Here is a 56769-nt window from a genome sequence, read left to right as displayed (position 1 = left end):
TGAGGCACGCGTTTTGCACGGTGACTGGCACGTGCCGCTGTTTTGATTAGAGGGTCCACTATCAAACGGCGGACGCAGTTTCACGTATTCTGCGCTTTCAATAACGCCGCGCGACCACGATCGCGCGGACTTTCATCAAGGAGGAAGACAATGACGTCATTCACCCAACGCACCCGCGCCATCATGATGCGCACCGCCAGACAGGCGGCCCTCGCCGGCGTGCTGCTCGCCGGCGCCGTCAGCGCCATGGCGCAAGCCGACAGCCCGGTCGGCACGTGGCAAACCATCGACGATCACACCGGACAGCCCAAGGCACTCGTGCAGATCACCGAGGACAGCAACGGCGCGCTGCAGGGCAAGGTCATCAAGGGGCTCAACCCGAACGACCAGCCCGGCCGGCGCTGCACGGCGTGCACGGATGCGCGCAAAGACCAGTTGATCCTCGGCATGACGATCATCAACGATCTGAAAAAGGATGGCGACGGCTGGGACGGCGGGGAGATTCTCGACCCGGAAAACGGCAAGGTCTACAAGTGCAAGATGCACCTCGAAGACGGCGGCCAGAAACTGGTGGTGCGGGGGTATATCGGCGTTTCGCTGCTGGGCCGCTCACAAACCTGGATTCGCCAGCAATAAGCCTTGAAGGCCCGCGTGCGCGGTGTAACCGTACGTGAGGCAGCGGTACGCAACGAATGGATGATCTAGTAAAAAACCGGCCGACGATTTTCTCGTGCGGCCGGTTTTTTTCGATTGAGCGGGCTCAGTTCAGTGAGCTCAATTCGGTGGACTCGTCATGCCGCGTGCCTGAAGGACCCTGCGAAGGCGAATGCCGAAGGCACTGCCGGCCGGGAGGCTGCCGGGCCGTAGAGTGCCGGCCTGGACGGTACAACAGGCGTTGCTTCCGCATGCGCGGCCTTCTCTTCGGGGCGGACATGGATGCGCATGCGCAACGCCATCATCGCGCACAATTCGGTGCTCGCCTCGCCGTACAACTGCTCCATCACGCGCTTGAGCACGCCCGATTCATGCCAGGCTTTAAAGCGCCGGTGGCAGGTTTGATACGACGGGTATTTGCGCGGCATGGCAGACCAGGTGGCGCCGCTATACATGACCCACAGCACGCCGTTTAGCACGGAACGCGTGTTGGCGAGGGGCCGGCCGCGCAGTTCGGTGCGCGGCCGCAGTTCGGGAAGCAGCAGCGCAACGCGCTGCCATTCTTGATCGTTGATATCGCGATACGGGGTCATGGATTTCTCCTTCGTCAAATCTATGACCAAGAAGATATCGGCCCGCCCCCGGAGCGAACATAAGACCAATCCGAATCTTAAAAATACGCCGGAGTGCACCCATGACAGGCCGACGGTCCCAGCTCTATCGCGATGGAATCCGTGTCCAGGGGAACCACGAAACGCTGCAAATCGTTCAGGTCAACGAGGTATCGACAATGCGGCGCGGCGCATCGAGATATTCCTTCGATTGCATCTCCACAATGCGCGACACCGTACGCGTGAACTCATTGGCCATCGGGCCGTCCGTGTACAACAGTTCCGGCGGCACCGCTGCGGACATCAGCAGCTTGACCTTGTGGTCGTAGAACACGTCGATCAGCCACGTGAAGCGCCGCGCTTCCGAGGCCATCCGCGCGCTCATCTGCGGCACGCCCGAGAGGATCACCGCGTGAAAGCGGCTCGCCAGTTCCAGATAGTCGTTCTGCGAGCGCGGGCCGCCGCACAGCGTCGAGAAATCGAACCAGACCACGCCGTCAGCCTTGCGTAGCGCCTTGAGCTCGCGCTTTTCGATGTGCAGGATCGGACTCTCGTCGGGCACCGCGGCGAGGCGCGCGAAGGCGTCGCGCAAGGCCTTGTCCGAGGCGGCGCCGAGCGGCGTGTGATACACCTCGACCTGGGCCAGCGTGCGCTGCCGGTAGTCGACGCCCGCATCCACATTGACCACATCGAGCTTGCTCTTGATCAGTTCGATGGCGGGCAACATGCGGTCGCGGTGCAGGCCGTCCGGATAGAGCGTATCCGGATCGTAGTTGGACGTCATCACGAACTGCACGCGGTTCTCGAACAGCTTGTCGAGCAGACGGTACAGGATCATCGCGTCGGCGATGTCGGAGACGTGGAATTCGTCGAAACAGATCAGGCGGTAGCGCTTGCCGATACGGCGCGCCAGTTCGTCGAGCGGATCGGCCTGACCTTTGAGCTCTTCGAGTTCGCGGTGCACTTCGCGCATGAACTCGTGAAAATGCAAACGCGTCTTGCGCTGCACCGGCACAACCGTAAAGAAGCTGTCCATCAGGAAGCTCTTGCCGCGACCCACCCCACCCCACATGTAGACGCCACGCGGCAGGTCCGGGTGAACAATCAGCTTCTTGAACGCATTCGAGCGGCGCGCCTTGTACTCGACCCACTCTTCATAGCACCGCTGCAGACGGTCGACCGCCGCGCGTTGCGCCGGGTCCGATTGATAACCCCGCGTCTGCAGTTCTTTTTCGTAGTATTCGGTGACGTTCATTTTCTGGCTGCAAAAAAGAAGGCGGGAGGGATTGAACCCGCCCGCCTTCGTCGTGAAGCTAAGGTGCTGCGATCAGTCAGGCGTGCGCGTGATTACATGTTCAGCGCGCGCTTGTCCACGGCGAGCGCCGCTTCGCGCATCACTTCGGACAACGACGGGTGCGGATGGCAGATGCGGCCGATGTCTTCAGACGCCGCCTTGAATTCCATCGCCACCACGGCTTCCGCGATCAGGTCCGATGCGTTGGCCGAGATGATGTGCACGCCGAGCAGCTCGTCGGTCTTCGTGTCGGCGATCATCTTGACGAAACCATCCGCCTTGTTGATGCCGAGGGCGCGGCCGTTGGCCATGAACGGGAACTGTCCCGTCTTGATCTCGCGGCCTTCTGCCTTCAGTTGCTGCTCCGTCTTGCCGACCCACGCGATTTCCGGTTCGGTGTAGATCACCCACGGAATGCAGTTGTAGTCGATGTGCGGCTTCTGACCGTCGATGATTTCGGCCACCAGCACGCCTTCATCTTCCGCCTTGTGCGCGAGCATCGGGCCACGCACCACGTCGCCGATCGCGTACACGTTCGGCACTGCCGTGGCGCAGTGGTCGTCCACGTCGATGAAGCCGCGTTCGTTGGCCTTCAGACCGATCGCTTCGAGACCGAGGTTATCGGTGTTCGGCACGCGGCCGATCGACACGATCAGGCGGTCCGCTTCCAGCTTCTGCGCGTTGCCGTCCTTGTCCGTGTAGTTCAGCGTGACGCTGTTGTCAGTCGTGGTGACTTCGCCGACCTTCACACCCACGTGGATGTCGAGGCCCTGCTTCTTGAACTGCTTGGCCGCTTCTTTCGCGAGCGCCTGATCAGCGGCGCCGAGGAATTCCGGCAGCGCTTCGAGCACCGTGACTTCAGCGCCCAGACGGCGCCACACCGAGCCCAGTTCCAGACCGATCACGCCGGCGCCGATCACGGCCAGCTTCTTCGGCACGGAGTCGAAACTCAATGCGCCTTCGTTGTCGGCAACGATCTTGTTGTCGACCGGGATGCCCGGCAGGTGACGCGCCTTCGAACCCGTGGCGATGATTACGTTCTTTGCCGTGACGACTTCGGTTTCGCCTTCGCCGCTCACTTCGATCTGCACGCCGGCGTCGGTCTTGCCGGTGAACTTGCCATGGCCCTTGAGCCACGTGATCTTGTTCTTGCGAAACAGGAATTCGATGCCCTTGGTCATCTTCTCGACGATGCCTTCCTTGCGGGCCAGCATCTTCGTGATGTCGAGCTTCACGTCCGACACGTTGATACCGTGGTCGGCGAGGTGGTGCTGCGCGTTTTCAAATTCTTCGGACGACGCGAGCAGCGCCTTCGACGGGATGCAACCCACGTTCAGGCAGGTGCCGCCGAGCTTCAGCGCGCCGGCCGGGTTCTTCCACTTCTCGATACAGGCAACGGTCTTGCCGAGCTGCGCAGCGCGGATAGCTGCGATGTAGCCGCCGGGACCGGCACCGATCACGACGACGTCGAATTCTTTGGACATGACAATCCTTTTGATGACGGAACGACGCGCGGCCACGCTTCGTGGCGCGCGTCACTCCGATACTGCCGAATGCTGGAGACGTGCTACCTGGATGGCGCCGGCCGGCAAGGCCCAGGCCGGCGCCGGGTGGACCGACGCTTACAGGTCGAGCAGCAGGCGCGCCGGGTCTTCCAGCGCGTCCTTCATGGCGACCAGCGACAGCACTGCTTCGCGACCGTCGATGATGCGGTGGTCGTACGACAGCGCCAGGTAGTTCATCGGGCGGATCACGATCTGGCCGTTTTCGACCACAGCGCGTTCCTTGGTGGCGTGCACGCCCAGAATCGCCGATTGCGGCGGGTTGATAATCGGCGTCGACAGCATCGAGCCGAACACACCGCCGTTCGAGATCGAGAACGTACCACCGGTCATTTCTTCGATCGACAGCTTGCCGTCCTTGGCCTTCTGACCGAATTCAGCAATCTTCTTTTCGATTTCCGCGAGGCTTAGCTGATCTGCGTTGCGCAGGATCGGCACCACCAGGCCACGCGGCGAACCGACCGCAATACCGATGTCGAAGTAGCCGTGATAGACGATGTCGTTACCGTCGATCGAGGCATTCACCAGCGGGAACTTCTTCAGTGCGTGGACCGCGGCCTTGACGAAGAACGACATGAAGCCGAGCTTCACGCCGTGTTCCTTCTCGAACTTGTCCTTGTACTTGTTGCGCAGGTCCATCACCGGCGCCATGTTCACTTCGTTGAACGTCGTGAGGATGGCGTTGGTTTGCTGCGACTCGAGCAGACGCTCGGCGATACGCGCGCGCAGACGCGACATCGGCACGCGTTGTTCCGGACGGTCCTTGAGCCACGCTTCGGCCGAGGCCGGAGCCTTGACGTCCGGCAGCGACGGCTTGGCAGCCTTCGGTGCGGCAGCCGGTGCCGGCGCAGCCTTGGCCGGCGCCGGAGCGGCGCCGGCGGTCAGCACGTCACCCTTGGTGATGCGGCCGTCGCGGCCCGTGCCGGCGACGTCGCCCGATGCCAGGTTCTTTTCCGCCATCAGCTTGGCGGCGGCCGGCGAAGCGGCCGTGCTCGCACCCGTTGCGGATGCGGCTTGAGCAGCCGGTGCTGCTGCGGGTGCCGCGGCGGCAACCGGAGCCGGCTTCACTTCTGCTTCGACAGCAGCGGCGCCAGCGGTGCCTTCCGTGTCGATCTTGGCGATCACCTGATCAGCGGTGACGGTATCGCCGTCGTTGGAGATGACTTGCGCGAGCACGCCAGCCGCGGGAGCCGGCACTTCGAGCACGACCTTGTCGGTCTCGATTTCGATGAGGATTTCGTCAACTGCGACAGCCTCGCCGGGCTTCTTCTTCCACTGCAGCATGGTGGCTTCCGACACCGACTCCGACAGCTGGGGGACCTTGACTTCTACAATAGCCATTGTGATTTTCCTGAATACGTATCTGGTGACAACGAACCGTCTGCGAACCCTGATCTGCGGCGCGAGAGCCGTCAGATGCGGTGCGGGAAAGCGCCCTGCGCTTTCCCGGTTCGGTTCAATAAGTTATTTAGCGATCGACGCGCTCTTCAGACGGCCGAATGCACCTTCAACCAGCGCCTTCTGCTGCTCGTAATGCTTCGCGTAGTACCCAACTGCCGGCGAAGCCGAAGCCGGACGGCCGCTATAGGCCAGCTTCTGTCCTTCCTTCATGCCTTCCTTCAGGTGATGCTCGATGTAGAACCACGGGCCCTGATTCTGCGGCTCGTCCTGCACCCAGACCACTTCGGTCGCATTGTCGTACTTCTTCATTTCCGCTTCGAACTGCTTGTGCGCGAACGGATAGAGCTGTTCGATACGGATGATCGCGACGTCGTTGGCCTTCGCTTCGCGGCGATGTGCCAGCAGGTCGTAGTACACGCGGCCCGAGCAGGCCACCACGCGCTTGACCTTCTTCGCTTCGATGGCCTCGTCGATTTCGCCGAGGATCGGCTGGAACGCGCCCTTCGCCAGTTCGGACAGGTCCGACACGGCTTCCTTGTGACGCAGCAGCGACTTCGGCGTAGCGACGATCAGCGGCTTGCGGAACAGGCGGATCATCTGACGGCGCAGCAGGTGGAAAATCTGCGCCGGCGTGGTCGGCTGAACGACCTGCATGTTGTGGTCTGCGCACAGTTGCAGGAAACGTTCGATACGTGCCGACGAGTGCTCCGGACCCTGGCCTTCGTAGCCGTGCGGCAGCAGCATCGTGAGACCCGAAACACGGCCCCACTTCACTTCGCCCGACGAGATGAACTGGTCGATCACGACTTGCGCGCCGTTCACGAAGTCGCCGAACTGCGCTTCCCATGCGACGAAGGTATTCGGTTCAGCGGTCGAGTAGCCATATTCGAAGCCCAGAACGGCTTCTTCCGACAGCACCGAGTCGATCACCGTGAACTTCGCCTGACCTTCAGCGATGTTCTGCAGCGGCACGTACGTGCCGTCGTTCCAGCGTTCGCGGTTCTGATCGTGCAGCACGGCGTGACGGTGCGTGAACGTGCCGCGGCCCGAGTCCTGACCGGTCAGGCGCACCGCATAGCCCGATGCGACCAGCGACGCGAATGCCAGGTGTTCGCCCATGCCCCAGTCGAGCTTCGCTTCACCACGGCCCATCGCGCGACGGTCGTTGATGACGCGCTCGACGAGCGGGTGCACCTTGAAGTTTTCCGGAATCGTGGTGATGCGCTCAGCGAGGCGCTTCAGCTCAGCCAGCGGAACTGCGGTATCCGCCGCGTCGGTCCACTTGCGGTTCAGGAACGGAACCCAGTCCACCGCGTACTTGCTCTTGTAGTTCGAGAGCACCGGATCGACGGTGTGATGGCCTTCGTCCATCGCCTTGCGGTAGGCCTTGACGAACTCATCCGCGTCGGCAGCCGTGATCACGCCTTGCTGCACCAGCTTTTCGGCGTACAGTGCGCGCGTGCCCGGGTGCTTCGCAATCGTCTTGTACATCAGCGGCTGCGTGACAGCCGGCGTGTCCTGCTCGTTGTGACCGAGCTTGCGGAAGCAGACGATGTCGACGACGACGTCCTTGTGGAACTGCATCCGGAAGTCGATAGCGAGCTGCGTAGCCAGCACCACTGCTTCAGGATCGTCACCGTTGACGTGCAGCACCGGTGCTTCGATCATCTTGACGACGTCCGAGCAGTACAGCGTCGAGCGCGAGTCGCGCGGGTCCGACGTGGTGAAGCCGATCTGGTTGTTGATGACGATGTGCAGCGTGCCGTGCGTGCCGTAACCACGCGTTTGCGCGAGGTTCAGCGTTTCCATCACGACGCCCTGGCCGGCGAAAGCCGCGTCGCCGTGGATCTGCACCGGCAGCACTTGCAGGCCGCTGTCGTCGCCGCGGCGGTCCATACGGGCCTTGGCCGAACCTTCGACCACCGGGTTGACGATTTCGAGGTGCGACGGGTTGAACGCGAGCGACAGGTGAACCGGGCCGCCTTCGGTCGAAACGTCCGACGAGAAACCCTTGTGGTACTTGACGTCGCCGGCCGGCAGATCGTCGACGTGCTTGCCTTCGAATTCGGCAAACAGGTCCGCCGGCATCTTGCCGAGCGTATTGACCAGCACGTTCAGACGGCCGCGGTGGGCCATGCCGATGACGATTTCCTGCACGCCGCGGGCGCCGCCGTGACGCACGACTTCGTCCATCGAGGCGATGAAGCTTTCGCCGCCTTCGAGCGAGAAGCGCTTCTGGCCGACGTACTTGGTGTGCAGGAAGCGCTCGAGGCCTTCAGCGGCGGTCAAGCGGTTCAGAATGTGTTTCTTCTTGTCAGCCGAGAAGTTCGGCGTGGAGCGGATCGACTCGAGCCGCTCTTTCCACCAGCGCTTCTGTTCCGGATCGCTGAGGTACATGTATTCGACACCGATCGTGCCGCAATACGTGTCGCGCAGCGCCTTGACGATCTCGCGCAGCGACGCGCGTTCGAACCCGAAGTACAGGTTGGTCGCGCTGAATTCCTGGTCCATGTCGGCTTCGGTGAAGTCGTAGAACGCAGGTTCAAGTTCGGGAATAGCGGGACGTTCGCGGCGCTTCAGGGGATCGAGATTGGCCCATTGCGTGCCAAGGAAGCGATACGCGCCGATGAGGGACTGCACATAGACTTGCTTGCGCGCGGTAGCGAGGTCTTCGCCACCCGTTGCGGTGCGCGGGATGAAGGCATTCGCCTTGGCCCGTTGTGCAAATGACTCGACGATCGGGCCATGGGCCACGTCGTTGGCATTGCTGCCATCCGATGCAGGAACGTTCTGCAACGCGTCGAAATACACACGCCAGTTCTCGGGCACTGACGCCGGATTATCGAGATACGCTTCGTACATTTCTTCTACGTACGGAGCATTGCCGCCGAACAGATAGGAGTTCGACTGGAATTGCTTCATCATGTTTACGCTCACCTTTCTTCGAGTTTCTCGAGAAATAGCGGGTTACTCAAACCTTCCGCGACACGGCCTGACCGTTTGGCGGATTGCGCGAATCAAGTCTTGCTTGGAAGGACCTTAACTTGCATCCGCGGAAGCATATCACATAACAGATAGTGCAGATAGCAGGCACAGTGCCGCGGAAGCCTTTCCTGACGGGCTTTCGCGGACCTTTCCAGGAAACGAAACAGTGTTCTTCACGAATCCCTGGAGTAGTCGTGGGACCGGAAATAACAAAAGCCGCCCGAAGGCGGCTTTTGTGTTGCGTTGCACGATAGAAGCGCGTGGATTAGTCCACCGCGCCCTTGCGGCTCGCGCTGCGGCGCTCGTGTTCCTTCAGGTAGCGCTTGCGCAGACGGATCGATTGCGGTGTGACTTCGACCAGTTCGTCGTCGTCGATGAATTCCACCGCGTATTCGAGCGACATCTGGATCGGCGGCACGAGGCGCACCGCTTCGTCGGTACCCGACGAACGCACGTTGGTAAGCTGCTTGCCCTTGATCGGGTTGACGACCAGATCGTTGTCGCGGCTGTGAATGCCGATGATCATGCCTTCATACAGCGGCTCACCCGGCGACACGAACATGCGGCCGCGATCCTGCAGCTTCCACAGCGCGTACGCAACCGCCGCACCGTCGTCCTGCGAAATCAGCACGCCGTTGCGACGCTCGCCGACCGCGCCGTCCTTGACCGGTTGATACGAGTCGAACGTGTGGCTCATCAGGCCCGTGCCGCGCGTGAGCGTCAGGAATTCCGACTGGAAGCCGATCAGGCCACGCGCCGAAATACGATACTCGAGACGCGTGCGGCCACGGCCGTCCGACGCCATGTCGAGCATTTCGCCCTTACGGCGACCCAGCTCTTCCATCACGCCACCCTGGTGGCCGTCTTCCATGTCGACGGTTAGGTTTTCGTACGGCTCGTGCTTCACGCCGTCGATTTCCTGCATCACCACGCGCGGACGCGACACGGCCAGCTCGTAGCCTTCGCGGCGCATGTTTTCCACCAGAATGGTCAGGTGCAGCTCGCCGCGGCCTGCCACTTCAAACGTGGTTTCGTCGCCGGTTTCCTTCACGCGCAGCGCGACATTGTGGTTCAGTTCCTTGAACAGGCGGTCGCGAATCTGACGGCTCGTCACGAACTTGCCTTCACGGCCGGCCAGCGGCGACGAATTCACGAGGAAGTTCATCGTCAGGGTCGGCTCGTCCACCGTGATCATCGGCAGCGCTTCCGGGGCTTCCGGTGCGCAGATGGTCACGCCGATACCGATTTCTTCGATACCGTTGATCAGCACGATGTCGCCGGCTTCAGCCGAGTCCACCTGAACGCGCTCGAGCCCCTTGAACGACAGCACCTGGTTGATCTTGCGGTTGAGGATCGCGCCATCCGGGCCCGAACGCACGGCGACTGCCATGCCCGGCTTGATACGGCCGCGGGTGATACGGCCCACGCCGATACGGCCCACGTACGACGAATAGTCCAGCGACGTGATCTGCAATTGCAGCGGCGCTTCCGGATCGGCATCACGGACCGGCACGTGTTCCAGCACGGCCTCGAACAGCGGGCGCATGTCGCCTTCGCGCACGTCCGCGGTCAAGCCCGCGTAGCCATTCAGGCCCGATGCGTAGACGATCGGGAAGTCGAGTTGCTCGTCCGTCGCACCCAGCTTGTCGAACAGGTCGAAGGTCTGGTTGATCACCCAGTCGATCCGCGCGCCCGGACGGTCAACCTTGTTGATCACCACGATCGGCTTCAGGCCGAGGGCCAGCGCCTTCTTCGTCACGAAGCGCGTTTGCGGCATCGGGCCTTCGACGGCGTCGACCAGCAGCAGCACCGAGTCGACCATCGACAGCACGCGCTCCACTTCACCGCCGAAGTCGGCGTGGCCCGGCGTGTCGACGATGTTGATGTGCGTGCCTTCGTACTCGACCGCGCAGTTCTTCGACAGGATCGTGATGCCACGCTCCTTTTCGATGTCGTTCGAGTCCATCACGCGCTCGGCAACCTGCTGGTTGTCGCGGAACGTGGCGGTCTGACGGAGAAGCTGATCGACGAGCGTAGTCTTGCCGTGGTCGACGTGGGCAATAATGGCGATGTTGCGTAGGGCGCGGGTCATAGGAACCTGGGGACAGTTGAGTGCGCCAGCAGCAGCATTGTGTACAAAGCCAACAAAGCCCAAAGCGCACTTTTGGGAACCCAAAATTATAGCACGCAGAGATTAAGGTTCTCTGGTATTCCCTTATTCCGCTGCATCCCACTCCGCCCATCCCGACATCGGGACACACTTTTCCTTACGTTTCATTGCTGCCGAGCGTCAGCCGCGCGGCCCCGCTTCGCCGGCCGTACCCGCCAGCGCTGGCGCGCCCCTCGGGCCCGATTTTCCCACCGCGGCCTCCAACATTTAATAGCTTGAGTGGGTATAGATCCTTGCCTAAGCTGCAATAACGCTTGCCGCGTCAACTAACCGACCCGTATAATCCTGCTTAGTCAACCATTGCAGTCGCATGAGAATCATGACGGATCAGACCCAAATGTCGCCGGAAATCAGTGCCTATCAGCTAGGCGAAAGCGTCGGCTATCTGATTTCGCGCGTGAAATCGACCGCGTCGAACCTTGTGACGCAACGCACCATGGCGGAGCTCGGCATCACCAGCCAGCAAGCCAGTATCCTGTTCATGGTGGCCAGCGGAAAATGCCTGCTCGCGGCTGAACTGGCCCGTGAATACGGCATCGACGCGAGCGCGGTCACGCGCCTCGTCGACCGGCTGGAGAAGCGCGGCCTGCTGAGCCGGGTGCGCAGCAGCGAAGACCGGCGGGTCGTCCGGCTCGCCCTGACACCCGAAGGCCATAGTATTGCCAGGCGCATGCCGGCAATTTTCAACGGCGTGATGGACGGCCTGCTGGCCGGTTTCACGCCCGAAGAAGTCGGTTTTCTGAAGAGCATGCTGCGCCGCGTGCTGACCAACAGCGGCTGCGATTTATCGGGCATAACCCGTGACACGACAATCAATATTGACAGCAAATCGTCATAACCTGATTGCAACGTCCATCATTACATTCCACTGACACTCAAAAAGAGTCGAGCGATGAAATCCCTTTCCCTGTCCGCGCCCGCACTGTCGTGCCGGGCCGCCGTCACCGCAGCGGTGGCGGCGCTCGCCCTTACAGGGTGCGCGAACTACATTGGTATCAAGAGCGACAAGCAGATGTCGTCGCCGGCGCAGTACGAGTCGAACCAGAGCCTGCCGTCGCAAGACGGCCAGTGGCCTTCGCTCGACTGGGCCAACCAGTTCGGCGACCCGCAACTGCCGCAACTGATCGCGGAAGCACTGGAGGGCAGCCCGTCGATCGCCCAGGCGCAAGCGCGTATCGCCAAGGCGTCGTCGTACATCGAAAGCTCGCGCTCGGCGCTGTATCCGAAGGTGAACGGCAGCTATTCGTGGAACCGCGAGATCTTCTCGGCAAACTCGATCTACCCGCCGCCCTACGGCGGCACCTGGTATAGCGAAAACAACGCACTGGCGAGCGCCTCGTGGGATCTGGACCTGTGGGGCAAGAACCGGCAGCGCCTCGGCCAGGCGGTGTCGCAGGAAAAAGCGGCGGAAGCGGACATGCAGCAGGCGCGCGTGACGCTCGCCGCGTCGGTTGCCAGCACCTACAACCAGCTCGCGCAACTGTATGCGCTGCGCGATATCGCCGCGCGGGAAATCGACAATCGCCAGGACATCAGCCGGATTACCAACGGCCGCGTCACAGCCGGGCTCGACACCAACGTCGAGAAACAGACCGCGTTGGGCAATATCGCGACGACCCAGTCCAACCTGACCGACCTCGACGGCCAGATCACCGTGGCGCGCTATCAGTTGGGCGCCCTGCTCGGCAAGGGGCCGGACCGCGGCATGCAGATCGCCAAGCCGGTTCTGACGACCGGCAACGCTGTCACGCTGCCGGATAACGTGCCTGCCGATCTGGTGTCACGCCGCCCGGATATCGTGGCGGCACGCTGGCAGGTCGAAGCTGCGATGCACGACGTGAAGGAAGCCAAGGCGGAGTTTTTCCCGGACATCAATCTATCGGCGGGCCTGGGCTTCGATGCGTTCGGTTGGGGCAAATTCCTGACCGCGTCGAGCCGTAACATGCAGTTCGGCCCGGCGATCCACTTGCCGATCTTCGACGCCGGCGCATTGCGCTCACAATTGAAGGGCCGTTACGCCGATTTCGATCTGGATGTGGCGAACTACAACCAGACGCTGATCAACGCGCTGTCGGACGTGGCGACGCAAATCGCGACGATCCGCTCGATCGACCAGCAGTCGGGCGACGCGCAGCGGGCGCTCGACGCCTCGACCAAGGCATACCAGTTGGCTGTGATCCGCTATAAGGCTGGCCTTTCGGAGCAACTGCAGGTGCTGACCGCCGACCAGAACCGCCTCGCCGCCGAACAGACGGTGACGAACCTCAAGATGAGACGCCGTGACATGCAGATCGGCCTCATCAAGGCGCTCGGCGGCGGCTTCGACGCGACGCAAACCGGCCTCGTTGTCCCGACCGATGCCAAGGCAGCGTCAGCCGCCTCCGCCGTACCGGCCACGCAGGCCGCGGCGAACTGAAGCCGACTGCCCATCCGAATAAACGACGCAGATTGAGAGAATACGGAGCATATCAATGAGCACCCCCCAGCAACCTGCCGCCGGCGCGCAAGCGGCCAACAACGGTAAACGCAAGCGCATGATGACGCTGCTCGTCATCGTGATCCTGATTGCCGCGATCGCCTACGGGCTGTACTACTTCCTCGTGGCGCGCTTCCACGAGTCGACCGACGATGCGTATGTGAACGGCAACGTCGTGCAGATCACGCCGCAAGTGACCGGCACGGTCATCGCGGTCAATGCCGACGACACCCAGACGGTGAAGGCCGGCGACCCGGTCGTCGTGCTGGACCCGGCCGACGCACGCGTCGCGCTGCAACAGTCCGAAGCCAATCTCGGCCAGGTGGTGCGCCAGGTGCGCGGCCTGTTCGCCGACGACAACCAGTACCAGGCTCAGGTGGAAGTGCGTGAAGCGGATCTGTCGCGTGCCCAGGACGACCTGCGCCGCCGCATGATGGTGGCCCAGACCGGCGCCGTGTCGCAGGAAGAAATCTCCCACGCCCGCGACGCCGTGAAGAGCGCCCAGGCCGCGCTCGACGCCGCCAAGCAACAGCTCGCCTCGAACCGCGCGCTGACCGCCAACACGACGATCGCCGACCACCCGAACGTGGAAGCTGCCGCCGCCAAGGTCCGCGACGCCTATCTGGCCAATGCGCGTAACACGCTGCCGGCGCCGGTCACCGGCTACGTCGCAAAGCGCTCGGTGCAAGTCGGCCAGCGCGTCTCGCCGGGCAATCCGCTGATGGCCATCGTGCCGCTGAATGGCGTATGGGTCGACGCGAACTTCAAGGAAGTGCAACTGAAGCATATGCGCATCGGCCAGCCGGTCGAACTGACGGCCGACGTGTACGGCTCGTCGGTCGTGTTCCACGGCAAGGTGGTGGGCTTCTCGGCAGGCACGGGTTCGGCCTTCTCGCTGCTGCCGGCACAGAACGCGACCGGTAACTGGATCAAGGTGGTGCAGCGCCTGCCGGTGCGGATCGCCCTCGACCCGCAAGAGCTCGAAAATCATCCCCTGCGGATCGGCCTCTCGATGAACGTCGACGTCAGCATCAAGGACGAAAACGGCGGCCAACTGGGCGATGCACAGAACACGGTCTATCAGACCAACGTGTTCGACAAGTACGGCGACCAGGCCGACGCCGAAATCGCCCGCATCATTGCTGAAAATGCCGGTTCTAATGCGGGACAAAGCACCAGCCAAAGCGGTGGTGCACAGAAGTCGGCCTCCCGCGACACGAAGGCACCGACCAAGGCAATGTAAGGCTGCGCCGCGTTCCAACAAGGTTTCTACTTCATGGCTCAGGCTCAAGCGCAAGTCCCTCATCCGCCGTTAGAGGGCGCGCAACTGGTGATCGGCACCATCGCGGTGTCGCTCGCCGTTTTTATGAACGTGCTCGACACCTCGATTGCGAACGTGTCGATCCCGTCCATCTCCGGGGATCTGGGCGTTTCTTCCGATCAGGGCACCTGGGTGATCACCTCGTTCGCCGTGGCGAACGCAATCTCCGTGCCGCTGACCGGCTGGCTCACCGAGCGCATCGGCCAGGTGCGCCTGTTCATGGCGTCGATCGTCCTGTTCGTGATCTCGTCATGGATGTGCGGCCTCGCGCCGACGCTGCCCTTCCTGCTCGCCTCGCGCGTACTGCAAGGCGCGGTGGCCGGGCCGATGATTCCGTTGTCGCAGACCTTGCTGCTCGCCAGCTATCCGCGCGCAAAGGCGCCGATGGCGCTTTCCATGTGGGCAATGACCACGCTGATCGCGCCGGTGGCGGGGCCGATTCTGGGCGGCTGGATCTCGGACAACATCTCGTGGCCGTGGATCTTCTACGTCAACATTCCGGTCGGCACGATTGCCGCCATCGCGACATGGTCGATCTTCCGCAATCGCGATTCGGTGATCCGCAAAGCGCCGATCGACGGGGTGGGACTCGGCTTGCTGATTGTCTGGGTCGGCTCGCTGCAGGTGATGCTCGACAAGGGCAAGGACCTCGACTGGTTCTCATCGACCACGATCGTGGTGCTGGCGCTGACCGCGGTCATCGCGCTCGCGTTCTTCATTGTCTGGGAGTTGACCGCGGAGCATCCGGTGGTCGACCTGTCGCTGTTCAGCAAGCGTAATTTCACGGGCGGCACGATTGCGCTGTCGATCGGCTATGGGCTCTATTTCGGCAATCTCGTGCTGTTGCCGCTGTGGTTGCAGACCGACATCGGCTACACGGCGACGGATGCCGGCCTGGTGATGGCGCCGGTCGGGCTGTTCGCGGTGCTGCTGTCGCCGGTCACCGGCAAGATTCTGCCGCGTACAGATCCCCGCTATATCGCCACCTTGTCGTTCCTCGTGTTTGCGCTGTGCTTCTGGATGCGCTCACGCTACACAACCGGCGTGGATGAATACTCGCTGCTGCTGCCTACGTTGATTCAGGGTATCGGCATGGCAGGCTTCTTCATTCCGCTTGTGTCGATCACCTTGTCCGGCCTGCCGGGCAACCGGATTCCGGCGGCGTCGGGCTTGTCGAACTTCGTGCGGATCATGTGCGGCGGTATCGGCACGTCGATTTTCCAGACAGCCTGGGATCACCGCACCATCCTGCATCACGCGCAACTGACAGAGCAGGCCAATGCGTATAACCCGGTGTTCGATCAATCGATCCGGCAGATGGGTGCGGCCGGTTTCAATCAACCGCAAGCGTACGGCCTGTTCAACAACATGGCGTCGCAGCAGGCCGCGCAGTTGGGCGTGAACGATCTGTTCTTTATCTCGGCGGGGATTTTTATCGCGCTGATTGCACTGATCTGGATCACCAAGCCCGAGCGCGCGGGCGGCGATGCCGGTGCGGCAGCCGCGGCGGCGCACTGATATCTGATGGGGTGGGCGGTGCTTAGGAAGGCTTAACGCGCCGTCTCCGCAGCGTTCGTGCAGCAAAGAAAATGGCGGTACCGCAGTGATGCGGTACCGCCATTTTTGTTTCGCACGAGTCGCGCTCTAGCTCGCCGCAGTCACCACCAGCCGCTCGGGCGCAAGCACGCCCTCGCCCAGCTTCGCGACGCCCAGCAATCTCCCTTCTGCCGCATAGACTCGCACGCGCTCGGCGTTTGCCGCCTCGCCGCTCAACTCCAGATCCGCGATCCGCAAGCGCTGACCGTGCAGGAACCGCCGTGTCGCTTCAGCATCGAGCTGCACCGCCGGGAAAGTCGACAGCAGGGCATCGACCGGCTGCAGCCATTGGTCGCGCTCGCCTTCGGCGGCGTCGGACAACACATCGAGCGTCACCGCATGTTCCAGCGTCAACGCACCGACGCCGGTACGCCGCAACGCAACCAGATGCGCGCCACAACCCAGCGCCTCGCCGATATCCTCAGCCAGCGTGCGCACATACGTGCCTTTGCTGCAGGTCACGCGAAACGTTACGTCGGGCAGCGCGCACGCCAGCATCTCCAGCGCGAGGATCGTGACCTGGCGCCCTTCCCGCTCGACTGTCTGGCCCGCCCGGGCGTACTCGTACAAGGGCTTGCCGTCGCGCTTCAGCGCCGAATACATCGGCGGCACCTGCACGATATCGCCGCGAAAGCGTGCCATTGCCGCCACGACCGCCGCCTCGTCGCAGCTCACCTCACGCGTTTCGACCGCCTCGCCTTCAGCGTCGCCAGTGGCCGTGCGGATACCGAGGCGCATGGTGGCCTCGTAAGTCTTGTCGGCTTCGAGCAGGTCCTGCGAGAACTTGGTCGCTTCGCCGAAACACAGCGGCAGCAAACCGGTAGCGAGCGGATCGAGCGTGCCGGTATGGCCCGCCTTCTTCGCCAGATAAAGGCGCTTCACCCGGATCAGCGCGTCGTTGCTCGACAGGCCGATAGGCTTGTCGAGCAACAATACACCGTCGAGCGCGCGACGCGGCACACGGGGCCGTTGAGGTGCGGTCATATCAGAGAGTGAGGACGAACAAAAATCAGCTACATAGCAAACCGCGCACTCAGTCTTCTTTGGCGCGGTTCGCGTTCGCCTCGTCGATCAGGCGCGACATCTCCACGGCCCGTTCGATCGTCTTGTCATAGTGGAAATGCAGCGTCGGCACTGTGTGAATATGCAGGCGCTTGAACAACTGGTTGTGCAGATGACCGGCCGCGTGACTCAGCGCTTCGAGCGTCTGTTGCGGGTCGCCGGTCAGCGTCGTGAAGTAGACCTTCGCGTGCGCGTAGTCCGGCGTCAACTCGACGCTTTGAATCGTGACGATGCCGATGCGCGGGTCCTTGACCTCGCGCAGCAGCTCGGACAGATCGCGCTGGATCTGGTCGGCGATCTGCACGTTGCGATTGGGAGAAGTACGTTTCTTAGGCATGGTGAATCCGTGATCCGTTTGAGCGGATGGCAATGAGGTTTGCGCGTCAGCCGCGGGAGGCGGCGCGCGCAAACGACAGGCACAAAAACAAGGGGCGGAGGGGCTCAAGCGCCCGCTCCGCCCCTTCAGCGTTGCGCCTGAATTACAGCGTACGCGCGACTTCGGTGACTTCGAAGACTTCGAACTGATCGCCTTCGACGATGTCGTTGAAGTTCTTGATCGACATCCCGCACTCGAAGCCCTGACGCACTTCCTTCACGTCGTCCTTGAAGCGCTTGAGCGAATCGAGCTCGCCCGTGTGAATCACGACGTTGTTGCGCAGTACGCGCACCGACGACGAGCGCTTGACGAAACCGTCCGTGACCATACAGCCGGCCACTGCGCCGACCTTCGGTACCTTGAAGACCTGACGCACTTCGACCATACCGGTCACGACTTCGCGCTTCTCCGGTGCCAGCATGCCCGACATCGCAGCCTTCACTTCATCCACAGCGTCATAGATGATGTTGTAGTAGCGAATGTCGATGCCGTTGGCTTCCGCCAGCTTGCGAGCCTGAGCGTCCGCACGGGTGTTGAAGCCGATGATGACCGCCTTCGAAGCCGTTGCCAGGTTGACGTCGTTTTCGCTGATGCCGCCCACCGCGCCATGCACGATCTGCACACGCACTTCGTCGGTCGACAGCTTTTGTAGCGATTGCACCAGCGCTTCCTGCGAGCCTTGCACGTCGGCCTTGACGATAAGCGGCAGGTATTGCACTTCGCCTTCGCCCATCTGTTCCAACATGTTCTCGAGCTTGGCGGCCTGTTGCTTGGCCAGCTTGACGTCGCGGAACTTGCCTTGACGGAACAGCGCGACTTCACGTGCCTTGCGCTCATCCGGCATCACGATGACTTCTTCGCCGGCCTGCGGCACTTCCGACAGACCTTGAATCTCAACCGGGATCGATGGGCCGGCCGACTTGGTCGGCTTGCCGGTTTCGTCGAGCATGGCGCGCACGCGGCCATAAGCGCTACCTGCCAGCACAACGTCGCCGCGGTTCAACGTACCCGACTGGACCATGATCGTTGCGACCGGACCCTTACCCTTATCGAGCTTCGCTTCGATGACCAGACCCTTGGCCGGTGCTTCGACCGGTGCCTTCAGTTCCAGCACTTCGGCTTGCAGCAGCACGTTTTCGAGCAGATCGTCGATGCCCGCGCCAGTCTTGGCCGACACCGGCACGAACGGCGAATCGCCACCGTATTCTTCCGGCACGACGCCTTCGGCGACGAGTTCCTGCTTCACGCGCTCCAGATTGGCATCCGGCTTGTCGATCTTGTTGATCGCGACGACGAGCGGCACACCGCCGGCCTTCGCGTGAGCGATCGCTTCCTTCGTCTGCGGCATCACGCCGTCGTCGGCTGCGACCACCAGAATCACGATGTCGGTTGCCTTGGCACCGCGAGCACGCATGGCCGTGAAGGCCTCGTGACCCGGGGTGTCGAGGAACGTGATGACGCCGCGCGGTGTTTCCACGTGGTAAGCGCCGATGTGCTGCGTAATCCCGCCCGCTTCACCCGCTGCGACCTTGGCGCGGCGGATGTAGTCGAGCAGCGACGTCTTGCCATGGTCGACGTGACCCATGACGGTCACAACCGGCGGACGCGGCAGCAGTTCCGCGTCGGAAATTTCGCCTTCGACCAGCATGGCTTCCGGATCGTCCAGCTTGGCCGCAACTGCGTGGTGGCCCAGTTCTTCGACGATGATCATCGCCGTTTCCTGATCCAGCATCTGGTTGATGGTGACCATCTGGCCGAGCTTCATCATCGACTTGATGACTTCCGACGCCTTCACGGCCATCTTGTGGGCCAGATCGGCAACCGTAATGGTTTCCGGCACGTGCACTTCACGCACGATCGGTTCGGTCGGCGCCTGGAACGTGGTGTTCTGATCCTGATGCTTGCCGCGGCCTTTCGGCCCACCGCGCCAGCCGCGATCGACACCGCCGCTCGTATCACCACGCGTCTTGATGCCGCGGCGCTTCGCTGCGTCGTCCTGCCAGCCGCCCTTGCCTGCGCCCGGCTTCTTCTTGTCGCCAGCCGACGGCGCGGTGGTGGCAGCCGGTGCCGCCGCTGCCGGCTTCTTCGCTGCCGGACGGGCCGGTGCTTCGCCGGCCGGACGGGCCGGCTTGTGCAGCGTGCCCTTGGCTTCCACAGCCTTGGGCGCCTCGACGACAGGCTTGGCCGCCGGCGCCGGTTCCGGCGCCTTCACCTGGGCCTTGCGCGGCGTGTTCATCATCTCGCGAATTGCACGCGCTTCGGCTTCTGCCTTGGCGCGGCGCTTGCTGATTTCTTCCTGCTCGGCGCGCGTCTTTTCCGCGGCTTGACGCGCTGCGTCTTCCGCCTTCTTCGCGGCTTCGCGTTGCGCGGCACGTTCGGCTGCAGCGCGTTCGTCATCCTGCTCGCTCGCGGCAGCCGGTGCGGCGGCGGGCTCTACCGCTTGCACGACCTGCTCGGCCTTCTTCTGCGCAGCCGCTTCCGCTGCGGCAGCAGCACGCTTTTTCGCCGCTTCCTCTTCCGCACGGCGGCGCTCGGCTTCGGCAGCCTGCTCGCGTGCCTGGCGCTCGGCCTCTTCGCGCTCGAGCTGTTCCTGGCGCGCTTTCAGTTCCTGAGCCTGCTTTTCGAGCAGCTCGGCTTCGTGACGCGCTTCTTCCTCGCGGCGTTGAAGTTCGAGATCATCCGTATCGATCTCGGCCTCGGCTACATGAATCGATGCATCGCCGCTTTCGCCACCCGCTTCGTCGCGGCGGACGAACGTGCGCTTCTTGCGCACCTCGACCTGAATGGTACGAGCCTTACCCGTCGCGTCGGATTGCTTGATCTCCGACGTATGCCGTTTCGTAAGCGTAATCTTGCGCTTGTCCGCATCAGTCGAGCCGTGAGACTTGCGCAAGTGGTCGAGCAGACGCGCCTTGTCCGTTTCGGACAGGGTGTCGTCTTCGCTCGCTTTGGTGACGCCCGCCGCCTGCAGCTGCTCGAGCAGCACGCCGGCAGGCATTTTCAGTTCCGCGGCAAATTGGGCTACGTTGTTACTCGCCATTCATTCCTCTTAATGCAAGGACCGATTCCTTGCGGTTAGCATCGGGTCATGCGGCCTGACGGCCGCGTTCAATTTAGTGCGCCATGGTCATTTCTCACTGGAACCAATGTTCACGTGCTTTCATGATCAACGCCTTAGCGGCATCCTCTTCCATTCCGGTCATTTCGACCAATTCATCTACAGCCAGCTCGGCCAGTTCGTCACGCGTGTGAATCTGATGTTCAGCCAGCCTGGCGAGCAGGTCGGCGTCAATGCCGTCCAGGCTCTTCAGGTCGAGCGCGACATTTTCGACCTTCTCTTCGTTCGCGATCGCCATCGTCAGCAGTGCATCGCGTGAGCGATTGCGCAGTTCGTGAACGGTATCCTCGTCGAACGCTTCGATCTCGAGCATTTCGTTGAGCGGCACATAAGCGATCTCTTCGAGACTCGTAAAGCCCTCGTCGATCAGGATGTCAGCCACTTCTTCGTCGACATCGAGACGCGCCATGAACAGGTCACGCAGAACACCGCGTTCCTGATTCTGCTTTTGCGCAGATTCGTCCGGCGTCATGATATTGATCTGCCAGCCGGTGAGTTCGCTGGCAAGACGCACGTTCTGGCCGCTACGGCCGATTGCGACCGCCAGTTCGTTCTCGTCGACGACGACGTCCATCGAATGCTTTTCTTCATCGACGACGATCGACTGCACGGCTGCCGGCGCGAGCGCGCCGATCACAAACTGGGCGGGATCTTCCGACCATAGCACGATGTCGACGTTTTCGCCACCGAGCTCGTTGCGCACAGCCTGCACGCGCGAACCGCGGATGCCGACGCAGGTGCCGATCGGATCGATGCGCTTGTCATAAGCGACCACGCCGATCTTGGCGCGCACGCCTGGATCGCGTGCGGCAGCCTTAATTTCGAGCAGACCCTGCTCGATTTCCGGCACTTCCATCTCGAACAGCTTCATCAGGAACTCGGGCGCCGTGCGCGAGAGTTCGATCTGCGGACCCCGAGCGGTGCGATCGACCTTGGCGATATAAGCGCGCACGCGGTCGCCCACGCGCAGGTTTTCCTTCGGAATCAGCTGGTCGCGGCGCAGCAGCGCTTCAACACGGCCCGACTCGACGATGAAATTACCCTTGTCGAGGCGCTTGACCGTCCCGGTCATGATGTTCTCGCCGCGCTCCAAGAAGTCGTTCAGGATCTGCTCGCGCTCGGCGTCGCGCACCTTCTGCAGGATCACCTGCTTGGCGGCCTGCGCGCCGATGCGGCCGAATTCGATGGACGGCACCGGTTCTTCGATGTACTCGTCGAGCTGCGCGTCGGGCTTCTGCTCACGCGCTTCGAACAGCAGGATTTCCTGATCCGGCTCTTGCAAACCGGCTTCGTCCGGCACCACGCGCCAGCGGCGGAACGTTTCGTGCTCGCCGCTTTCACGGTCGATATGGACGCGGATATCCGCATCTTCTTCGAAGAGTTTCTTGGAGGCCGAAGCGAGAGCCGCTTCGAGCGCGGCAAATACCACGTCTTTATCGACGTTCTTCTCGCGTGCCAGCGCATCCACCAGCATCAACACTTCGCGACTCATTGTTTGCGGCTCCTAAAGTCAACTTTCGGAACGAGGCGTGCTTTATCGATGTCCGCGAGCGTGAAATCGAGCATCGCGGCGCCTTCCTTCCCTTCAAATTCCAGACCGATCGTCTCGCCTTGCGGAGCATGCAGAATGCCCCGGTACGATTTCCGTCCGTCCAATGGCTTTTTCAATGTAATTGCCACTTCGCTGCCTGCGAAGCGTTCGAAATCCGCCAGTTTTTTCAGCGGGCGGTCGAGACCGGGCGACGACACTTCAAGCCGCTCGTAATCGATATTTTCGACCGTCAGAACGTGCTGGAGCTGACGCGTGACCTTTTCGCAATCTTCGATTGCGATACCGGCCGGCTGGTCGATGTAGATACACAGCATGCCGCGCCCGGTGCGCTCAAGTTCGACGAGCTCGTAGCCGAGGCCCACGACCGTGGTTTCAATCAGTTCCGTCAGTTGCACAGTGCCCTCTAAGATGTTCGCGCGGCAAGCCTGCCGGTTTTACCTGCAAACAACCTGCGGGCCGCGCGCCAAGCCGGCGCACGTTCCTGCTACCCGAGATGCCGAACCACAAACTGAAGCGGCAAAAAAAAATGGGCGAAACGCCCATCATCTTATTGCCGGTGGTCGCATCTGAGCCGCATATAAAAAGCCGCACGCCCAGCGACTCTGCGATTGTAGCCATTTTTCAGGACAAACGCAAACCGGCGGAATGCATAAAACCGGCATTTCCGCTTGATTTCACTGCAATCTTTTGTCCGGACGGAGGCTTTCGCACATGATTCGGCGCAGGTTGCGGGACGCGATCGCGCGATGGGTCTTGCCCCCATCTTGCCCCGAATGTTGCACCGGGTTTTACCCCGGCCCTCACCTTGCGCCTGTATGCTGCCCTGTTACGCCGCGTTACCGGCCACGCGAGCGTCCGCGCGGCGCGCCGCCGCGATTTGCGCCGGCGTTCGGATTGCCGCCGCCCGAGCGGTTCGGGTTGCCGCTGCGATTACTGGCGCCCGGACCGCGGCCGCCGCTGCGGGGATTGCCACCGCCCGCTGCGGCAGCCCGCTTGCCGCCACCTGCCGGGCGATTGCCATTGCCCGACGGCGCACGATTGCCGTCCACGTCGCGGCCGCCGCGCGGCGCATTCGCACCGCCGCCGCTGCTCATCGGGCCCGAGAAACCGCCGCTCGCGCCGCGACCTGCACCACGGCCATAGCCGCCACCGAAGCCGGAGCCCGCGCCACCGCCGAAGCCGCCACCGGCTGCGCCGCGACGCTGGCCACCGCGCGGCGGCTGCTGGTCGAAGCGGCCGTGCGACATCAGCACCGGCTCGCGATTGATGAAGCCCATCGAGGTCTGCATCGGATCCGGCTGCTTGCGCTCGGGCGCCGCGTTGCGGCCGCCCTTCTCTTCGCTGGCGACCTTCAGGCCGACCGACGCCATCAGGCTACGCACCTGATTGTCTTCGAGTTCTTCCCAACGGCCGCGCTTGAGGCCCTTCGGCAACGAGATCGGGCCGTGGCGGGTACGGATCAGGCGGCTAACCATCAGACCGGCCGCTTCGAACATGCGGCGCACTTCGCGGTTACGACCTTCAGCCAGCGCAACGTGATACCAGTGATTGGTGCCTTCGCCACCGCCATCGCGGATGCGCAGGAAGTTCGCCGGACCATCTTCCAGCTCGACGCCGTGCAGCAATTTCTGGCGCATCCCTTCGGCCAGCTCGCCGACCACGCGCACCGCATACTCACGCTCGACGCTGTAACGCGGATGCATGAAACGGTTCGCCAGATCGCCTGAGGTGGTCAGCATCAGCAGGCCCTCGGTGTTGAAGTCGAGGCGGCCGACCGCGAGCCACTTGGCGGTTTTCATCGGCGGCAGCTTGTCGAACACCGACGGACGGCCTTCCGGATCGGCATGACTGACGATTTCGCCGGTCGGTTTGTGATACAGCAGCACGCGCGGCGGCTTGTTCTGCAGCTTGCGCTTGACCGGCTTGCCGTTGATGCGCACCTGATCGGTCGGCATGATGCGCTGGCCGATATGGGCCGGCTCGCCGTTGACCGAAACGCGGCCGGCAATGATCAGCTCTTCCATGTCGCGGCGCGAGCCCATGCCGGCTTCGGCGAGCACCTTGTGCAGCTTCGGCGCGTCGTCGTCCGGCGACAGCACGCGCTTGGGCGCGGCCGGCTTGCCACGGCGCAGCATCGGGGCGCGCACGCCGCCGGTGGTGCTGTTATCCGCATCGAACGCGGGCGATGTGACGTACGAAAACAGATCGTCCTGGGCGGCTTCCGCAACCGCTGCCGGCGCTTCGCCGCGACGGTTCTGGCGCGCCCGGCCGCCTTCGCGGGGGCCACCCTCGCGAGGTGCCCCGCCCTCGCGGGGGCCGCCCTCACGGTTCGCCGCGCCTTCGCGCTTGGCGCCCGCGTTGCGGCGCTGCCCCTGGCCCTTCGCGCCCGGTTCCTTGCGCGGCATGCGCACCTGCGCGACCACTTCGCCGTCCGGCGGCGCTTCGGTCACGACCGGCTCAGTTGCTCCTTCCGCAGCCTTGTTCTTCGCCCCCGCGCGACGCCGCGCGATCAGGCTACGCGGCCCGCGGCGCAGTCCGCGGCGCGGACGTTCTTCGCCCTCGGCGCCTTCAGCGTGCGCCGGACGATCGGACTCGCCCGCGGACGTTTGCGAAGTACGCGTTTCGCCGGCGCGCGCGGAGTGCACGGCGTGCTCGGATTCGGACGAATCGGTATCGTGGGTATCTGTCAAAACAACCTCAAAGTGTCAGGTCGCGCGCGCCCATTGCGGGCGCGGCAAAAGTTCGGTTACGTCAGGCGCTGTGCGACTCGTTTTCGTCGTCGGTCAGTACGCCCGCGTCCTGTGCGGCATCGTGACGATCTTCCGGATCGTCTGCCGGGTTCGACTCGACGGCGTACTCCGTGGTACGGAGCTCGCCCGGGTCGTGCGCGGGTATTGCGGGACCGGCCTGGGAGACCGGGTCCTGATCTTGTGTTGCCTCCGACGCTGTCTCGGCAGTTGCCTCACCAGCACCTGCGGCGGCATGCGGTTCAGCGTGTGTTTCTCCGGCTGCGACGCCGACGGTTGCGGCGCCCGCCTCTGCAACCTCAGTTGCTTCCGTTTCCGCGGGCGCTGCCTCATCCGCATGTTGCGCCGTGGCGGGCTCGGCGGCCTGCTCACCGGCCGCCAGCTGTTCGGCTGACGACTCGACGATCGCAGGCTCTTCGGCCGACGGCTCCGCGCCATCCTGCGCCACGGCGTCCGGAAACTCGATCGCATGCTGACCGAGCAGGTCCGCATTCAGTTGCGCCGACGGGTCGTCGAGCGGCGGCAATTCGTCGAGCGCCCTCAAACCGAGGTCGTCCAGAAACTGCCGGGTGGTCGCGTACAGCGCGGGACGGCCCGGCACATCACGATGGCCGATCACTTCGATCCAGCCCCTATCCTCGAGTTGCTTCACCACCTGCGTGTTCACGGTCACGCCGCGAATCTCTTCGATATCGCCACGTGTAACCGGTTGCCGATACGCAATAATCGCCAGCGTCTCGAGAACGGCGCGCGAATATTTCGGCGGCTTCTCGGGATGCAGACGATCCAGATACGAACGCATCGCGGGCTTGCTTTGAAAACGCCAGCCCGACGCCAGCCCGACCAGTTCCACACCTCGTCCGGACCAATCCTGCTTCAGGTCCTCGAGCAACGTGCGAACCGTATCTGCCGACACGCCGTCGGCAAAGAGCTTGCGCAGCTCACCGAGCTTTAAAGGCTCCTGCGCGCAGATCAAGGCAGTCTCGAGGACGATCTTCGCCTCTTGGGTATTCATGCAGCTAGGTCAGACCCTGTGGTCAAAGAACCGGATCAAACAGACGATATGGAACTGAAGACGCGCTCGCCCGATTCTGATCGGTCATATTGATGGGAGCACGCACCGGGGGGAGGCGAAACAGGCAATCGAGCCAAACCCAGCCGGACGGAGCAGCGATATTCCTGAAGGGAATCGCGTGACTGAACGCCATATTACGCAAAAACATTCGGTGCGTAAAGACGAAATCCCGCTGATTCCCGCGTTTTCAGCCGTTCATGCCGAATAGGTTCAAAAAGCGTCAAATCCAATGCAAAGGACCCACGGCGCCAGGCGAACCGCCATCTGTGAGCCAGGCGCGAACCAACGGTGCACCTCAGCCTTCCAGATGGCGGCCAAGAAACTGCTGCAGCCGTGCGACGCCGGCGTCCAGCCGGACTGTATCGCAAGCGTAGCACCAGCGCACGAAGCCCTCGCCTTGCGGACCGAAGGCGCTGCCCGGGGCAAGGCCGAGCCCCACTTCGCGCACCAGCGCCTTGCACAGCGCCAGGCTGCGCGCCGCGCCAGGCAGTGAAAAGAACAGGTACATCGAACCGGGTGGCGTCTTCACGTCGATGCCCGGGAGCGCGGACAAGGCGCCGACCAGGTGATCGCGCGAGGCCTTCAGGTCCGCCACCAGTTGCCGTGTGAACGGCTCGCCGTGCTGCACGGCGGCGACGCCCGCCTGTTGCACGAACGCCGGCGCGCACGAGGTGTTGTATTCGACCAGCTTGCCGAGGTCGTCCATCAACGCGGCCGGGGCGACGATCCAGCCGAGCCGCCAGCCGGTCATCAGCCATGCCTTCGAGAACGAGTTCACGCAGATCACGCGCTCGTCGCGCGTCGCCAGATCGAGAAAGGACGGCGCGCTCGGCGCCGCATCGTCGGCATAGTAAAGGCGCTCGTAGACCTCATCGGCAACGATCCAGATGCCGTGGCGGCGACAATGCTCGAGTACCGTGCGCTGCTGTGCGGCGCTCATCACCCAGCCGGTCGGATTGTTCGGCGAGTTGAGCAACAGCATTTTCGTATCGGGCGTGAGCGCGCTCAGGAGGCGCTCGAGGTCAAGCGCCCAGCCTTGTTCACCGTAGCCGAGCGCGACGGTCTCGACACGGGCGCCGAGAATTTTCGGGATTTCCACCAGGTTCGGCCACAACGGTGTGACCGCGACCACCCGGTCGCCCGCGCCCACCACCAGTTGGGCGGCCAGCATCAAGGCGTTGACGCCTGCGCTCGTGACCGCGATGTGGTCGACCGAAGTCGTGCCATGCAGGCTCGTGACGTAATCGGCGAGCGCCGCGCGCAGCGGCGCGATGCCCAGATTGTGCGTATAGAAGGTCGCGCCCGCGGCGAGCGCCTCGCTTGCCGCCGTGCGGATGAATTCCGGCGTCACGCGGTCGGACTCGCCGAACCAGAACGGCAGCACGTTTTCGACACCGAACCCGGCGTTCGCCACCTCACGAATCTGGGACGACCGTAACGCGCGCACGGCATCGCGCGCGTTCGGCAAAAGGGGCGTGGGCAGATCGGATTCGCTCATCAAGACATCCAGACAGATGGGTTCGGGTGACAGCAGGTCGTGTGACGTGCGCTTACTGACGTGCCGCAGCGGCATACGCCAGGTAAAACGAGAGTTTAGCGCGCGGCGCGTTTTCAGGACGCAGTGCAGACACCGCCTACCGCGCCGCGCCCTAGCGCAGATCCTCCGCCCGCGCCGGCAACTGCCGGATCAGGCTCCATACCGCCTCCGCAGCCGGCGAGAGCGAGCGGTCGCGCCGCCGCACCATTTCGATCGTGCGTTCCGCACGCGGCACTAGCGGCCGCGCGACCAGCGAGGTATCGGCCGGCAACGGCAACGCCAGCCACGGCAACACGCTCACGCCCACCCCCGCCTCCACCAGTCCGAACACGGTGGCCGAATGCCCCAGTTCCTGCACCACACTGGCGCTCACGCCGTGATCGTTCATGACGGCGTCGATAATCGGCCGGCTACCCGATGCGTAATCGAGCATGACGAGCCGCTGCCCCTCGATATCCGTCCACGCGACCTTCTGCTGCCCAGCCAGCGGATGATCAGCGCGCGACACCAGACAGAAAGAATCCGTCATCAGCCGCTCGCTCAGCAGATCGTCCGCGGCGAACGGGCCGATGACAACGCCGAAATCCACCTCGCCCGATTTGACCTTGCGGATCACATCGCTTTGCACATCGTCGCGCAGCCCCATCGTAATGAACGGAAACTGCCGCCCGCACGCGGCCACCACCTGCGGCATCAGCCGGCAAGCCACCGTGGGGCTCGCGGCCACCACCACGCGCCCGCGCCGCTGCTCGCCGATCTCGCGGATCTCGCGCAGCGCAGCGTCGAGATCGGCCAGGAGGCGCGACACGCTCGAGACCAGGTTGCCGCCCACGTCGGTCAACTGCACCTCGCGAGTGGTGCGGTCGATCAGCTTCAGACCGATTTCCGCCTCCAGTTCCCGCACGCAACGACTCACGGCCGACTGGGTCAGCCCGATCTCGTCGCCCGCGCGGCTAAAGCTCTGCAAGCGTGCGACCTCAATGAAAACCCTTAGCTGGCGGAGCGTGACATTCATTTGAGCATCTCATCAATAGTGGCATTTGATGAGCATTGTATTGTTACTTTTAACACTCCGCTCACTATCGATTGTTTCGCTGCGATGCAGCAATAAGGCGCAAACGCACGCTGCGCGGGCTTGATTGCACAAGATTGGTGATTGTCCCGATTTGCGGGACGGGTTTTTTGGATTCTTATACGCCCCTGACTAACGCCCGCGCTGGCCCGAACTTACGGGGCTTCGAGGTAGTTTTTAATAAGGTGGCACGCTTCGTGCATTTGGATGCGCACTGGGTCGGCGCCATGGACCTGACTGCACAACCAGAACCGTGGCAAGCCCGACCCCGCCTGGCACTCAGGATTGAGTGCATGGAGAGTGCGCGGCGCGGGGCAGCGCACCGGAGTTAGCTTCGCTGAGGTGAGACATGATGCTGTTCGACGATTTGAGAGACAACGAGTGGGCGCTGGTCGAGGCGTTGTTCTGTGCGGAGCCAGCACGGAGCGAACGACGCGGCCGGCCACGCGTGGAAGCACGCGCGGTTGTCAATGCGGTCCTGTGGGTGCTGTCGACAGGAGAAGGCTGGTCCAAGCTTCCGGGTCGCTACCCCTCGCCGCCGACGTGCCGCCGCCGCTTTGACGAGTGGCAAGCCGACGGCACGCTCGCCGAAATAGTGAAGCGGCTCGGCACGAGCGGCCGGGAAATCTCGCTGCGCGGCCGTATCGGCGCGACGGCTGCCAAGCCGCCTGCACCGCCGAGCCGCGACCGTCTGCGTGGCGCCTTCTGGACCAATCCGGAATCCTGGCGCGCACCAGTCAAGATGGCCTGACACTGCTGGAGTTTTGCCACCGGGCGCCCATGGGCGCCCGGTGTCTATCCGAGCGTCGGAATCCGGCCAAGGCCGCACCGGCGACGGCGTGCCTGCGACGCGGCGGACGTGTGCGTCACGCTGCCCATCAGCGCCGCGCCGTGCCTGCGACCGTCAGGATGCCGGGCTACCGTGATACATCCATTTACGATTACTTACAGCACGCTTTCGCTCCTGTGCATACCGTACGAATATGCACACAGGCCTGACTCATCAGGTTTGAACGGAGCCCAGCATGAAACCAATGTCCCTGCTTCTGTGCGGCATTGTCGTTTCATTGATCGCCGCGCCCATCTTCGCACAGCAAAAACCTCCGGGCTGGAACTGGCAGCCCGATCGGCCCGCCACGCTCGAAGCATGGCAACAGGGCGAGCGCAACCGTAACTTCACGCCACCCGCGCCGCGTGGCGACCTGCGTGGCGATATCGCCAGCAATGTGCGCGCGCGCCCGGAGCCGGTGCACGAGGATGCGCCACGCCGCCGTTAGGGCCGCAAGGCGCGCGTCGCGACCGGCGCGATCGACAATTGGAAAAAGCAGGAAAGCGCGGCAAACCTCAGCGGAACTTGCGGGAACCACCTCGGGACGCGCCAGTCTGACCTATGCCATTAGCACAGCGTGGCAGTAGTAATTCCGGTACGCCCGTATCCTTGCGATACGGGCTTTTTTTTGCGCCTTTTTTGCGCTGGCCGTAGCGACGCCCAGCCAAGCCCGCGGCCCGACAGCGGCGCGCCGGCGCCTCGCACCCGGCAACCCGGAGGAGGCAACTACGGACGCACTTCCAGATCGGCCGTGCGGTGCTCTCCAGCAACGTAATCGGTCATCTTGCGCGCGGTCCAGTTGAGCGATCGCTCGTCGCGTTCGAGGCGAGCAAATTCGGCCCGGCCCCTATCGGTCAGCACAGCGATGTCGACCGGCGCATGAAAACCCGGAGCGGGTGCGACGGTGCGTTGCCGGACCGTCTCCATCAACCCGAGCGCGCGCAGATATTCGAATACTCCCGGACGCCGGGCCCATGGAACCTGGCGATACTGCGCCCGCCGCAGTGCTTCAAGAACTGCTTCGTTGGAATACGTGGTCATCTCACTTCTTTCTTAAAGTGCAGCCATGACACATCTTTGCGCAGCACATCACCGCGCCACCAGTGACGCGCATAGCACCCACCCATGGCGGAGAGCTTCATCGCAATGGCGATGCTACCGTCTCCCGCCAGGTGCCACCTGTTGTTCCGTGTTTTTGGGTCCCCGTTCGAACCTCGTGTTAGCGTTCCCTTCACAAGCCTATGATGCGACCGACGTGGCGCGATAGCGGCAGCGTGAATACCCTCAAAAACCATACGTTACCCCATTTAAATTGATTCTATTCACTTTATTGGCGCTTTTTTTTGCAGCAATCGTGCTAATGCCGCGGGCCCGCATCCCCCTTGCGTGCGCCGCTCTGGCCCTGTTCTGGCTGCTGGCAGCGGGCTGGTTGAGCGCACCGTTGCTCGACCTGGCCCAGCGGGGTCCACGCGCCGTTGCGCCGACGACCTACGCCGCCCGCACGACGATCGTGATGCTCGGCAGCGGCACCTACTATGACGACGCTCACAAACTGGTGCCGCGAAAAGACGCCTTGGCACGCATCGCGACGAGCGCCACCCTCTATTCGGCATGCAAACGAAGCGGCGCGACCTGCCGGGTGATCATCAGCGGGGGCAACCCACAGCGGCATGCTGCGTCGGAAGCCGACACCTACCTGCCCTATCTGCTGCAACAGCAGGTGCCGCGCACGGACATCATTCTCGAGAACCGCAGCCTCAACACCTACGAAAACGCCCGCAACGTGGCAACACTATTGCACGCCGCCCCCTACGACTCTCTGATCCTCGTCACCTCGGCGTACCAGATGCCGCGCGCCCTGCTCGACTTTCACCGCTTCGGACTCAGACCTGAGCCAGTTATCTCAAATACACGCCAGGTGCGCGTCGGCCTGCTGCCGCGCTTCGAGAATCTGGTGAACGCGGATCTCGCGCTTCATGAATTGATCGGCATCGCGCAGTTTCACGTCTACTGTCTGCTCGGGTGGTTCTGAGAAGAACATGCCCCCGACACATATTCAGTTGTACCGATTGATCTTCCGGTTGCGGCGTTTCGGTTTTGCTTCCTGCCTCAAAAGCGTCGCGAACGCTCCGGAACTTCGCCTTGTAGCTTGTGCCGATAGACGTAGGACTAGCATGTCCACATGGCAATAACACCCGTTGTGATGATGTTTAACCTTTCGGTGACACAGCCCAAACGTAACTAAATGTAACTATCTGTCAAACCTGTTACAAAGATTCTGTTGGAGCGGATATTGCTCGCTAGAATGCATTGTCCTTCCGATCGGACAGGCAGTAATCGGCCACAACCACTCTACGGAGGTAAAGATGAAGAAAGTGTCCCTGGCGATCCTGGTTTCCCTCTCGGCCCTGGCGGGCACCGCATATGCGCAAGACAATGGCGTCACGATGAGCACCGATCCGGCCAAGGCAGCCGATGTCGAACAACGTGCCCAGAACTTGCAATCCCAGCAACAAGCCATGGAAAGCGAAAAGCCCGCCATGCCGGCCAAACATCACAAGATGGCCCCGCATCACAAGAAGCCGGCCATGAAGATGGATAAAGCAGCGAGCGAGTAAGCTCGGCTGACAGAGGCAGTCCCGCTCCAGTCGCCACGACGATGTCAAGCCGAAGCCGGCCATGCCGGCTTCGGCTTTTTGTTGTCCGGGCCAGACTGACGGTATGCTAAAGTCGCGCACCGAAGAACCACCCCCAACCCGTGCGCACCTTGGTGCGGAGGACAGAATGAGCAACATCCAGCTGGACATCGAATGGACCGAAGCGGCATCCCGCAAAATCGAAAAGCTGATGCCGCGCGGCGGTCAGGAAGCGTATCTGGCCTTGCCGCCGGTTGAATGCCTGCCGATGGAAGGCGACGTGCTGTTTCTCGGCCCGGACGGCAAACAGCAACCGTTTATCGTCGCGGAGCGCCAGTATCACCATGACGGCGATGCGGACTGGACCATCATCCTGATTCTCGACGTCCCGCAGTCGACGCACTAAGCGTCAGCCGCACACGGCGGGCGCGCAGGCTGCGACGGCCGCCTGCGGCGCGGCGCCCGCCTGAGCGCCTGAACCGCGTGAACTCTTGCGCCACCTGGCAGACGAGATCCGCTATCAGGCAATCTTCTCTATCACGCGAATTTCCGAATGTTCGACCCAATCCGCGACGGCCTTCTTATAGGCCTCGATATGGGCCGACTTCGCGTGCGCGGCAAGCGCCTCCCTGCTTTCCCAGCGTTCGACGAACACAAAGCGGCGCGGCTCGCTCACATCTCGATGCAGGTCGTATTGAAACGCACCCTGCTCCTTGCGCGTCGGTCCGACGATGCCTTCGAGCGCCTCGCGCAACTTTTCTTCATGACCCGGTTTTGCCACCGAGATTGCCACTACCGCGATTTCCGCCATGCTGAGCTCCGTCTGAAAAACCAGCAGGATACCTGCCGTGCCGCAAACTTGCCGGTAGGGCGCTTGCGACAGGCACATCTGGCAAGCACGTCCGGCAGACGCAGGCGGCAAGCCGCCGTCGCAAACATCTATACAAAGGAAGCCACACGCCGCGCGGGCGAGAACCCCGCCTGGAGTTTGGCGTGCAGCCGCCGCACCGGCGTGCTAGCGTTGCCCATATGGAAGCGGGCTTGGTGCGTGTGTGATAACCCGTACATTCAGGGGAAGTTCGAACTGCTAGACTGTTTTTCGACTAATCCGCTGGAGGTCAGCGTGGCTGGGTTCGAGCTCCGTCTCTTCGGGCAGCGTATGCGCCCTGCCAACACCGTGGCCTGCGTGCCGGTGCGGCGCAGGACTTCGTTGTGGATCGTAGCGCACGTCTGAGACCACGCCACCATGCCCACAGTCGAAGAACTGACGCTCAGCGGCCTTCTGCCTCATCTGGTGCACGAAGAATCCGGCTGGACCGCCACATGGCGGGCCCTCACGTTGCACAGCGTGTTTCAGCCAGTGCTGTCCATCACCCATCAACGCATTGTCGGTTATGAAGCGTTGTTGCGCGCCGTCGACCCGGTCGGACTGTCGGTCACGCCCGACATGCTGTTTGCGGGCACCCGCTCGGCAAGCGAGGCGCGCGAGCTGGACCGGATCGCCCGCTGCCTGCACGTCGCCAATTTCATGGAGCAAAACGTCCCGGTCGGGTGGCTGTTCCTCAACACCCGGCCGCAGGTGTTCGAAACGGGCTGGCCGCAGCGTGCCTTCATCGACGAATTGTCATCACATTTCGGACTGCCGCAGGAACGCATTGTGATCGAGGTGCTTGAGCAGCCGGCCGACGACGAATCGGCCGTCGCCAGCATGCTGGCCGCATCCCAGCCGCGCGACTTTCTGATTGCGATCGACGACTTCGGCACCGGTTTCTCGAACTTCGACCGGGTGTGGCGCTTCCGCCCCGACATCGTCAAACTGGACCGCTCGCTGGTGGCGCGCGCCGGCAAACGCCAGGGCGACGAGTCGCTGATCGGCCACCTGATCGCCATGCTGCACCAATCGGGGACGCTGGTGCTGGCCGAAGGGGTCGAGACCGACGACGAACTGATGATCCTGATGCAAGCCGACGTGGACTTCGTTCAGGGCTTCTGGCTCGGCCAGCCGAAGGGCTCCGTGCAGGCCGCCTGTGCGCGGGTACCCGCCCTGATCGAATCGATGTGGCGCAAGTTCGCCGACTATGAACGCAAGCACGCCCGCCATCAGCGCCTTGGCTTCGAGGGCTTTGCCGAAGCGGTGCTGGCGGCGTCCCACAGCTTCGCCGCGAGCGGCGACCTCGCTCAGGCGGCGCAACTCGTGTTCTCGATTCCAGAAGCACGCCGGGTGTTCGTCACCGACGATCAGGGCGAGCAAACCCTGCCGTCCATCTGCGCCCCTTCCGTGCCACCGCCCCCGCAGCGCCTTGCACCGCTGCTGGCGACGACGCGCAGCAACTGGTCGCGCCGGGCATACTTCAAGCATGCGCTGGCCGCGCCGGGCCGCGTCGCCATGATGGGACCGCACTACTCGCTGATCGACGGCGAAGACTGCTACACGGCCGCCGTTACGCTCGAGCGCGAAGGCAAGACCATCATCCTGTGCGTCGATTTCATTCCCGGCGCCCGCAGCGCGCCCGGCCCGCGCAGGCGCTGAGCCGCAGCGACAGCAGCAACCACGCCACCGTCCGGGCCTCCACCACCTCAGTCGTCCACTCGCGAGCGACCCAGCTTGATCTCGCCGCGCCGTGCCTTGGTATCGAGCCGACGCCGGTTCGAGGCGCGCGTCGGCCGGGTAGCGACGCGCGGGGTGCGCGTCACGCTGACGCTCTGAATCAGCTCGTCGAGCCGCTCCAGCGCGGACGCTCGATTCATCTCCTGGGTGCGATGCTCTTGGGCCTTGATGATGACTACGCCATCGCGCGTAAGCCGGCGATCCGACAGAGCGAGCAGCCGCATCTTGAGAACCTCGGGCAAAGACGACGCGCGCACATCGAAGCGCAGATGAATCGCACTGGAAACCTTGTTGACGTTCTGCCCACCCGCCCCTTGCGCGCGCACGGCGGTCAGTTCGACTTCATTGGGCGGGATCGGATAACGGGATGTCATGGCGTGGGTATAGAGCAACGAACCGCAAGTGTACACACGTGCCCAGCAGCCGTCTCGCACGACAAAACCCGCGGCGGCGGCTCGGCCGGACGCTTGCGAGTGCCACGCAAGCCGCTATCGGCAAGCCGAACCGATGCACAAAAAAAGTTGCCGAACACCGTCGCGTCGCCGATACTGGCATCCATCGCTTACAACGTAAATTAATATGAAGCTGCGCCCCGCTGTCCTGCTCGACCTGGCCGTCAACCTGCTGCTGCCATGGCTGGCTTACCGGCTCGCGGCGCCCCATTGGGGCGAGACCGGCGGCCTGATCGCCTCGGCCGTGCCGCCCGTGATCTGGAGCCTCGTCGAGCTGGCGCGCTTCAGGCGCGTCGACGCACTCAGCGTGATCGTGCTGACAGGCATCGTGCTGTCGATCTGCGCAATGGCGCTGGGCGGCAGCCCGCGCATGTTGCTGCTGCGCGAATCTCTGGTGTCCGGCGCGATCGGCGTGGCGTTTCTGCTGTCGCTGCCGCTGCGCCGGCCGCTCATCTTCTATCTGGCCCGCGCCACGGTAGCCCGCGAACAGGCAGACGGTGCCGCGCGCCTCACTGCGCTGATCGACGAGCGCCCTGACGTCGCCGCCGCGATGCGCCTGATGACCGCGGTGTGGGGCATGGGCCTCACCGGCGAGACGCTGTTGCGCTCATGGATGGCGTGGACCTGGCCGATCGAGCGCTTCCTAGTGGTCTCGCCTTTCATCGGCTACGGCATTTATGGCGCGCTGCTGACGTGGACGCTGTGGTACCGCAAAACCTTGCGCGACCGGGCCAACGCAGCGGCGCAGGTGAACGGCATGCCGGGTTGAACCGCGCCGGAAACCCCGCGCACAACGCTTGAAGACGACGCTTGAAGAACAGCATAGCAAACGCATCGACACGACATAACCTGGCCTGACGGACGAGGTCAGATGAGCCATAAAATCAGTTAGACTCATCACCGGTTTGGGGCTTCCCTGCAGTCTCATTTTTGTCGTGGTACGAAAACTCCAGGCAGTCGATGCGCTATTCGGTCGAGATCAAAAAATTCCTATATAGCCAGTACTTTTATGGCGGTCTGCGGATCGCGGTCGGCGTCTCGTTACCGGCCGTCATTTGCCTGCTGCTGTTCCACGACCAGGAGCTGGGCTTCACGATTGCGACCGGCGCGCTCGGCGCATGCGTGGTCGACATGCCGGGTCCGCTCAAGTACAAGCACAACGAAATGCTGGCGTGCAGCGTGATCGGCTTCCTGTCGGCGCTCGCCACCGGCCTCGCTACCGTCAACCCGGTGGCGCTGTGGTGCACGGTGGTGCCGCTCACCTTCGTGCTGTCTCTGATCGTCGTGTACGGCAACCGCTGGCCGCAGATCAGCTTCGCCACGCTCTTCATGATGATCATGACGCTTGAAGAGCACTTCACGCCGCTGCAGGCACTCGTCAACGCGGCCTGGATTCTCGCGGGCGGTCTCTGGTACACCTACTGGTCGACCTTGGTGAGCCGCTGGCAGATGCACCGCATCGAACAGCAGGCGCTCGCCGAAAGCGTGTTCGCCTGCGCGGACTATCTGCTCGCGCGCTCCGACTTCTACGACCTCGATAACGAACTCGACGAGTGCTACCGCAATCTGGTCGCCAAGCAGATCGCGGCGGTCGAACGTCAGGACGCGGCACGCGACATCGTGCTGCGCAACCTGCCCAAGCTCAAGACAGGCAAGCTCGAACCGCGCCGCGCCATGCTGTTCAACCTGTTCATCAACACGGTCGACCTGCATGAACTGTTCGTCGGCGCCCATACCGACTACCCGATGGTGCGCAACACCTTCGGCGGCTCGGACATGCTCACGTTCTATCGCGACCTGATCCGCAAGGCCGCGGCCGACCTCGAAGAGATCGGTCTCGCCGTACTGCAGAACCAGCCGCCGCGCAGCCGCGTCAATGTAAAGGCCGAATTGCGCGCCATCGAGTTCGAAATCGAGCTGATGCGCAAGCACGATATGCCGACGAAGAACCCGGAGGCCTATTCGGCGGTGTCGGCTACATTCCGCCGCATCTGGAGCGCGACGCGTCTGATCGACAAGATGCGCAAGAGCCTCTCCAGCGAAGCGCGAACGACCGAAACCGAACTGCGCCTCGACCAGGCGCTGACGCGCTTCGTCTCGAGCCGGCGGGTGCCGTTCGGGCAGATCTTCTCGAACCTGACCATGGCCTCGCCGAGCTTCCGTCATGCGCTGCGCGTGACGATCGCGGTGGCCGTCGGCTTCTGGCTCGGGCGGCTGTTGCCGCTCACCAATGCGTACTGGATCGTGATGACCACCGTCATCATCCTGAAGCCCGGCTATTCGCTCACCAAGCAGCGTAACGGGCAGCGGATCGTCGGCACGCTGATCGGCTGCACGGCGAGTATCGCGTTGATCGTGTTCGTTAAGGAACCGCACATCCTGCTGGTCGTGATGTTTGCCTCGATGGTGATGAGCTACAGCCTGCTGCTGTTCAACTATGCGGCGAGTGTCGTGTTCACCTCGTCATACGTGCTGCTGATGTTTCACCTGCTGGCGCCGGGCAGCATGCGGATCATCGGCGAACGGGCCATCGATACGGTGGTCGGTTGCGCGATAGCCATTGCCGCCAGCCACCTGTTCCCCTACTGGGAATACCGGCTGATGGGCAAACTCGTCAACAGCATGATTGCCGCGACCCGGCAATATCTGGAAGCGAGCTGGTGGTGGAGCGGCAAGCCGGTTGCGGTCGCCACGGCAGTCGTCACCGAGGCCGGTGCACGCGCGCCTGCGGCCGCAATGGCAGACCCGGTAGGAAGTTTCGGCGCCGCGGGGTTTGGCGGGCCGAGCTTTGGGACGGCGAAGCTGGCCTCGGCTGGGGCGAGCGGCGGCACGTCGAGCACGCCTGCCACAGCGGCCCCCTCAGCACCGTCAGCCGCCCCGGTTGCTGCCGCTGCCGCGGCAACGACGCCCGCCGCCTCCGCCGCGGCGGTTGCGCTCGAGCGCGACTACCGTTACCGCCTCGCCCGCAAGAATGTGCACGTGGCGTTCGCCAACCTGGGGCAGGCCTTCCAGCGCATGATGCTGGAGCCGAAGGCGGCGCAGAAATTTGTCCCCGAACTCAACGACCTGCTGGTGCGCAGCCACGCGCTAGCCTCGCAGATCACCGCAGCCGCGCCCTTGTTGCGCACCTCGGCCCAGCAGCAGGAAAGCGTCTCCCTGCAACCACTACAACGCGTGCTCAACATGGTGCGGGACACTCTCACGGAGGCCGAGGCCGGCGCGGCGCTGCCCGCCGACCAGGCCGAGCTCACCAGACAGCTCGGGCGCGAACTCGATGCAATGGTGGTCGAAGCCGAGAAATCGGCGGACTACTCTGCGGACGCCGTGCATGAACTGAAACTGCTCGCGCATCAGTGCAAGCAGATGCTCGCGGCAGCCAACCTGATCCGCAAGGACGCGAGCGTGATCCGGCTGCCGGAAGAGTAAGCGAACCCAGCTTAGGCTCGCGCAACGAAGGTCGAGCAACGCGCTAACGCGGCGCGGCCTACCGGCGCGCTCCCCCGCGTTTCCCTCAGCGCATCATTGCGACGCGCTGCTCGCCGCTGCAGCAGCCGTTGCTGAAGCCACGTCCGGCGTTGCGGCATTCTCGCGGTCGAACTCGCGCTTACCGCTGATTGCGTTATAGAGAAGCGTCGCAATCACCAGCAATACCGCGATCACGATAAACACGGCGATGCCAAAGGTCGGGTTCTTCTTGCGCGGTTCGTTCATGAGGCTGCTCGACTCTCGGGTAATGTCCAGGAAGGCTGGCATTCTACGCCCACCCGGCTTGCACATGGCTTGCATGGCGACCATTCGGATCGCATCCCTATGCGCGCGCAGACTCCGAATCCGCCAGCGATGCCGATATTCAAACCCTAAGCTGAAGCGGACGGCCCGCCGGCCGCCGCCACCTCGTCGACGCTCCAATACACAGGCTTGCCGAGCTGACGCGCTAGCCGCACGTCGTTATCCGCGCCAGCGGATTCGCCTTCGATGCGCAACACCGCGTCGCACTGCTCGATCAACCTGGCGGCGACCGGATACAGGAATGCCTCGCTGATTGCATCGCCGAGCGCTTCGGAGCCGGCTGCGGCCGCCAAGGGAAGAGCCACCCATTCGCCGATCATCGGCATATGACCTCGTCGATAGACCTGCAGCGCGGTCTGCTCCAGCCGCTTGAGGTTTAGCGCGATGCGTTCGGGATCGCCCTGAGTACCGCTGCGATACGGGCCGGCTATCAGGATCAGTTGCGGACTCATCTGGTATGCGGCTCCATCAGTCCGTTCAGCGCAGCGTGCTGCAGCAGCATGATCGTCTTGGCATCCACGATTTCCCCGCGGCGCACTGCAGCGAGCGCGTCGTCGAACGTTAGCTCGATCACTTCGAGATCTTCGCCCTCGGCTTCGATTCCACCGCCACCGCCGATACGCGACGCCGCGTCATATTCAGCGATGAAAAAATGCAGCTTCTCCGTCACCGAACCCGGGCTCATGTACGCCTCGAAGACTTTCTGCACGTCTCGTACCCGGTAGCCGGTTTCCTCCTCCACCTCAGCGCGGATTCGTTCCTCCGGCGACGCATTGTCGAGCAACCCTCCCGGCGCTTCCACCATCATTCCATCGTGGCCATTCACGAACGCCGGCAATCTGAACTGCCGGGTCAGTATCACCGTCCTTCTGGCGCGGTCGAACAGGAGGATCGTCGCTCCGTTGCCGCGATCGTACGTTTCGCGACTCTGCCGCTGCCAACTGCCGTCGCGCCGCTGGAAATCGAAGGTCGTCTTCTTCAGGACATACCAGTCGTCCGAAAGCACGGTGGTATCGATGATGCGCACACGGTCTTGCGTTGCAGTCACGGATCGCTCCAACTGGCGAAAAAGGAGCACCCATGATATCGTGCAATTTCGTGCAATATCAAGAAAAAACGTGCAACCGATGCTGACCTCTCAACGCAAGCAAACGATCCTGCAATTGCTGGCTCAGGACGGACAGGTGCTGGCCGCACCGCTAGCGGTAACGTTCGGCGTGTCGGAGGACACCATCCGGCGCGACCTGCGCGAACTGGCTGCCGAAGGATTGCTGCAGCGGGTTCACGGTGGCGCCTTGCCCGCTTCGCCGGCGGTTGCTCCGTTTGCGGAACGACGCGTGCTGGAGTCGTCGGGCAAGCGCGCAATCGGCAGCGCGGCCGCGGCCATGATCGCGCCGGGACAGATCGTCATCATCGACGGCGGGACGACCTCCGCCGAGCTCGTCAGGCACATCCCGCGCTCGCTGTCGGCGACTGTCGTCACGCATAGTCCGACGGTGGCCGTTGCGCTGGTCGATCATCCGTCAATCGACGTGATCATGATCGGCGGCCGGCTGTACAAGCACTCGATCGTGAACGTCGGTGCGGCAGCCATCGAAGCCATGTCGCACATCCACGCCGATATCTACTTCATGGGCGTCACGGGCGTTCATCCCACGGCGGGGCTGAGCACCGGCGATCTCGAAGAGGCCTATGTGAAACGGGCGCTTGCCGCACGGGCGGCCGAAACCGTCGTGCTGGCCTCCATGGACAAGCTCAATGCGGCATCGGCGTATTCGATCGGCGACGTGACGCTTGCGCAGACAATCGTGGTCGAGGGTTCGACCGATGCCGCGTTCACAGACGCGCTCGAGGCCGCCGGAGTGAGCGTGGTTCGCGCCTGAGAAGTCAGGCCGACCTGGCCCACACCAGCGCGTCGGCGCCGGCAGGAATGCGAAGCGGGCACGATGGGTCGTTCGCCGCACGCCACACCGCTTCAGCCACATCCAGCGATCGAGTGACCTCAGACGACTGCGCCCATTGCGCGAAGACGCTCTGCGCCAAGGCGGTGTAGGCCTCGGGGAAGCCGTTCTGCATCCGCGTCTGTGCGTTTTCACCGAAACTGGTCTCGGGCGCTCGTCCCGGCAACACCAGACTCACTCGAATATTGAATTGCTGCAGCTCCAGCGCGAGAGACTCGGTGAACGCATTCACTGCCGCCTTGCTTGCGGTGTACACGGAAAGCAGATGGAGCGGCCGCAATGTCACGCTCGAAGTGACGTTCACGATGACACCTGCCTTCTTTTGCCTGAACTGCGGCAGCACCGCCTGCGTCATCGCGATCGTGCCGAGCGTGTTTGTCTCGAAGACCTCGCGGGCTGTTTCCATCGAGGTGCCTTCGAGAGCATTCAGCACGCCAATTCCGGCGTTGTTGACCAGCACGTCGATCGGTCCGGCCGCCTCCACGGCCTGACGGATGCTTTCCGGGCTGGTGACGTCGAGAGCGAGCACGCGCAGGCGCTCCGCACGCGGCAGCACGTCCTCGCGCGGCGTGCGCATCGTGGCGATGACTTTCCAGTCGCGCTCGAGGAAGTAGCGAGCGGTTTCGAGGCCGAACCCGGACGAGCATCCGGTGATCAGGACGGTTTTCATGGGCAACTCCTGTAGGTGGCTTGCGGAACCGAAACGATAAGTCGCCACAGCCGGACTTGCTACAATAGAAAGTCCAAATTTCGTTGGCAGGAGTCCTGTCATGATCGACCCGCTCGCCGAGGTGGTCACGCTGCTCCAGCCTGGCGCCTCGTTCTCCAAAATCGTCAGCGGTGCAGGTCCCTGGCGCGTACGCCGCTCGGAAACCGGGCGGCCTTTCTACTGCGTGATCGTCGAAGGTTCATGCCGCCTCGCGGTCGACGGCCAGCCGCCTATCAACCTTCAGCAGGGCGACTTTGTCCTGATCCCCTCGGCGTATGGCTTCTCGACGTCGAGCCTCGAACCGGTGCCATCGGATGACTTCGAGACCGCGCCCATCGCCCTGGCCGGCGGCGAGTTCAGAGTTGGCGTTCAAAGCGGGCCGCCGGATGTTCGAATGCTAATCGGCCACTGCGTCTTCGGTTCGCCCGATGCAGCCTTGCTGGTTTCGCTGCTCCCGCAACTCGTGCACGTTCGAGGCGAAAGGAGGCTTGCCACCCTCGTCCAGCTCGTGGGCGAAGAATCCCGCGAGCAACGGCCTGCGCGGGATGTCGTACTGGCACGACTGCTGGAGGTTCTGCTGATCGAAGCGCTCCGCTCCACTGCGGACGCGGCAGCGTCACCGGGGCTGTTGCGCGGGCTTGCCGACGGACGCCTCGCAGCCGCGCTTCGACGGATGCATGAGAGTCCAACCCGAAGCTGGACCGTTGCGCAGTTGGCAAAAGAAGCCGCCCTCTCCCGCTCGGCGTTCTTCGAGCGATTCAGCCGCGCCGTCGGCGTCGCCCCCATGGAATACCTGCTCGCCTGGCGCATGGCGATCGCCAAGAACCTGCTGCGGCGCAAGGAGTATGGAGTAGCCGAGGTGGCGCAACGCGTCGGCTACAGCTCCGCCAGCACGTTCAGCGTCGCCTTCACCCGCTATGTCGGACTGCCGCCAACGCGTTATGCACGGGAGCAAATCGAAGCGCTGCGCCCGTAGCGTACGTGCCTTGCAGGTATCAAGACAGTTCGGCACGCCCTCGCCCTTAATGCTGCTTCGCAGCTTTTTTCAGCTTGAACGCTGCGGGCGGATGGCGGTTCATCAGGTTCGATGAATACCGTTAACTCGGAGAGGCCGGTTCTCATAATTTGTGAAAATTACTCAATAGGTCATCAACCACATCGTGGATTGTTGAAGAAAAAGCATCAACCTAAACTTCTCCTCGTTGCCGGCATGTCGCGCGTATCTCATACCGCGAGCCGTATTCGGGAGAAGGAAATGCAAAAGCGAAAACTGGGAAACAGCGGCCTCGAGGTTTCTGCACTGGGTCTCGGCTGTATGAGCATGAGTGGTCTGTATGGATCGCGGGCAGACAAGCAGGAGATGATCAAGCTTATCCGCCATGCGCATGAGCGCGGCATCACCTTGTTCGACACGGCAGAGTCCTACGGTCCGTTCGTCAACGAAGAACTCGTCGGTGAAGCACTGCGGCCTATCCGCGATCAAGCCATCATCGCCACGAAATTCGGTTTTGATATCGATCCGGCTACCGGCGTGCGACGAGCCGGCACCAATAGCCGACCGGAACATATCAAAGCTGTGGCCGATGCCTGCCTGAAGCGTCTCGGCACCGACTATATCGATCTCTTCTATCAGCATCGCGTCGATCCCGCTGTGCCGATCGAAGAGGTTGCCGGTGCGGTGCAGGATCTGGTTGCCGCCGGCAAGGTCCTGCACTTCGGTCTGTCGGAGGCTGGCGTACAGACGATCCGGCGCGCTCACGCCGTGCTGCCGGTGACAGCCGTACAGAGCGAATATTCGCTTTTCTGGCGAGGACCGGAGGCCGAACTGCTTCCGGCACTGGAGGAGCTAGGCATCGGTTTCGTCCCGTTCAGCCCCTTGGGCGCCGGCTTCCTGACCGGCAAGATCGACGAGCATACCCAATTCGATCCAACCGACTTCCGTAATCACGTACCGCGCTTCTCTCCCTCGGCGCGTAAAGCCAATCTGGCACTAGTCGAGGTCGTGAAGGCCGTTGCCATCCGCAAGAACGCCACTCCGGCTCAAGTAGCACTGGCCTGGTTGCTTGCGCAAAAGCCGTGGATCGTGCCGATTCCCGGCACGACCAAGCAGCATCGTCTTGAAGAGAATCTCGGTAGTGTCGATCTCGAGCTGAGCGCTCACGACCTCGCGGAAATCAACGCTGAAGTCTCGAAGATCCAGATTCAGGGGGAGCGCCTTCCTGAAGCCGCGATGAAGATGACGGGTCTCTGAATGAATGACCTGTTCGAGTCTTTCGCGTGGCAAGCGGACCTTGGCGCCTGCCGCTTGCTCCGCTCGAGGTGTTGGCTTTAACCGGCCAGGAAGGCGCCATACCGCTCCAGATCGACGTTGCCGCCGCTCACGATCACACCGATCCGCTTGCCCTTCAACTGGTTCTTCGCTTCGCGCGCCGCGGCAAAGCCCAGACAACCGGTGGGCTCGACGACCATTTTCATACGCTCTGCGAAGAATCGCATGCAAGCCACCAGTTGATCGTCAGTGGCGGTAAGAATGTCGTCGACATCCCGTTTAATGATCGGGAATGTATATTGGCCCAGATGCTGGGTCTGGGCGCCATCCGCAATCGTCTTCGGCGTCTCGATGTGAACGATCGAGCCGGATCTGAACGATTGCTGTCCGTCATTACCGGCTTGCGGCTCCACGCCGTAGATCTTGCAGTCCGGCGCCAGTTCGCGAGCCGCGAGCGCCGACCCCGCCAGCAAGCCACCGCCACCGAGACAGACGAACAACGCATCGAGCGTTCCGACTTCTTCGATTAACTCCTTGGCGGCGGTGCCTTGTCCCGCGATCACATCCGGATGGTCGTACGGGGGAATCAACGTCATGCCGTGTTTATCGGCGAGGTTGCGGCCGATCGCTTCGCGATCTTCGGTGTAACGGTCGTAGGTCACGACGTTGCCGCCATACCCCCTGGTTGCGGCGACTTTGGCGGCGGGAGCGTCGAGCGGCATGATAATGGTCGCGGGAATGCCAAGCAGTTTCGCCGCCAGCGCGATGGCCTGAGCGTGATTGCCGGAAGAGAAGGCAACCACGCCGGCAGCACGCTGACGCTCGTCGAATTTCGACAGTGCGTTCATCGCGCCGCGGAACTTGAATGCGCCCATGCGCTGGTAGTTTTCGCACTTGAAGAAAACTTGCGCGCCCATCTCTTCGTTGGCTGTGCGCGAAGTCAAGACAGGCGTCCGGTTCGCCGTGCCTTCGATTCGCTTTGCCGCGGCGGCAACGTCCCTGTAAGTCGGAAGATTCAGCATGTCTAGTCCATCAATAGTTCGATGCGTCAGGCGACGCGTTTGTCCGGGCCTCTCACCACGGCCATGAAAGTGCGGTGCCAAGATTCGACTGGCAAGCGCGGTCAAACAGCATGCGGGCGACGGTCAGGTCCTGAAGGGCGAGACCCGTCATGTCGAAAACAGTGATGTCGTCGCGCCCGCGATTGAATTGAGCATGGTGGGTCAACAGATCACCGAGCTCTACGGCTGGTGTGTTGGGCGCCCACTGGGCCTCGCCGATCTGGCTCGCTTGCGTGCGATCGTCAACGAACAGGTGAACGTGTTGCAGGAGACCGTCGGGAAGCTCGCGCTTTCCTTTGGTGTCCGCACCCACGCAGTTCAGGTGCGTTCCGGGCTGCACCGCCTCCAGATCGAATAGCGCGCCGGCGCCTGGCGTGGCGGTGATCACCACGTCACTTTGCGCCACCGCAGCGTTGCGATCGGGCGCAAGCGCGATGTCGCAACGCGCGGAGAAGGACGCCTCAAGCACCGGGTTCCTCTGACCCGTCGCGGTCACATAGCGCACTTTCTTCAGCGTTGGCATAAGCCGCAGAGCGAAGGTCAACTGCACCCGGGCCTGGACGCCGGTACCGAATAGACAGAGATTCGAACTGTCGGGGCGGGCAAGTTGCTGCAGGCCCAAACCGCCCGCGGCGCCTGTGCGCATGGTCGTTACCGCGTTGCCGTCGACGATGCAGGCCGGGCGCCCGGTTGCGGGGTCGATCAGAACGATTGTGGCCTGGTGAGGCTCACCGCCGAGCCCTCGATTGCCAGGCCAGAACCCCGCGGCTTTAAAGCCAAGTAGGTTTTGCGCCGGTATATCGCCCGACTTGATGCCAAATACGCCGCCCGTGGCAAGCGACTCCCGGACGACCGGGAAAACCCGCCCTTCTCGCCGGCTGTGCAGAACGAATGCTTCGCGTACCGCATCGAGCACATCGTCGGGAAGCAGCAGCGACTCGACGACGTTTTTGTCGAGCAATACTAAACTCGCGTCATTTGGCATCGTTGTACACCGTAGCTCGTGATACGCCCAAATGGAGCGCGACTATTTCCATGGCGCGTCGCACTTCCATGCTGCCTGACTCGCGCAGTTCACCCATGAGCGCGCGCCGCTCCGCCGCTTTCAATGTTCGCGGCGTGGTCGCCAGCCGGGCCGCGAACTGGTCGATCCGCTGCCTGATTCCATCGGCTCCCGGTGGGTCGAGCGACTCCTTCACGCCGGCCGTGGCATCGATACTGACGAACTGACCGAGCATGTTTTGCAACGTACCAAAAAGCGTTAGATCCACATTGAGACAGAGCGCGGCCACGTAGCGGCCGCCCGAGTCTTTGATGCCGATTGACGTGCTCTTTACTTGCCGTCCGTCAGCGAACTGGTTTGCGTAGTTTGCGATGACCTGCGGATAAGTCTCGTCCGCAATTCGTGCGAGACCCAGCTCGGTGGCGGGGTCGCCTTTTTCCCGGCCCGACAGGTTGTTATGGATCGCGACAATCGCGTGGTCAGCATGGAGCAGATCGTGGACAACCACCTCGCAGAATGGCGCAAAGGTCTCTCCTAGCCCTTGCGCGACCTGCTTCAGTTGCTCGACCAGGATCTGTTGCTCTTTGGATGGATTCGACATCTGGACAGAATATCTAGTTGTAGAATTTTTGTCAATTTTTCTGGGTTTGACGGCTCGGCAGGGATGTCTCGATGTCGTGTCTTGAGTGCCATGGGCACACAAACCAGCGGAAAACCCGTGGTTTGCCGACAGTGTCATTGCGTCATGGCGCTTCCGGTCAGGCACCACGAAGGCAAACAGACGGCGGCCGGCTGGCGGCGCCAGCGTGTCCGGCCTCCTTATTTCAGTTGCTGGATCCGGATCATGTTGCCGGCCGGATCGCGCACACCCAGATCACGCACGCCGTACGGCTGGTCGGTCGGCTCCTGGACGATCTCGGCATCCCGATCCTGCAGGCGCTGGAAGGTGGCATCCAGATCCTTCGCGCCAAGCAGCAGCATCGCGAACGTACCCTTGGCCATCATCTCGGCGATGGTGCGCCGCTCCGCATCGGTAAGGCCGGGCGTAGCGTTCGGCGGGTACAGGACGATGGAGGTCCCGGGCTGGCCCTTCGGGCCGACGGTGATCCAGCGGTTGTCGCCGAAGGCGACGTCCTTGCGGACCTCGAAGTCGAGCACGTCCCGATAGAACGCCAGCGAGACTTCCGCATCGGTGTGAGGAAGGAAGGTCGAGTGGATGGTGATATCCATAGTCAGTCTCCGTGATTGTTCAGGAAGCATGGCTTCGGCCGTCGCCGCGTGGGTCAGGAGCCATGGAAGGCAGTCTAGGCGCGTACCTTTTCCGGCGCTTCTTGATTCCTGATCGGTCGCGTCACCTGCTTCGCGACGCAGGACGGAATACCCTCGGTCTCGTGCGCGCAATCGCGTCGGTAAACGCTGGGGGAAACTCCCACGAGCTCAGCGAACCGCGTACTGAAGGTGCCCAGCGACGAACACCCGACCTCGAAGCAGACCTCGGTGACACTCAGATCGCCCCGGCGCAGCAGCGCCATCGCGCGCTCGATGCGCCGGGTCATCAGATACGAATAGACGGACTCGCCGTAGGCAAGCCGGAACTGCCGGCTGAGATGGCCCGCCGACATATGGATGCCCTGGGCGAGTGCCTCGACGTCCAGCGGCTGGGCATAGTCGCGGTCAATACGGTCGCGAACGCGCCGCAGGCGGACCAGGTCACGGAGAACGGTGTCAGGGTTGGCGGTGGGCATTGGCGTATCGTGCCACGCCCGGCGGACACGCTCAACCCGGCGCCGCGCCCTCTTATTCGCTAACAGGCGAAGTCAGCTTCATTGTGGGTATTGGAGTACATCGAATCGAGAGCCGCATAACGTTTAGGCTCGTGCCATGGACCCGACAGCGAGCCGCTTGCGCCAAGCAATCCCGCCGACAACAATCGATAGTGTCGCCGCGACAAGTGGCGCCACCCCATGCCCGTATTCGCCGTGGACTGTGACGGTCGCGAGCGCAGCCAACATCACGGCGCAGCCGAGCGCCGAGCCCCACAGCCGCGTCCGTGCTCGCGCCAGCAGAACGGCGGTCATGAGTTCCAGCGAACCGGTCACGAAATGGAACCAGTGCGGATATCCCCACTTCAGGTATTCCTCAAAGATGGATCGCGGGGCGACGATGTTGCTGAGCGATCCCACGACGAAAAAAGCGGCAAGAATCAAAGGTAATACTTGGCGCCAGGATATCTTGGACATTCGTCCTTCCTTGTCTGATCAGCATCGGCGCGGCCTTTCGCCACGGCGTCGCGGACGATCAGCCGTCCGCTTCCGCGCGCTGCGCCGAAAACAAAAACTTCATGTTGGACCGCGATCTTCCTTGGTGCGAATGCGGCAGTTCATGCCGCAGCGGCCTTTTGGGCCGCCGCAAAGACGTCGCGCGGGGACGTCGTGCCTGCGACGTGCTCCGTACCCTCCCCGCCGAGGTCCATCCAGCCCGCGTTGACGGCCTCGAACATCGTTTCGGCCGGTCCGGTCCGGCCCTTCGGGATACCGAACTGTTCGAACGCAGCCGGCCACCCGGCCCGCGGGATCGCGAAGGCCTTGACGTCGTGCTGCATGACTTCGCCCAGTTGGGCCGCGACTTCATCCGCGCTGACCATCGAGCCAAGTTCGACGACGCGATGCCCGGACCACGCCGGCCCGCTCAGCAGCGTCGCCACTTCGGCGCCGATATCGTCGGTCGCGACCATGGTCGATTTCCGACTCGTCGGGTTGTAGTAGACGGGTAGCGTGCCGCCCTGGGCGACGTGCAAGCCGTAAAGGAAGTTTTCGAAAAACCCGCCGGCTCGCACATAGGCGATCGGCAATGTCAGGCGGCGAAATTCTTGCTCCAGAAGCGACAGGGCCGTGATCATCCCCAGCCCGCTGGTTCTGTTCGCACCCATCGACGAGAGCACAACCACCCGCGGCGGTGCTGCCCTGGTCACCGCCTCGACATAGTTCGTGATCACGCTCTTTGCTTCCTTGAAATCAGGCGAGGGCGCCCAGACAGCCGGCAGCATGACAAATGCACCTTCGACCCCCTCGAGCGCCCGCTCGACGGCAGCCGCATCATTCCAGTCGCCGTCGACCAGTTCCACACCTTGATCCGCCCATTTCGCCGCCTTCTCGCGATTGCGGACCAGCGCGCGTACTTTCTTGTCTTGCGCCAACAGATGTTGGGCCGTTGCACCGCCCACGCGTCCCGTAATTCCCATTACCAAAAACATGCGTTTCTCCTGATGTTAGTACTGCCTTTAAATGCCAACCCGCGATCTGGAGATTCATCCTCGTACGCTGTTGTTGGAAAGAATGATGTCGCCCAACCCATCGATGGAGATAATCAGCAGGCGCTCGACTCCGGCAAAAGCCGCAGAGAGCGTGGTTGGATCGTTGAAATCTGCTTTAACCTTCGCGGCGAAGCGGCTCAATTTCTGCGGGCTGCGGCTGGATGCGGTGATATGGGAATCGCCCTCCTCTACCCGCAACGCCACCACACCGCGGCCCAGATGTCCGTCGGAGCCTGGGTATAGATGGCGAACGGAAATAGGGTCTGTCATGAGAGCTCCTTGAGAAGGGTCTACGTTTAAGGGTAGGTCTACAATAGAGACCTATGCCTCGCGCCGCAAGGAGGCAGTTTTTTGTTACCAGAAGAGTTAAAGGGAACCGGAATGAGCACCGCACAGAATGCGATCGAGAGATTCAGCCGGTATCAACGTGAATTGGGCGACACCCAGTCCGCACACTGCGCGATACGCGACGTGCTCGACCGCATCGGCGACAAATGGAGCATGCTCACGATCATGGAGCTCGCGACGCGATCACAGCGTTTCAGCGAGCTTCACCGCGCCATCCCTGACATTTCCAAGCGCATGCTGACTCAGACACTCCGCGATCTGGAGCGCGACGGACTCATCACCCGCCATGTTTTTCACACCAGGCCGCCGAGCGTCGAATATCGTCTGGCCCCGCTAGGCCAATCCCTGTTGGACCCGATGGCGGCCCTCATCGATTGGGCCGATCGTCGTTATTCCGACATCGATGCCGCGCGCATCCGCTTTGACAGCGCACCCGGCGATGCCCCACGCTAGATGCCCAGTTCGATGTGAGGTGGTAGCGACCGCCAGCGGACGATTGTTTTTGAATGCAAGCGTGAAGCCCTGCATCGTGGGATCATCTGTTGCGGCTGTTTTCGGCAACGCGCCCTCGAAATGCCAGGGCCAACGCCCCTCCGAATCAGCCGAATCACGGAGGATTCATGAAGCTTCGCGTCGGATACGAACTGTCGTACGAGTGCCCGCAGCCCACGCCGATGATGCTGATGCTGAACACGCATTTTTCGCATGCGAAGGATATTGTCGTGGCGGATCTGCTCGTTGCCGATCCACCGGTGCGGATTAGCCAGTATCGCGATTTGTTCGGCAACCTGTGCAGCCGAATCGTCGCGCCCATCGGGCGTATGGGATTGCGCACGACAGCGCTGCTAAATGTGTCAAGTGATATGGAAACTCGGCCCAGCGACGGTTGGGGCCATCCGGTAGAGCAGTTGCCCGACGATACGCTGATTTTCCTATTGGGGAGCCGCTATTGCGAAACCGATCTGCTGGTCGAAACCGCGTGGCAAATTTTCGGCCAGTGCACCCCGGGCCGGGAGACTGTGCTGGCAATCTGCGACTTCGTGCACCGACACATCGAATTTGATTACGGGCATGCGCGGCCGACCAAAACCGCGTGGGACGTGTACCGCGAACGCAAAGGCGTTTGCCGCGACTTCGCGCATCTGGGCGTCACGCTATGCCGCGCAATGAATATTCCTGCTCGCTACTGCACCGGGTATATCAGCGATGTGGGCTTGCCGCCCGTTGCAGCGCCGATGGATTTCGCGGGATGGTTCGAAGCCTATGTGGGAGGTAGCTGGCAGACCTTCGATCCGCGAAACAACGCGCCGCGCATCGGGCGCGTATTGATGGCATACGGTCGCGACGCCGCCGATGTCGCAATCAGCAATGCATTCGGGCCCGCCGTGCTGACGCACTTCAAGGTGCACTGCGACCAGGAATGACCGCGCTACAATCCGCCAACGCTGGGAACGGCGCATTGACAGCGTGCGGCTATTTTGCCGACTATCGGGGTTCGGCTTGGAAACGCGCTACGACGCGACGTGCAGCATCAACAATCCGAAATGACTCACATCTGACTCTGGCGCTGGCATGCTCGCAGGATCTGTTGAACCGCAAATTCGTCTCTCACGCTTTGCATATTCTGCAGGACACACACGTGATACGACTTTTCGCGAGGCAAGAGCAGCGCGCCGTTTCTATAAAGCGCGTCGCACGAGCGTCTGATCGCGTCTGCCGCCACGCTGCTTTGGCTGTTCCTCAGCGATTGCAGGATGCATTGATCGTAGTCCGGATTGCTGGTGCCTTGCGCCATGGCCGAGAGCGGCGAGGCGAACGTGATTGAGAGAAGCAGATAGGCGAGGTTGCGCATGGATTCTGGGCGAGACGCAGGGGTGAATGCGGGGAATCGTATCATGTCGGATTTCGATGCTCTCGGTGTAATAGATCCGGGGTCTCAGCTTCATGGCAACACTCCCGCTGCTCACGCAGCTTCTATTGTGTTGCATCGACCGGTTGAATCCGCAGTCGATTTCTGTCAATCGCGCGACTGCGGCGATCCAAAATGGTAGCGCCAAGGTGCGTTCGACCGCCCTGCTCCAACCGGGCCAAGGTTGGTATCCAGCAGTACCTCTGCCCCGCCAGATAAGGCCTTGCTCGATGAGCTACGCCATTAGCTACGCTCATTGATAGCCTGAATGTGCACAACTACTGAGAGCTTGACTGGCATAGTGGGCACCAGTTCCGGAGTACATGCGGCGGAACGGTCCTCGCGAAGCGCTGACTTACGTTGCAGATGCGCCTGCAGGGTTCGGGTACGAGAAAATTTGGTCTCAACCACGCGGGGCTAGGCTAACCATGAAAAGAAAAAGCTTCCCTAACCCAACGCCGAAAATAAACCATCCAAACACGAGATAGCCGATCTCACTTTTACGTCCGGCGTCGTACTTCCAGCACACAACGAACAATAGGGGGACGACGATTCCAACAATGGCAAGTTCTTTGGGCCATTCGGCAAATGGCGCCAGCGGTACAAGAGCACTCGCCAGCAAGAACCAGGACGGTAAGCCAAGCAGGAACAACAGTCCTCCAGCACCTATCAAGCCCAGCCGGTTAGCTCGCGCTTTTTGGTCAGTAGATTCATTCATATATTGAATTTCTGTGCTGTCCTGCAATGAGGATATTTCCGTTTATCCTTCGCAAGAAGGTCGTTCAAAATTGTTAGTGACAGGCATCGCTCACAAATAGCAGGCGCCCATCTGGCCTTTACTGAGCTTTGCGCGCCATACGCCGTCTTCAGGGCATTGGTCACCTGTGGTCGCAACCGTTCCGATCGGCAGACGCGTGGCAACGGTCGCGGGTTGATCCGCTGCCGATGCCTTGCCGGGCGTACCAGCCAGCGGCAGGCCGGTTGCCGGATCGAGGTTCTTCGCTTTCGCAAGCTGGTCGATGAGTTCGTCAGAGGGTTTCTGCGGCGGCACCGCTGCGTCCTGTTCCTTCTGCCATTGGAAGGTGCCTTCCCAAGGCGGCAGCTTTGCCGGCGGCAACGGCACGATCTTGTCGATGTCCGGAACCTTGGGGTTGCGGCTTTCGTTAGCGTCGATGAACTTTCCGATTAGGCGATATCTGCGGGAACGTTCCGGATCGTTCGGCAGTTCAAGATAGTTCAGACGATCCGATGGCGGAGGACCCTTGAATGCGTCTTCCAAAGAGGAAGCAGTGAGCGTGTTCCCAGCGGCAACACCTTTTTGGAAAACTTTCACAGCCTCTGGATAAAGCTCATTTACCTGCAAGTACACGCCAAACTCCTCTGCCGCTTTCCCCAATCCCTGATCAACTGCACATTGATACATCTGCTTTGCTATCTCTGGCGCCGCATCAACTGGCGACAGTTTCTCCGCGACATAGAACTGCCCATCGGGACTACCAAGATCAGCTGCCTTGCGGAAATAGCGCAACGCCTTCTCGGGATCCTGCTTTACCCCATAGCCCAGTTCAAGATAGTGGCCCATGTCGTAATAGCCCCCCGGCACGCCCTGCTTTATCAACTGCTCGACCAGATCGATTGTCTCCGTGGGAGCATCGGGTGACGTTGCGGAGCCTTGGGACACCAGTTGCTGCAGGTTGTTGTTCGCCTTGTAATGTCCGTTCGCAGCGGCAATCCGGTAATAACGCGCAACTTCGTTGAAGTCTTTTGGGCCGTCCTTCGTTTCGAGGTAGCGGCCATATTTGAACAGCTGATCTGCCTCAGGAGAGAGCGGTGGCAGATGATCCGCTTCATGTACGCACGTAAAAGCCAGATTGGCGCGCACGGCATTCATATTGGGCTGGGATGGCAAAGAATTCTCCTTATTCGAGCAGCCACCTGCAATGAGGGCGCAGGTAAGGATCAACATCGTCTTGTTCATCGATCAGTCGTTCCGGGTACGCTTGCTTGATGTATATGAGAATCCCACCAGCGATACGATGGGAGCTTTCTTCGATGCCTGGCTAGCCGAATTGTTTGTAATTATCCGGTCCCATTTCGTGAACGCGTCCGCCGGATCATCCTGTGCGCCCATTCCTTTGGTATGAATGCCCCATAGCTTCGTTCGCAATGTAATGGTAACGGCGCAACGCGCAAGACAGCTTCACATCATGCCGGGATGGCGCGGGACAACACCGCTGAGGAGGTAGACCGCGGCGAAGCAAGGTCAAGCGTCGCCGACCTTCATGGCCCGGCGGCCCGGCCACACCGAGTTGCATGGCCGTGGCTCTGCTCTGCCCGACAGATCAGGCCTGGTTGATATATCCAACCAGTTCCCACTCCACCTTAGCCGCGTGCTGGCGCAGGCCCATTACCTGATCAAGTAAAGCCACTTTGCGCGGCTCATGCACAACGAGCGAAGGCAGCACATCGCCCTTCAGGAAGCGCCGCTGTGCGTCGCCCATCTGGCCTTTACTGAGCTTTGCACACCATACGCCGTCTTCAGGGCATTGGTCGCCGGTGGTCGCAACTGTCCCGATCGGCAGGCGGGCAGTAACGGTCACAGGTTGATTCTCCGCCGACATTTTGCTAGATAGACCAGCCAACGGCAGGCCGGTCGTCGGGTTGAGGTTCTTTGCTTTCGCAAGCTGGTTGATGAGATCGTCGGAGGGTTTTTGCGGCGGCGCCGCTGCATCCTGCTCCTTTTGCCACTGGAACGTGCCGTCCCACGGCGGCAGCTTTGCGGGCGGCAACGGAACGATCTTGTCGATGTCCGGAACCTTGGGGTTGAGACCGTCGTTGGCGCGAAGAAATAACTGAATCGCACGGTACCGTCGCGAACGTTCAGGATCGTTTGGCAAAGCCAGATATGAGAGGCGATCAGAACTTGGCGGGGCTTTGAACCCGTCCGAAAGAGCCAAGGCAGAGAGAGTATCGCCGGCCTCCACCCCCTTTTGATACACGCTGACGGCCTCGGGGTAGAGACCGTTATTTTTCAGGTTAATCCCCAACGAATTCGCCGCGTCGCCATACCCTTGGTCCGCCGCGCATTGGCGCATCTGCCTCGCAATGTCAGGTGCCCTGTCGTGAGGAGCGAGTTGCTCGGCCACGTAAGCCTGTGCTTGCGGATTACCCAGGTCGGCTGCCTTGCGGAAATAACTCAATGCAGCGTCGATGTCCGGCTTCAAGCCGTAGCCTGTTTCAAGATAATGACCGATATCGTAGTAGCCCCCCGGTATGCCCTCCTGAATTAGTTGCATAGCAAGATCAACCGACTCCGTGGGCGCGTCGGGCGAGTCGGCAAGACCTTGCGTAATCAACGACTGCTGGTTCTGGTTCGCCTTGTAGTGGCCGTAAGCCGCGGCGATCCGATAGTAGCGCGCAACGTCATTGAAGTCCTTCGGCCCGTCTTTTTTTTCCAGATAGCGGGCATAGAGGAAAAGGCTATTTGCCTGCGGATCGAGCGGTGGCAGGTGATCTGCCTCGTGTACGCAGGTAAACGCGAGATTGGCGCGCACGGCGCTCATGTCAGGTAACTGGGCCAATGGAGTTTCCTTTTTCGTACACGCACATAACAGAAGCGCAAACGCAATGATCAGTATGTTTCTATTCATGGGTCAGTCGACGCTGCTGAGAGCGGGCGAAGTGCGTAAAAAACCTACGAGCGAGGCAATAGGGGATTGTTTGCCGTCGTTCTGAAGATCCTTGTTGTTCTTAATAACGGTCGACCAATTATCGAACGCCTCCGAGGGATCCTCTTGAGCGCCTTGCCCTTTGGTATGAAGGTCCCATAACTTCAATCGCAACGAGTGCGCCACTTCCCCATGATCGGTACAGATATTCAGTTCACTGTCATTTTCCATGCTGCGGGAGTTTAGGTTCGCAGAGCCCTGGGTTGTGAATACGTCGTCGATCATCATCACCTTTGCGTGCACGTACACCGGAACCCATCCGCCTGCCGGGGAATCGGGCGCAACCAGAGTACACACATGAACCTTCAGGCCGTTGATATCCATCGACGGGATATCCACGTTCTGCACCTCCTTACTTTTAATTGCATCCCTTTGCTTTTGCAACTCATCGAGATCCTGCTGATCCTTCCGGATGGCGTCGGCGTTTCGGCTGAAGCCCGACAGGGCACTTTGCGCCTCTCCGGGGTCCAGGGAGCCAAGTTGCGGTCCCTGCCCGCTTTCCAATTTCGACTGTTGGGCTTCGTCATCCGCAAGTTTTTGCTCCAGAGCGTTCTGTTGCGCATCTAGTGCCGCGAACTGCGGTGCCCTAGTGACGCCCGGCATCGCGTTCGTCTGCCCAAGCGATTCGAGTGTGCGATACGTGTTGCGGGTACCGGGGCCCACTGCATCGTCAGTGGAATTCGTGATCACGAACAGATGGACCGGGCCATCCTTGTTGATATTGCGCCCGCATTTAATCTGCCGCTTTATCGACTCTTTTATCTGGTCGGCAAGCGGTACAAACCGGAAATACTGATTCTGGATAAAGATGTAACTCGTTGCATTGTTCACTGCCTGAAGGTACATCGTCTCGATGTCCGTTACGTCCTTCAGTTTCTTACCGTCTTTGTCCTTCCCCTTCTGCATTTGCGTCCGCACAACTTGCGCCATCACTCCCGGACCTGAATCTGCTCCCGGACGCATCCTCAACTGCTTCCCTAGGCCCTCACGTGACGCCCCAAGGCTTTGGCCTGTTGCGAGATCCCATGCCTGACAAAAGTTTTTGTTCAGATACTCGAGGATGGGCCCAGTCACCCGGCTCGAAACATCCTGCCACGGGTAAGGTCCGTTACGTCCCTGATCAGGTTCATTGCGCTTGGCGCTATGATCGTTCTTGTCCCAGTACTGATCAAGCATGTTGTGCCCCATGACGAAACCCGTCGCAAGGTTCGGATCCTCATAGTCGATCAGCACCATCTTCTGGTGATGAGACGGGGTAAGGTAACCAGTGACATAGCTGTTCGTTATTTTGGTGCGGGGGTCACGCTCAGTATCCTTACCGTGCATATACAGTCGCCATATGCCCTCGACACGTTCCATTAGAGGGAAGTCACGGGTCGCGAACTCGACATTCGAAAAGGTAAGCGGGTATTGGGTTAGCCAATTGAACTTGCGCGAGATGGTCCCCCATATACCGGTCATCGTGACATTGTTCAGGTTTGCGCAGTGGTACCACAGCGTGTCGTAAGCACGCTCATAGAGAGTCTGGTAGTCGTGCGAAAGCAC

General features: G+C 61.9%; 53 protein-coding genes and 2 pseudogenes (2 of these 55 running past the window's edge). 20 read left to right on the top strand and 35 right to left on the bottom strand.

The annotated features are described in order from the left end of the window. Together AC1ECK_RS29645 and AC1ECK_RS29640 are read left to right on the top strand one after the other, a co-directional pair. Nucleotides 1-3, top strand: the final stretch of a protein-coding gene (locus AC1ECK_RS29645; RefSeq protein WP_480325599.1) for a ShlB/FhaC/HecB family hemolysin secretion/activation protein. Its footprint begins 1698 nt before the window's first position; only the last 3 of its 1701 coding nucleotides appear in the window; the start codon falls outside the window, past its left edge; its stop codon occupies nt 1-3. Between the two features lie 180 nt (nt 4-183). After that, the gene (locus tag AC1ECK_RS29640) at nt 184-636 is read left to right on the top strand and encodes a DUF2147 domain-containing protein (protein WP_480325626.1); all 453 of its coding nucleotides are present in this window, start codon (nt 184-186) and stop codon (nt 634-636) included. 155 nt (nt 637-791) lie between these two features. Here AC1ECK_RS29640 and AC1ECK_RS29635 read toward each other — a convergent pair whose 3' ends face one another. From AC1ECK_RS29635 to typA, 6 genes are all read right to left on the bottom strand, one after another. After that, nucleotides 792-1247 (bottom strand): transposase, encoded by a 456-nt coding sequence (locus AC1ECK_RS29635; RefSeq protein ID WP_480325597.1) that lies wholly within the window; start codon nt 1245-1247, stop codon nt 792-794. A 175-nt stretch (nt 1248-1422) separates the two neighbouring features. After that, the gene (gene zapE / locus AC1ECK_RS29630; protein WP_480325595.1) at nt 1423-2520 is read right to left on the bottom strand and encodes a cell division protein ZapE; all 1098 of its coding nucleotides are present in this window, start codon (nt 2518-2520) and stop codon (nt 1423-1425) included. A gap of 92 nt (nt 2521-2612) precedes the next feature. Next, entirely contained in the window at nt 2613-4043 is a 1431-nt protein-coding gene (gene lpdA, locus AC1ECK_RS29625; RefSeq protein WP_480325593.1) for a dihydrolipoyl dehydrogenase, read from the bottom strand. Nucleotides 4044-4181: 138 nt separating this feature from the next. Then, complete coding sequence (gene odhB, locus AC1ECK_RS29620; protein ID WP_480325591.1) at nt 4182-5462, bottom strand: 2-oxoglutarate dehydrogenase complex dihydrolipoyllysine-residue succinyltransferase; 1281 nt, start codon at nt 5460-5462, stop codon at nt 4182-4184. Between the two features lie 123 nt (nt 5463-5585). Next, nucleotides 5586-8447 carry a 2-oxoglutarate dehydrogenase E1 component gene (locus AC1ECK_RS29615; protein WP_480325589.1) on the bottom strand — a complete coding sequence of 954 codons (2862 nt, stop codon included), beginning with the start codon at nt 8445-8447 and terminating at the stop codon, nt 5586-5588. Nucleotides 8448-8772: 325 nt separating this feature from the next. Continuing rightward, nucleotides 8773-10599, bottom strand: a complete 1827-nt coding sequence (gene typA, locus AC1ECK_RS29610) for a translational GTPase TypA (protein ID WP_480325587.1) — start codon at nt 10597-10599, stop codon at nt 8773-8775. Between the two features lie 397 nt (nt 10600-10996). Between typA and AC1ECK_RS29605 the strand changes: the two genes are divergently transcribed. Genes AC1ECK_RS29605 through AC1ECK_RS29590 form a run of 4 tightly spaced genes read left to right on the top strand, consistent with a single transcriptional unit; the run spans nt 10997 to nt 15992 of the window. Continuing rightward, nucleotides 10997-11515 carry a MarR family winged helix-turn-helix transcriptional regulator gene (locus AC1ECK_RS29605; protein WP_480325584.1) on the top strand — a complete coding sequence of 173 codons (519 nt, stop codon included), beginning with the start codon at nt 10997-10999 and terminating at the stop codon, nt 11513-11515. Nucleotides 11516-11569: 54 nt separating this feature from the next. After that, the gene (locus AC1ECK_RS29600; RefSeq protein WP_480325582.1) at nt 11570-13093 is read left to right on the top strand and encodes an efflux transporter outer membrane subunit; all 1524 of its coding nucleotides are present in this window, start codon (nt 11570-11572) and stop codon (nt 13091-13093) included. Nucleotides 13094-13148: 55 nt separating this feature from the next. Beyond that, on the top strand, nt 13149-14396 hold the full coding sequence (locus AC1ECK_RS29595; RefSeq protein WP_480325580.1) for an EmrA/EmrK family multidrug efflux transporter periplasmic adaptor subunit: 1248 nt from the start codon (nt 13149-13151) through the stop codon (nt 14394-14396). 33 nt (nt 14397-14429) lie between these two features. Continuing rightward, entirely contained in the window at nt 14430-15992 is a 1563-nt protein-coding gene (locus AC1ECK_RS29590) for a DHA2 family efflux MFS transporter permease subunit (RefSeq protein ID WP_480325578.1), read from the top strand. A gap of 126 nt (nt 15993-16118) precedes the next feature. Here the strand turns inward: AC1ECK_RS29590 and truB are convergent, their stop codons facing one another. From truB to rimP, 5 genes are all read right to left on the bottom strand, one after another. After that, a complete protein-coding gene (truB, locus tag AC1ECK_RS29585; RefSeq protein WP_480325576.1) occupies nt 16119-17054 on the bottom strand; it encodes a tRNA pseudouridine(55) synthase TruB in 936 nt (311 codons plus the stop codon). Nucleotides 17055-17103: 49 nt separating this feature from the next. Continuing rightward, nucleotides 17104-17469 carry a 30S ribosome-binding factor RbfA gene (gene rbfA / locus AC1ECK_RS29580; RefSeq protein ID WP_480325574.1) on the bottom strand — a complete coding sequence of 122 codons (366 nt, stop codon included), beginning with the start codon at nt 17467-17469 and terminating at the stop codon, nt 17104-17106. 142 nt (nt 17470-17611) lie between these two features. Beyond that, nucleotides 17612-20548 carry a translation initiation factor IF-2 gene (infB, locus tag AC1ECK_RS29575; protein ID WP_480325572.1) on the bottom strand — a complete coding sequence of 979 codons (2937 nt, stop codon included), beginning with the start codon at nt 20546-20548 and terminating at the stop codon, nt 17612-17614. Between the two features lie 94 nt (nt 20549-20642). Then, nucleotides 20643-22118 (bottom strand): transcription termination factor NusA, encoded by a 1476-nt coding sequence (gene nusA, locus AC1ECK_RS29570; protein WP_480325570.1) that lies wholly within the window; start codon nt 22116-22118, stop codon nt 20643-20645. Continuing rightward, nucleotides 22115-22573: a ribosome maturation factor RimP gene (gene rimP, locus AC1ECK_RS29565; protein WP_137957936.1), complete on the bottom strand. Its 459-nt coding sequence runs from the start codon at nt 22571-22573 to the stop codon at nt 22115-22117. The genes nusA and rimP overlap by 4 nt, the downstream gene beginning before the upstream one ends. A 98-nt stretch (nt 22574-22671) precedes the next feature. Between rimP and AC1ECK_RS29560 the strand changes: the two genes are divergently transcribed. Next, the gene (locus AC1ECK_RS29560) at nt 22672-22893 is read left to right on the top strand and encodes a hypothetical protein (protein WP_480325569.1); all 222 of its coding nucleotides are present in this window, start codon (nt 22672-22674) and stop codon (nt 22891-22893) included. Nucleotides 22894-23014: 121 nt separating this feature from the next. Here AC1ECK_RS29560 and rluB read toward each other — a convergent pair whose 3' ends face one another. The 4 genes from rluB to AC1ECK_RS29540 form a co-directional block, all read right to left on the bottom strand. Further along, on the bottom strand, nt 23015-24868 hold the full coding sequence (gene rluB, locus AC1ECK_RS29555; protein WP_480325567.1) for a 23S rRNA pseudouridine(2605) synthase RluB: 1854 nt from the start codon (nt 24866-24868) through the stop codon (nt 23015-23017). 61 nt (nt 24869-24929) lie between these two features. Then, nucleotides 24930-25940, bottom strand: a complete 1011-nt coding sequence (gene scpB, locus AC1ECK_RS29550) for an SMC-Scp complex subunit ScpB (protein ID WP_480325565.1) — start codon at nt 25938-25940, stop codon at nt 24930-24932. A 355-nt stretch (nt 25941-26295) separates the two neighbouring features. Continuing rightward, entirely contained in the window at nt 26296-27498 is a 1203-nt protein-coding gene (locus AC1ECK_RS29545) for a pyridoxal phosphate-dependent aminotransferase (protein WP_480325563.1), read from the bottom strand. Between the two features lie 151 nt (nt 27499-27649). Beyond that, nucleotides 27650-28552 (bottom strand): LysR substrate-binding domain-containing protein, encoded by a 903-nt coding sequence (locus AC1ECK_RS29540; RefSeq protein WP_480325561.1) that lies wholly within the window; start codon nt 28550-28552, stop codon nt 27650-27652. 409 nt (nt 28553-28961) lie between these two features. Between AC1ECK_RS29540 and AC1ECK_RS29535 the strand changes: the two are divergent. Further along, a pseudogene (locus tag AC1ECK_RS29535) lies at nt 28962-29357 on the top strand (transposase); the annotation flags it as partial. A 277-nt stretch (nt 29358-29634) separates the two neighbouring features. Next, nucleotides 29635-29886, top strand: a complete 252-nt coding sequence (locus AC1ECK_RS29530; RefSeq protein ID WP_480325559.1) for a hypothetical protein — start codon at nt 29635-29637, stop codon at nt 29884-29886. Between the two features lie 278 nt (nt 29887-30164). Here AC1ECK_RS29530 and AC1ECK_RS29525 read toward each other — a convergent pair whose 3' ends face one another. Further along, on the bottom strand, nt 30165-30479 hold the full coding sequence (locus AC1ECK_RS29525; RefSeq protein WP_480325557.1) for a hypothetical protein: 315 nt from the start codon (nt 30477-30479) through the stop codon (nt 30165-30167). 271 nt (nt 30480-30750) lie between these two features. Here AC1ECK_RS29525 and AC1ECK_RS29520 point away from each other — a divergent pair, with 271 nt between their 5' ends. The 3 genes from AC1ECK_RS29520 (at nt 30751) to AC1ECK_RS29510 (ending at nt 32480) form a co-directional block, all read left to right on the top strand. After that, complete coding sequence (locus AC1ECK_RS29520; RefSeq protein WP_480325555.1) at nt 30751-31470, top strand: YdcF family protein; 720 nt, start codon at nt 30751-30753, stop codon at nt 31468-31470. Nucleotides 31471-31804: 334 nt separating this feature from the next. Beyond that, on the top strand, nt 31805-32056 hold the full coding sequence (locus AC1ECK_RS29515; protein WP_480325553.1) for a hypothetical protein: 252 nt from the start codon (nt 31805-31807) through the stop codon (nt 32054-32056). A 166-nt stretch (nt 32057-32222) separates the two neighbouring features. Next, nucleotides 32223-32480: a DNA-binding protein gene (locus tag AC1ECK_RS29510; protein WP_074264996.1), complete on the top strand. Its 258-nt coding sequence runs from the start codon at nt 32223-32225 to the stop codon at nt 32478-32480. 114 nt (nt 32481-32594) lie between these two features. Here the strand turns inward: AC1ECK_RS29510 and AC1ECK_RS29505 are convergent, their stop codons facing one another. Continuing rightward, a complete protein-coding gene (locus AC1ECK_RS29505) occupies nt 32595-32885 on the bottom strand; it encodes a putative quinol monooxygenase (RefSeq protein ID WP_480325551.1) in 291 nt (96 codons plus the stop codon). 435 nt (nt 32886-33320) lie between these two features. Here AC1ECK_RS29505 and AC1ECK_RS29500 point away from each other — a divergent pair, with 435 nt between their 5' ends. Further along, nucleotides 33321-34604: a sensor domain-containing phosphodiesterase gene (locus tag AC1ECK_RS29500; protein ID WP_480325549.1), complete on the top strand. Its 1284-nt coding sequence runs from the start codon at nt 33321-33323 to the stop codon at nt 34602-34604. A gap of 47 nt (nt 34605-34651) precedes the next feature. Here AC1ECK_RS29500 and arfB read toward each other — a convergent pair whose 3' ends face one another. Beyond that, a complete protein-coding gene (gene arfB / locus AC1ECK_RS29495) occupies nt 34652-35056 on the bottom strand; it encodes an alternative ribosome rescue aminoacyl-tRNA hydrolase ArfB (protein ID WP_480325547.1) in 405 nt (134 codons plus the stop codon). Nucleotides 35057-35261: 205 nt separating this feature from the next. Here arfB and AC1ECK_RS29490 point away from each other — a divergent pair, with 205 nt between their 5' ends. Both AC1ECK_RS29490 and AC1ECK_RS29485 read left to right on the top strand, forming a co-directional pair. Beyond that, complete coding sequence (locus tag AC1ECK_RS29490; RefSeq protein WP_480325545.1) at nt 35262-35903, top strand: VC0807 family protein; 642 nt, start codon at nt 35262-35264, stop codon at nt 35901-35903. A gap of 191 nt (nt 35904-36094) precedes the next feature. Then, nucleotides 36095-38560: an FUSC family protein gene (locus tag AC1ECK_RS29485; protein WP_480325624.1), complete on the top strand. Its 2466-nt coding sequence runs from the start codon at nt 36095-36097 to the stop codon at nt 38558-38560. Nucleotides 38561-38653: 93 nt separating this feature from the next. On the opposite strand, the gene AC1ECK_RS29480 is transcribed toward AC1ECK_RS29485, so the two are convergent. The 3 genes from AC1ECK_RS29480 to AC1ECK_RS29470 all read right to left on the bottom strand — a co-directional run bounded on the left by AC1ECK_RS29480 (nt 38654) and on the right by AC1ECK_RS29470 (nt 39971). Then, on the bottom strand, nt 38654-38845 hold the full coding sequence (locus AC1ECK_RS29480) for a hypothetical protein (protein WP_480325543.1): 192 nt from the start codon (nt 38843-38845) through the stop codon (nt 38654-38656). Between the two features lie 146 nt (nt 38846-38991). Then, nucleotides 38992-39375 carry a DUF4406 domain-containing protein gene (locus AC1ECK_RS29475; RefSeq protein ID WP_480325541.1) on the bottom strand — a complete coding sequence of 128 codons (384 nt, stop codon included), beginning with the start codon at nt 39373-39375 and terminating at the stop codon, nt 38992-38994. Further along, nucleotides 39372-39971 (bottom strand): NUDIX domain-containing protein, encoded by a 600-nt coding sequence (locus tag AC1ECK_RS29470; protein ID WP_480325539.1) that lies wholly within the window; start codon nt 39969-39971, stop codon nt 39372-39374. The genes AC1ECK_RS29475 and AC1ECK_RS29470 overlap by 4 nt, the downstream gene beginning before the upstream one ends. Nucleotides 39972-40050: 79 nt before the next feature. On the opposite strand from AC1ECK_RS29470, the gene AC1ECK_RS29465 reads away from it, so the two are divergent. Further along, entirely contained in the window at nt 40051-40806 is a 756-nt protein-coding gene (locus AC1ECK_RS29465; RefSeq protein WP_480325537.1) for a DeoR/GlpR family DNA-binding transcription regulator, read from the top strand. Nucleotides 40807-40810: 4 nt separating this feature from the next. Here the strand turns inward: AC1ECK_RS29465 and AC1ECK_RS29460 are convergent, their stop codons facing one another. Then, nucleotides 40811-41554 carry an SDR family oxidoreductase gene (locus AC1ECK_RS29460; protein WP_480325535.1) on the bottom strand — a complete coding sequence of 248 codons (744 nt, stop codon included), beginning with the start codon at nt 41552-41554 and terminating at the stop codon, nt 40811-40813. Between the two features lie 100 nt (nt 41555-41654). On the opposite strand from AC1ECK_RS29460, the gene AC1ECK_RS29455 reads away from it, so the two are divergent. Then, nucleotides 41655-42569 (top strand): AraC family transcriptional regulator, encoded by a 915-nt coding sequence (locus tag AC1ECK_RS29455; RefSeq protein WP_480325533.1) that lies wholly within the window; start codon nt 41655-41657, stop codon nt 42567-42569. A gap of 279 nt (nt 42570-42848) precedes the next feature. Beyond that, on the top strand, nt 42849-43844 hold the full coding sequence (locus tag AC1ECK_RS29450; RefSeq protein ID WP_480325622.1) for an aldo/keto reductase: 996 nt from the start codon (nt 42849-42851) through the stop codon (nt 43842-43844). Nucleotides 43845-43921: 77 nt separating this feature from the next. On the opposite strand, the gene AC1ECK_RS29445 is transcribed toward AC1ECK_RS29450, so the two are convergent. The 8 genes from AC1ECK_RS29445 to AC1ECK_RS29410 form a co-directional block, all read right to left on the bottom strand. Continuing rightward, a complete protein-coding gene (locus AC1ECK_RS29445) occupies nt 43922-44884 on the bottom strand; it encodes a threo-3-hydroxy-L-aspartate ammonia-lyase (RefSeq protein ID WP_480325531.1) in 963 nt (320 codons plus the stop codon). A gap of 52 nt (nt 44885-44936) precedes the next feature. Then, nucleotides 44937-45908 carry an ornithine cyclodeaminase family protein gene (locus AC1ECK_RS29440; RefSeq protein WP_480325529.1) on the bottom strand — a complete coding sequence of 324 codons (972 nt, stop codon included), beginning with the start codon at nt 45906-45908 and terminating at the stop codon, nt 44937-44939. Further along, complete coding sequence (locus tag AC1ECK_RS29435; RefSeq protein ID WP_480325527.1) at nt 45898-46527, bottom strand: helix-turn-helix transcriptional regulator; 630 nt, start codon at nt 46525-46527, stop codon at nt 45898-45900. The genes AC1ECK_RS29440 and AC1ECK_RS29435 overlap by 11 nt, the downstream gene beginning before the upstream one ends. A 218-nt stretch (nt 46528-46745) precedes the next feature. Further along, entirely contained in the window at nt 46746-47156 is a 411-nt protein-coding gene (locus AC1ECK_RS29430) for a VOC family protein (protein ID WP_480325525.1), read from the bottom strand. A gap of 74 nt (nt 47157-47230) precedes the next feature. After that, the gene (locus tag AC1ECK_RS29425) at nt 47231-47671 is read right to left on the bottom strand and encodes a helix-turn-helix transcriptional regulator (RefSeq protein WP_480325523.1); all 441 of its coding nucleotides are present in this window, start codon (nt 47669-47671) and stop codon (nt 47231-47233) included. Between the two features lie 123 nt (nt 47672-47794). Further along, nucleotides 47795-48166, bottom strand: a complete 372-nt coding sequence (locus tag AC1ECK_RS29420) for a DoxX family protein (RefSeq protein WP_480325521.1) — start codon at nt 48164-48166, stop codon at nt 47795-47797. 140 nt (nt 48167-48306) lie between these two features. Beyond that, entirely contained in the window at nt 48307-49179 is an 873-nt protein-coding gene (locus AC1ECK_RS29415; RefSeq protein WP_480325519.1) for an NmrA family NAD(P)-binding protein, read from the bottom strand. 54 nt (nt 49180-49233) lie between these two features. Further along, nucleotides 49234-49509 carry a hypothetical protein gene (locus tag AC1ECK_RS29410; protein ID WP_480325517.1) on the bottom strand — a complete coding sequence of 92 codons (276 nt, stop codon included), beginning with the start codon at nt 49507-49509 and terminating at the stop codon, nt 49234-49236. Between the two features lie 111 nt (nt 49510-49620). Between AC1ECK_RS29410 and AC1ECK_RS29405 the strand changes: the two genes are divergently transcribed. After that, the gene (locus tag AC1ECK_RS29405; RefSeq protein WP_480325515.1) at nt 49621-50040 is read left to right on the top strand and encodes a winged helix-turn-helix transcriptional regulator; all 420 of its coding nucleotides are present in this window, start codon (nt 49621-49623) and stop codon (nt 50038-50040) included. 167 nt (nt 50041-50207) lie between these two features. Continuing rightward, nucleotides 50208-51011, top strand: a complete 804-nt coding sequence (locus AC1ECK_RS29400; RefSeq protein ID WP_480325513.1) for a transglutaminase-like domain-containing protein — start codon at nt 50208-50210, stop codon at nt 51009-51011. A 125-nt stretch (nt 51012-51136) separates the two neighbouring features. Here the strand turns inward: AC1ECK_RS29400 and AC1ECK_RS29395 are convergent, their stop codons facing one another. The 5 genes and pseudogenes from AC1ECK_RS29395 to AC1ECK_RS29375 form a co-directional block, all read right to left on the bottom strand. Next, nucleotides 51137-51439 carry a VF_A0006 family four-cysteine protein gene (locus AC1ECK_RS29395; RefSeq protein ID WP_480325511.1) on the bottom strand — a complete coding sequence of 101 codons (303 nt, stop codon included), beginning with the start codon at nt 51437-51439 and terminating at the stop codon, nt 51137-51139. 460 nt (nt 51440-51899) lie between these two features. Then, complete coding sequence (locus AC1ECK_RS29390) at nt 51900-52214, bottom strand: hypothetical protein (protein ID WP_480325509.1); 315 nt, start codon at nt 52212-52214, stop codon at nt 51900-51902. Nucleotides 52215-52322: 108 nt separating this feature from the next. Beyond that, nucleotides 52323-53474: pseudogene (locus tag AC1ECK_RS29385) on the bottom strand (SEL1-like repeat protein); the annotation flags it as partial. 364 nt (nt 53475-53838) lie between these two features. After that, nucleotides 53839-55146 carry an SEL1-like repeat protein gene (locus AC1ECK_RS29380; RefSeq protein WP_480325507.1) on the bottom strand — a complete coding sequence of 436 codons (1308 nt, stop codon included), beginning with the start codon at nt 55144-55146 and terminating at the stop codon, nt 53839-53841. Nucleotides 55147-55149: 3 nt separating this feature from the next. Then, a protein-coding gene (locus AC1ECK_RS29375) for a phospholipase D-like domain-containing protein (protein ID WP_480325505.1) crosses the window boundary here: on the bottom strand, nt 55150-56769 show its 3' portion. It continues 426 nt past the right edge of the window; only the last 1620 of its 2046 coding nucleotides appear in the window; its start codon lies beyond the right edge, outside the window; the stop codon is at nt 55150-55152.

Source organism: Paraburkholderia sp. SSBN10T (assembly GCF_056619545.1).
Note: the sequence above shows the minus strand (reverse complement) of the source record. Positions and strands in the feature narration are given on the sequence as shown.

Coding starts and splice junctions, on each gene's coding strand:
- arfB (WP_480325547.1), bottom strand. CDS start 35,056: ATGACATCCCGTTATCCGATCCCGCCCAATGAAGTCGAACTGACCGCC.
- AC1ECK_RS29475 (WP_480325541.1), bottom strand. CDS start 39,375: ATGAGTCCGCAACTGATCCTGATAGCCGGCCCGTATCGCAGCGGTACT.
- AC1ECK_RS29435 (WP_480325527.1), bottom strand. CDS start 46,527: ATGTCGAATCCATCCAAAGAGCAACAGATCCTGGTCGAGCAACTGAAG.
- AC1ECK_RS29615 (WP_480325589.1), bottom strand. CDS start 8,447: ATGATGAAGCAATTCCAGTCGAACTCCTATCTGTTCGGCGGCAATGCT.
- AC1ECK_RS29445 (WP_480325531.1), bottom strand. CDS start 44,884: ATGCTGAATCTTCCGACTTACAGGGACGTTGCCGCCGCGGCAAAGCGA.
- lpdA (WP_480325593.1), bottom strand. CDS start 4,043: ATGTCCAAAGAATTCGACGTCGTCGTGATCGGTGCCGGTCCCGGCGGC.
- AC1ECK_RS29390 (WP_480325509.1), bottom strand. CDS start 52,214: ATGAATGAATCTACTGACCAAAAAGCGCGAGCTAACCGGCTGGGCTTG.
- typA (WP_480325587.1), bottom strand. CDS start 10,599: ATGACCCGCGCCCTACGCAACATCGCCATTATTGCCCACGTCGACCAC.
- AC1ECK_RS29525 (WP_480325557.1), bottom strand. CDS start 30,479: ATGACCACGTATTCCAACGAAGCAGTTCTTGAAGCACTGCGGCGGGCG.
- AC1ECK_RS29420 (WP_480325521.1), bottom strand. CDS start 48,166: ATGTCCAAGATATCCTGGCGCCAAGTATTACCTTTGATTCTTGCCGCT.
- AC1ECK_RS29430 (WP_480325525.1), bottom strand. CDS start 47,156: ATGGATATCACCATCCACTCGACCTTCCTTCCTCACACCGATGCGGAA.
- AC1ECK_RS29605 (WP_480325584.1), top strand. CDS start 10,997: ATGACGGATCAGACCCAAATGTCGCCGGAAATCAGTGCCTATCAGCTA.
- AC1ECK_RS29490 (WP_480325545.1), top strand. CDS start 35,262: ATGAAGCTGCGCCCCGCTGTCCTGCTCGACCTGGCCGTCAACCTGCTG.
- AC1ECK_RS29485 (WP_480325624.1), top strand. CDS start 36,095: ATGCGCTATTCGGTCGAGATCAAAAAATTCCTATATAGCCAGTACTTT.
- AC1ECK_RS29515 (WP_480325553.1), top strand. CDS start 31,805: ATGAAGAAAGTGTCCCTGGCGATCCTGGTTTCCCTCTCGGCCCTGGCG.
- AC1ECK_RS29505 (WP_480325551.1), bottom strand. CDS start 32,885: ATGGCGGAAATCGCGGTAGTGGCAATCTCGGTGGCAAAACCGGGTCAT.
- AC1ECK_RS29480 (WP_480325543.1), bottom strand. CDS start 38,845: ATGAACGAACCGCGCAAGAAGAACCCGACCTTTGGCATCGCCGTGTTT.
- AC1ECK_RS29500 (WP_480325549.1), top strand. CDS start 33,321: ATGCCCACAGTCGAAGAACTGACGCTCAGCGGCCTTCTGCCTCATCTG.
- AC1ECK_RS29415 (WP_480325519.1), bottom strand. CDS start 49,179: ATGTTTTTGGTAATGGGAATTACGGGACGCGTGGGCGGTGCAACGGCC.
- scpB (WP_480325565.1), bottom strand. CDS start 25,940: ATGAATACCCAAGAGGCGAAGATCGTCCTCGAGACTGCCTTGATCTGC.
- AC1ECK_RS29640 (WP_480325626.1), top strand. CDS start 184: ATGATGCGCACCGCCAGACAGGCGGCCCTCGCCGGCGTGCTGCTCGCC.
- AC1ECK_RS29510 (WP_074264996.1), top strand. CDS start 32,223: ATGAGCAACATCCAGCTGGACATCGAATGGACCGAAGCGGCATCCCGC.
- zapE (WP_480325595.1), bottom strand. CDS start 2,520: ATGAACGTCACCGAATACTACGAAAAAGAACTGCAGACGCGGGGTTAT.
- AC1ECK_RS29600 (WP_480325582.1), top strand. CDS start 11,570: ATGAAATCCCTTTCCCTGTCCGCGCCCGCACTGTCGTGCCGGGCCGCC.
- AC1ECK_RS29530 (WP_480325559.1), top strand. CDS start 29,635: ATGAAACCAATGTCCCTGCTTCTGTGCGGCATTGTCGTTTCATTGATC.
- AC1ECK_RS29405 (WP_480325515.1), top strand. CDS start 49,621: ATGAGCACCGCACAGAATGCGATCGAGAGATTCAGCCGGTATCAACGT.
- rbfA (WP_480325574.1), bottom strand. CDS start 17,469: ATGCCTAAGAAACGTACTTCTCCCAATCGCAACGTGCAGATCGCCGAC.
- odhB (WP_480325591.1), bottom strand. CDS start 5,462: ATGGCTATTGTAGAAGTCAAGGTCCCCCAGCTGTCGGAGTCGGTGTCG.
- AC1ECK_RS29450 (WP_480325622.1), top strand. CDS start 42,849: ATGCAAAAGCGAAAACTGGGAAACAGCGGCCTCGAGGTTTCTGCACTG.
- AC1ECK_RS29455 (WP_480325533.1), top strand. CDS start 41,655: ATGATCGACCCGCTCGCCGAGGTGGTCACGCTGCTCCAGCCTGGCGCC.
- AC1ECK_RS29460 (WP_480325535.1), bottom strand. CDS start 41,554: ATGAAAACCGTCCTGATCACCGGATGCTCGTCCGGGTTCGGCCTCGAA.
- AC1ECK_RS29465 (WP_480325537.1), top strand. CDS start 40,051: ATGCTGACCTCTCAACGCAAGCAAACGATCCTGCAATTGCTGGCTCAG.
- AC1ECK_RS29590 (WP_480325578.1), top strand. CDS start 14,430: ATGGCTCAGGCTCAAGCGCAAGTCCCTCATCCGCCGTTAGAGGGCGCG.
- AC1ECK_RS29440 (WP_480325529.1), bottom strand. CDS start 45,908: ATGCCAAATGACGCGAGTTTAGTATTGCTCGACAAAAACGTCGTCGAG.
- AC1ECK_RS29540 (WP_480325561.1), bottom strand. CDS start 28,552: ATGAATGTCACGCTCCGCCAGCTAAGGGTTTTCATTGAGGTCGCACGC.
- AC1ECK_RS29560 (WP_480325569.1), top strand. CDS start 22,672: ATGCCGAACCACAAACTGAAGCGGCAAAAAAAAATGGGCGAAACGCCC.
- AC1ECK_RS29400 (WP_480325513.1), top strand. CDS start 50,208: ATGAAGCTTCGCGTCGGATACGAACTGTCGTACGAGTGCCCGCAGCCC.
- infB (WP_480325572.1), bottom strand. CDS start 20,548: ATGGCGAGTAACAACGTAGCCCAATTTGCCGCGGAACTGAAAATGCCT.
- truB (WP_480325576.1), bottom strand. CDS start 17,054: ATGACCGCACCTCAACGGCCCCGTGTGCCGCGTCGCGCGCTCGACGGT.
- AC1ECK_RS29425 (WP_480325523.1), bottom strand. CDS start 47,671: ATGCCCACCGCCAACCCTGACACCGTTCTCCGTGACCTGGTCCGCCTG.
- AC1ECK_RS29395 (WP_480325511.1), bottom strand. CDS start 51,439: ATGCGCAACCTCGCCTATCTGCTTCTCTCAATCACGTTCGCCTCGCCG.
- AC1ECK_RS29595 (WP_480325580.1), top strand. CDS start 13,149: ATGAGCACCCCCCAGCAACCTGCCGCCGGCGCGCAAGCGGCCAACAAC.
- nusA (WP_480325570.1), bottom strand. CDS start 22,118: ATGAGTCGCGAAGTGTTGATGCTGGTGGATGCGCTGGCACGCGAGAAG.
- AC1ECK_RS29545 (WP_480325563.1), bottom strand. CDS start 27,498: ATGAGCGAATCCGATCTGCCCACGCCCCTTTTGCCGAACGCGCGCGAT.
- AC1ECK_RS29410 (WP_480325517.1), bottom strand. CDS start 49,509: ATGACAGACCCTATTTCCGTTCGCCATCTATACCCAGGCTCCGACGGA.
- AC1ECK_RS29380 (WP_480325507.1), bottom strand. CDS start 55,146: ATGAATAGAAACATACTGATCATTGCGTTTGCGCTTCTGTTATGTGCG.
- AC1ECK_RS29635 (WP_480325597.1), bottom strand. CDS start 1,247: ATGACCCCGTATCGCGATATCAACGATCAAGAATGGCAGCGCGTTGCG.